45 protein-coding genes and 4 tRNA genes (2 of these 49 cut by a window edge) are annotated in these 57,671 nt (G+C 34.0%); 18 read left to right on the forward strand and 31 right to left on the reverse strand.

Features of this window, described 5'->3' with window-relative positions; translation table 11 throughout:
- Together FGM02_RS02970 and FGM02_RS02975 are read left to right on the forward strand one after the other, a co-directional pair.
- Positions 1–1,282, forward strand: the 3' portion of a protein-coding gene (locus FGM02_RS02970; RefSeq protein ID WP_139956798.1) for a GH3 auxin-responsive promoter family protein. Its footprint begins 230 nt before the window's first position; 1,282 of the gene's 1,512 nt are visible here — the last part of the coding sequence; its start codon lies beyond the left edge, outside the window; the stop codon is at positions 1,280–1,282.
- Between the two features lie 84 nt (positions 1,283–1,366).
- Complete coding sequence (locus FGM02_RS02975) at positions 1,367–2,545, forward strand: carboxypeptidase-like regulatory domain-containing protein (RefSeq protein WP_139956800.1); 1,179 nt, start codon at positions 1,367–1,369, stop codon at positions 2,543–2,545.
- Between the two features lie 6 nt (positions 2,546–2,551).
- On the opposite strand, the gene FGM02_RS02980 is transcribed toward FGM02_RS02975, so the two are convergent.
- The 7 genes from FGM02_RS02980 to FGM02_RS03010 all read right to left on the reverse strand — a co-directional run bounded on the left by FGM02_RS02980 (position 2,552) and on the right by FGM02_RS03010 (position 8,581).
- The gene (locus tag FGM02_RS02980; protein ID WP_139956802.1) at positions 2,552–3,529 is read right to left on the reverse strand and encodes a polyprenyl synthetase family protein; all 978 of its coding nucleotides are present in this window, start codon (positions 3,527–3,529) and stop codon (positions 2,552–2,554) included.
- Between the two features lie 73 nt (positions 3,530–3,602).
- The gene (gene rlmN / locus FGM02_RS02985; RefSeq protein ID WP_139956804.1) at positions 3,603–4,649 is read right to left on the reverse strand and encodes a 23S rRNA (adenine(2503)-C(2))-methyltransferase RlmN; all 1,047 of its coding nucleotides are present in this window, start codon (positions 4,647–4,649) and stop codon (positions 3,603–3,605) included.
- 151 nt (positions 4,650–4,800) lie between these two features.
- Positions 4,801–5,850 carry a tRNA preQ1(34) S-adenosylmethionine ribosyltransferase-isomerase QueA gene (queA, locus tag FGM02_RS02990; RefSeq protein ID WP_139956806.1) on the reverse strand — a complete coding sequence of 350 codons (1,050 nt, stop codon included), beginning with the start codon at positions 5,848–5,850 and terminating at the stop codon, positions 4,801–4,803.
- Between the two features lie 260 nt (positions 5,851–6,110).
- Complete coding sequence (locus tag FGM02_RS02995; protein WP_139956808.1) at positions 6,111–7,322, reverse strand: 3-phosphoshikimate 1-carboxyvinyltransferase; 1,212 nt, start codon at positions 7,320–7,322, stop codon at positions 6,111–6,113.
- Positions 7,323–7,328: 6 nt separating this feature from the next.
- Positions 7,329–7,580 carry a hypothetical protein gene (locus FGM02_RS03000; protein ID WP_139956810.1) on the reverse strand — a complete coding sequence of 84 codons (252 nt, stop codon included), beginning with the start codon at positions 7,578–7,580 and terminating at the stop codon, positions 7,329–7,331.
- Positions 7,580–7,906, reverse strand: coding sequence for a nucleotide pyrophosphohydrolase (locus tag FGM02_RS03005; protein ID WP_139956812.1), 327 nt, complete (start codon positions 7,904–7,906; stop codon positions 7,580–7,582). Before FGM02_RS03005 ends, FGM02_RS03000 begins: the two co-directional genes overlap by 1 nt.
- A 156-nt stretch (positions 7,907–8,062) precedes the next feature.
- On the reverse strand, positions 8,063–8,581 hold the full coding sequence (locus FGM02_RS03010; RefSeq protein WP_139956814.1) for a mechanosensitive ion channel domain-containing protein: 519 nt from the start codon (positions 8,579–8,581) through the stop codon (positions 8,063–8,065).
- 186 nt (positions 8,582–8,767) lie between these two features.
- On the opposite strand from FGM02_RS03010, the gene corA reads away from it, so the two are divergent.
- The 3 genes from corA to FGM02_RS03025 all read left to right on the forward strand — a co-directional run bounded on the left by corA (position 8,768) and on the right by FGM02_RS03025 (position 11,948).
- Positions 8,768–9,823, forward strand: a complete 1,056-nt coding sequence (corA, locus tag FGM02_RS03015; protein ID WP_139956816.1) for a magnesium/cobalt transporter CorA — start codon at positions 8,768–8,770, stop codon at positions 9,821–9,823.
- Positions 9,824–9,875: 52 nt separating this feature from the next.
- Positions 9,876–11,048 carry a cation:proton antiporter gene (locus FGM02_RS03020; protein WP_139956818.1) on the forward strand — a complete coding sequence of 391 codons (1,173 nt, stop codon included), beginning with the start codon at positions 9,876–9,878 and terminating at the stop codon, positions 11,046–11,048.
- A gap of 75 nt (positions 11,049–11,123) precedes the next feature.
- Positions 11,124–11,948 (forward strand): mechanosensitive ion channel family protein, encoded by an 825-nt coding sequence (locus FGM02_RS03025; RefSeq protein WP_139956820.1) that lies wholly within the window; start codon positions 11,124–11,126, stop codon positions 11,946–11,948.
- A gap of 12 nt (positions 11,949–11,960) precedes the next feature.
- Here the strand turns inward: FGM02_RS03025 and FGM02_RS03030 are convergent, their stop codons facing one another.
- The 3 genes from FGM02_RS03030 to FGM02_RS03040 form a co-directional block, all read right to left on the reverse strand.
- Entirely contained in the window at positions 11,961–12,863 is a 903-nt protein-coding gene (locus FGM02_RS03030; RefSeq protein WP_139956822.1) for a mechanosensitive ion channel domain-containing protein, read from the reverse strand.
- Positions 12,864–12,866: 3 nt separating this feature from the next.
- On the reverse strand, positions 12,867–14,702 hold the full coding sequence (locus FGM02_RS03035; RefSeq protein ID WP_139956824.1) for a mechanosensitive ion channel family protein: 1,836 nt from the start codon (positions 14,700–14,702) through the stop codon (positions 12,867–12,869).
- 61 nt (positions 14,703–14,763) lie between these two features.
- Positions 14,764–15,651, reverse strand: a complete 888-nt coding sequence (locus FGM02_RS03040) for a hypothetical protein (protein ID WP_139956827.1) — start codon at positions 15,649–15,651, stop codon at positions 14,764–14,766.
- Positions 15,652–15,764: 113 nt separating this feature from the next.
- Here FGM02_RS03040 and FGM02_RS03045 point away from each other — a divergent pair, with 113 nt between their 5' ends.
- Positions 15,765–16,334, forward strand: a complete 570-nt coding sequence (locus tag FGM02_RS03045) for a DUF502 domain-containing protein (RefSeq protein ID WP_139956829.1) — start codon at positions 15,765–15,767, stop codon at positions 16,332–16,334.
- 17 nt (positions 16,335–16,351) lie between these two features.
- Here the strand turns inward: FGM02_RS03045 and aat are convergent, their stop codons facing one another.
- Complete coding sequence (gene aat / locus FGM02_RS03050; protein ID WP_139956831.1) at positions 16,352–16,990, reverse strand: leucyl/phenylalanyl-tRNA--protein transferase; 639 nt, start codon at positions 16,988–16,990, stop codon at positions 16,352–16,354.
- Positions 16,991–17,095: 105 nt separating this feature from the next.
- Here aat and FGM02_RS03055 point away from each other — a divergent pair, with 105 nt between their 5' ends.
- From FGM02_RS03055 to FGM02_RS03075, 5 genes are all read left to right on the forward strand, one after another.
- The gene (locus FGM02_RS03055) at positions 17,096–17,728 is read left to right on the forward strand and encodes a Crp/Fnr family transcriptional regulator (RefSeq protein ID WP_139956833.1); all 633 of its coding nucleotides are present in this window, start codon (positions 17,096–17,098) and stop codon (positions 17,726–17,728) included.
- A 67-nt stretch (positions 17,729–17,795) separates the two neighbouring features.
- The gene (locus FGM02_RS03060; protein ID WP_139956835.1) at positions 17,796–19,529 is read left to right on the forward strand and encodes a SulP family inorganic anion transporter; all 1,734 of its coding nucleotides are present in this window, start codon (positions 17,796–17,798) and stop codon (positions 19,527–19,529) included.
- A gap of 61 nt (positions 19,530–19,590) precedes the next feature.
- Positions 19,591–20,994: an MBL fold metallo-hydrolase gene (locus tag FGM02_RS03065; protein ID WP_139956837.1), complete on the forward strand. Its 1,404-nt coding sequence runs from the start codon at positions 19,591–19,593 to the stop codon at positions 20,992–20,994.
- Between the two features lie 13 nt (positions 20,995–21,007).
- Positions 21,008–21,556, forward strand: coding sequence for a YeeE/YedE family protein (locus FGM02_RS03070; protein ID WP_139956839.1), 549 nt, complete (start codon positions 21,008–21,010; stop codon positions 21,554–21,556).
- Between the two features lie 3 nt (positions 21,557–21,559).
- Positions 21,560–21,973 (forward strand): DUF6691 family protein, encoded by a 414-nt coding sequence (locus FGM02_RS03075; protein ID WP_139956841.1) that lies wholly within the window; start codon positions 21,560–21,562, stop codon positions 21,971–21,973.
- 58 nt (positions 21,974–22,031) lie between these two features.
- Here FGM02_RS03075 and FGM02_RS03080 read toward each other — a convergent pair whose 3' ends face one another.
- From FGM02_RS03080 to polA, 14 genes are all read right to left on the reverse strand, one after another.
- Positions 22,032–23,555 (reverse strand): carbon-nitrogen hydrolase family protein, encoded by a 1,524-nt coding sequence (locus FGM02_RS03080; protein ID WP_139956843.1) that lies wholly within the window; start codon positions 23,553–23,555, stop codon positions 22,032–22,034.
- Between the two features lie 50 nt (positions 23,556–23,605).
- Positions 23,606–24,010, reverse strand: coding sequence for a VOC family protein (locus tag FGM02_RS03085; RefSeq protein WP_139956845.1), 405 nt, complete (start codon positions 24,008–24,010; stop codon positions 23,606–23,608).
- A 17-nt stretch (positions 24,011–24,027) separates the two neighbouring features.
- Positions 24,028–24,297, reverse strand: a complete 270-nt coding sequence (locus FGM02_RS03090) for a hypothetical protein (RefSeq protein WP_139956847.1) — start codon at positions 24,295–24,297, stop codon at positions 24,028–24,030.
- Positions 24,298–24,301: 4 nt separating this feature from the next.
- Positions 24,302–25,276, reverse strand: coding sequence for a deoxyhypusine synthase family protein (locus FGM02_RS03095; protein ID WP_139956849.1), 975 nt, complete (start codon positions 25,274–25,276; stop codon positions 24,302–24,304).
- A complete protein-coding gene (speB, locus tag FGM02_RS03100; RefSeq protein ID WP_139956851.1) occupies positions 25,266–26,204 on the reverse strand; it encodes an agmatinase in 939 nt (312 codons plus the stop codon). Before speB ends, FGM02_RS03095 begins: the two co-directional genes overlap by 11 nt.
- Positions 26,194–27,591: a type III PLP-dependent enzyme domain-containing protein gene (locus tag FGM02_RS03105; RefSeq protein WP_139956853.1), complete on the reverse strand. Its 1,398-nt coding sequence runs from the start codon at positions 27,589–27,591 to the stop codon at positions 26,194–26,196. Before FGM02_RS03105 ends, speB begins: the two co-directional genes overlap by 11 nt.
- Before the next feature lie 87 nt (positions 27,592–27,678).
- Positions 27,679–27,846: a hypothetical protein gene (locus FGM02_RS18010; protein WP_166461124.1), complete on the reverse strand. Its 168-nt coding sequence runs from the start codon at positions 27,844–27,846 to the stop codon at positions 27,679–27,681.
- Positions 27,847–27,977: 131 nt separating this feature from the next.
- A complete protein-coding gene (gene tsf / locus FGM02_RS03110) occupies positions 27,978–28,946 on the reverse strand; it encodes a translation elongation factor Ts (protein ID WP_139956855.1) in 969 nt (322 codons plus the stop codon).
- Between the two features lie 59 nt (positions 28,947–29,005).
- On the reverse strand, positions 29,006–29,779 hold the full coding sequence (gene rpsB, locus FGM02_RS03115; protein WP_139956857.1) for a 30S ribosomal protein S2: 774 nt from the start codon (positions 29,777–29,779) through the stop codon (positions 29,006–29,008).
- 169 nt (positions 29,780–29,948) lie between these two features.
- Complete coding sequence (gene rpsI, locus FGM02_RS03120) at positions 29,949–30,335, reverse strand: 30S ribosomal protein S9 (protein WP_139956859.1); 387 nt, start codon at positions 30,333–30,335, stop codon at positions 29,949–29,951.
- Position 30,336: 1 nt separating this feature from the next.
- Positions 30,337–30,792: a 50S ribosomal protein L13 gene (rplM, locus tag FGM02_RS03125; RefSeq protein ID WP_139956861.1), complete on the reverse strand. Its 456-nt coding sequence runs from the start codon at positions 30,790–30,792 to the stop codon at positions 30,337–30,339.
- A gap of 307 nt (positions 30,793–31,099) precedes the next feature.
- Complete coding sequence (locus FGM02_RS03130; protein WP_139956863.1) at positions 31,100–33,070, reverse strand: LTA synthase family protein; 1,971 nt, start codon at positions 33,068–33,070, stop codon at positions 31,100–31,102.
- An 11-nt stretch (positions 33,071–33,081) separates the two neighbouring features.
- Positions 33,082–35,502 (reverse strand): outer membrane beta-barrel family protein, encoded by a 2,421-nt coding sequence (locus tag FGM02_RS03135; protein ID WP_139956865.1) that lies wholly within the window; start codon positions 35,500–35,502, stop codon positions 33,082–33,084.
- A gap of 31 nt (positions 35,503–35,533) precedes the next feature.
- The gene (polA, locus tag FGM02_RS03140) at positions 35,534–38,341 is read right to left on the reverse strand and encodes a DNA polymerase I (RefSeq protein WP_139956867.1); all 2,808 of its coding nucleotides are present in this window, start codon (positions 38,339–38,341) and stop codon (positions 35,534–35,536) included.
- A 222-nt stretch (positions 38,342–38,563) separates the two neighbouring features.
- Here polA and FGM02_RS03145 point away from each other — a divergent pair, with 222 nt between their 5' ends.
- Positions 38,564–38,860 carry a thioredoxin family protein gene (locus FGM02_RS03145; protein WP_139956869.1) on the forward strand — a complete coding sequence of 99 codons (297 nt, stop codon included), beginning with the start codon at positions 38,564–38,566 and terminating at the stop codon, positions 38,858–38,860.
- Here the strand turns inward: FGM02_RS03145 and FGM02_RS03150 are convergent.
- On the reverse strand, positions 38,857–39,456 hold the full coding sequence (locus tag FGM02_RS03150) for a polysaccharide deacetylase family protein (protein ID WP_243739341.1): 600 nt from the start codon (positions 39,454–39,456) through the stop codon (positions 38,857–38,859). The genes FGM02_RS03145 and FGM02_RS03150 overlap by 4 nt on opposite strands.
- A 57-nt stretch (positions 39,457–39,513) precedes the next feature.
- A complete protein-coding gene (locus FGM02_RS03155) occupies positions 39,514–42,591 on the reverse strand; it encodes a glycosyltransferase family 117 protein (protein WP_139956872.1) in 3,078 nt (1,025 codons plus the stop codon).
- Positions 42,592–42,867: 276 nt separating this feature from the next.
- Between FGM02_RS03155 and FGM02_RS03160 the strand changes: the two genes are divergently transcribed.
- Positions 42,868–42,938 (forward strand) — tRNA-Gln (locus FGM02_RS03160).
- A gap of 132 nt (positions 42,939–43,070) precedes the next feature.
- Here the strand turns inward: FGM02_RS03160 and FGM02_RS03165 are convergent.
- Positions 43,071–43,144 (reverse strand) — tRNA-Asn (locus FGM02_RS03165).
- A gap of 233 nt (positions 43,145–43,377) precedes the next feature.
- On the opposite strand from FGM02_RS03165, the gene FGM02_RS03170 reads away from it, so the two are divergent.
- Both FGM02_RS03170 and FGM02_RS03175 read left to right on the forward strand, forming a co-directional pair.
- Positions 43,378–45,621 carry a DUF7133 domain-containing protein gene (locus FGM02_RS03170; RefSeq protein WP_139956874.1) on the forward strand — a complete coding sequence of 748 codons (2,244 nt, stop codon included), beginning with the start codon at positions 43,378–43,380 and terminating at the stop codon, positions 45,619–45,621.
- Between the two features lie 307 nt (positions 45,622–45,928).
- Positions 45,929–51,160 carry a T9SS type A sorting domain-containing protein gene (locus FGM02_RS03175; RefSeq protein WP_139956875.1) on the forward strand — a complete coding sequence of 1,744 codons (5,232 nt, stop codon included), beginning with the start codon at positions 45,929–45,931 and terminating at the stop codon, positions 51,158–51,160.
- Positions 51,161–51,217: 57 nt separating this feature from the next.
- Here FGM02_RS03175 and FGM02_RS03180 read toward each other — a convergent pair whose 3' ends face one another.
- From FGM02_RS03180 to FGM02_RS03190, 3 genes are all read right to left on the reverse strand, one after another.
- Positions 51,218–52,324, reverse strand: coding sequence for a glycoside hydrolase family 88/105 protein (locus FGM02_RS03180; RefSeq protein ID WP_139956876.1), 1,107 nt, complete (start codon positions 52,322–52,324; stop codon positions 51,218–51,220).
- Positions 52,325–52,527: 203 nt separating this feature from the next.
- Positions 52,528–52,601 (reverse strand) — tRNA-Ala (locus FGM02_RS03185).
- Between the two features lie 98 nt (positions 52,602–52,699).
- Positions 52,700–52,773, reverse strand: a tRNA-Asn gene (locus FGM02_RS03190).
- 215 nt (positions 52,774–52,988) lie between these two features.
- Between FGM02_RS03190 and FGM02_RS03195 the strand changes: the two genes are divergently transcribed.
- The 3 genes from FGM02_RS03195 to odhB all read left to right on the forward strand — a co-directional run.
- Entirely contained in the window at positions 52,989–53,582 is a 594-nt protein-coding gene (locus FGM02_RS03195; protein WP_139956877.1) for a thioredoxin family protein, read from the forward strand.
- 790 nt (positions 53,583–54,372) lie between these two features.
- Positions 54,373–57,114: a 2-oxoglutarate dehydrogenase E1 component gene (locus FGM02_RS03200; RefSeq protein WP_139956878.1), complete on the forward strand. Its 2,742-nt coding sequence runs from the start codon at positions 54,373–54,375 to the stop codon at positions 57,112–57,114.
- 150 nt (positions 57,115–57,264) lie between these two features.
- Positions 57,265–57,671: the start of a 2-oxoglutarate dehydrogenase complex dihydrolipoyllysine-residue succinyltransferase gene (gene odhB, locus FGM02_RS03205; protein WP_139956879.1), read on the forward strand. It continues 811 nt past the right edge of the window; 407 of the gene's 1,218 nt are visible here — the first part of the coding sequence; it begins with the start codon at positions 57,265–57,267; its stop codon lies beyond the right edge, outside the window.

Raw genomic sequence — 57,671 nt, forward strand, 5'->3', positions numbered from 1 at the left:
TACCATAGAACGTTGTAGAAAAGGGGAACAAAATATTTTCTGGCCTTCCAACATCAAGTGGTTTGCTAAATCTAGTGGAACCACCAATTCAAAAAGTAAATTTATACCTGTTAGCGATGAAGCTATTGAATACTGTCATATCAATGTAGGAAAAGACATGCTTTCCATCTTTTTCAACAACAATCCAGAAGCCGATTTATTTTCTGGTAAAAGTCTAAGACTTGGAGGTTCTAGTGCCATTTACGAAGACAACAACAGTTATTCTGGCGACCTCTCTGCCATCATCATTGAAAACCTTCCTTTTTGGGCAGATATTAGCAGTACCCCAAAACAAGAAATTGCTTTGATGGATGAATGGGAAGCTAAAATGGATGCCATTATTGAAGAAACCATTCACGAAGATATTACCAGTTTGGCTGGAGTCCCCTCTTGGATGCTTGTATTGTTAAACAAAGTATTAGAACGAACAGGAAAAACGAATATTTTAGAAGTTTGGCCAAATCTACAAGTCTATTTTCATGGCGGGGTTAACTTTACTCCTTATCAGGATCAATACAAAAAAATAATTCCAAGTAGCACTTTTAAATACTACGAAACATACAATGCTTCCGAAGGTTTTTTCGCCTTGCAAGACCAAAATAATTCTGATGAATTATTACTAATGCTCGATTATGGAATTTTTTATGAATTTATTCCTATGGACCAATACCAAGGAGAAAATTCCAAAGCCATTTCTATTAAAAACGTAAAATTAAACACCAATTATGCCTTAGTCATCTCAACCAATTCTGGCTTGTGGAGGTACTTAATCGGAGACACCATAAAATTTACCTCGCTACAACCTTACCGAATAAAAATTACCGGCCGTACCAAACATTTCATCAATGTTTTTGGTGAAGAATTAATTATTGAAAACACAGAAGCTGCTTTGCAAATAGCCTGCAACAAAAGTGGCGCAGAAATTACAGAATATACAGTAGCGCCAATTTTTATGAAAGGAACCGACAATGGGGCGCACGAGTGGATGATTGAATTTAAAACAGCACCTACAGACCTTCATAAATTTTCAAACTACTTAGACAAGGCTTTGCAAAACATAAATTCAGACTACGAAGCAAAGCGTTACAAAGACATGACGCTTGCTTTTCCTACCATTCACACCGCTAAAAAAGGCTTATTTTACGATTGGCTCAAATCACAAAAGAAAATGGGCGGCCAACATAAAATCCCTCGTTTATCCAACAATAGAAGACTCTTAGAAGAATTGTTAGAAAAAAACTAAACTATACAAAATCTAGACAATGCAATTTATTCAGCCTATCAAAGGAAAAAAAGTTGTAACTTTAAGCTTTATCAAATTTTATCTATGCAAACCAAATACATTTTCCACAGCACATTTATTGCGCTTTTTATTTCCTTATTTCAATTAACCGCACAAACCAAAAAAATAGAACTGAATGGAGTCATTGAGGACGAAACTCAAATGACCATTCCCTATGCTTCCGTAAGTATTGTTTCGAAAAGTAAAGGTACCTCCAGTAATGATGAAGGAGAGTTTTCGTTTAGCGTTTCCAACAATGAAATGCAAGATACTTTGACTATATCTTCATTAGGATACAATTCTGTTAAAATAACAGTAGAAGAATATATTGCAAAACAGGAAAAAAAAATCATCCTAAAAGAAAGCGCGGTAATGATGGATGATGTGGAACTTTTAAGCGCCAAACAATATGTTTTAAATGCCTTAAAAAATCTAAAGAAAAACACTTTGAGCTCCTCTCATGTAAAGGAAATTCTATTTAGAAGAGCTACCACAGAAAGTACAAAAGCAAAATTTTTTGTAGAAAACTATTTAAAATATCGAGATCGAGGCCCGGCAAGTGGTGTTGGAAGAGTTCAGGTAACCCAAGCAAGAAAATCAGCAGATTATAGAGTTTGGAAAGCCAAAGACTGGCATCATTCTATAAATGCCATGCTGCAATTAAACCCATTACGACCTATTGAAGGACAACATAGAAGAAATTTAAAAAAATTCGATTGGAAAAGAGATGGAAATTCCTCTTATGAAGGAGAAGATGTTTTAATTATCAAAGGTCAGAACCCTAAAATAGACTGGGAAACAATTACTTTTTATATTGGAATAGATAGCTATAAAATATACAAAATAGAAAGAGGTCGTACTTTATACTTATACAAAAATCATAAAAGTGGAAAACTTGTTTTAAATTATTTTAAAAATGAATGGGTTTTTAAAGAGGATTTAGTACCAAAAGCTTACCGAAGCACAATTGCTAAAAGAACATCATTAAAGCTAGAAGCCTTAATCTTTTCTGTTGAAACAGATAAGAAAAAAATGAGACTAAGAGATTATGGAATTGATTTAGACATGGCAGCAATTGATTTACCTTATGATGTCGATTTTTGGAATAGTTTAAGTTTACCACCTGATACAAAATTTTACAAAAAAATAAAATCGGAATTAGAAGGGCTTTACGGTGTGAAGCTTGAAACGCAATTCGACTTAGTAAACAAAAAGAAACGCTAAAACTACTTATTTTTTTCTATTGACCACGTAATCAATCATGGTCAATAGAGAAGATTTGTATTGAGATTCTGGATAAGTATTTAAAATTGCCAAGGCTTTATTTTTATACGTTTCCATTTTTTCAATAGTATACTCTATACCACCATTTTCTTTTACAAAATTGATAACTTCTTTTACTCGTTTCTTATCAGTATTGTGTTTTTTCACCGAATTGATCAACCACTTTTTATCCTTTTCAGAACAAGTATTTAAAGTATGAATTAAGGGCAAAGTCATTTTTTGTTCTTTGATATCGATTCCTGTAGGTTTACCAATATTTGAATCTGTATAATCGAATAAATCATCTTTTATTTGAAAAGCAATACCAATCAATTCTCCAAATTCATGCATTTTTTTAATTTCTTCATCTGAAGCACCCACCGAAGCGGCACCAATTGCACAACAAGCAGCTATTAAAGTTGCTGTTTTCTGACGAATAATTTCAAAATACACATCCTCGGTAATATCCAAACGACGTGCTTTTTCTATTTGTAACAGTTCCCCTTCGCTCATTTCACGAACCGCGACTGAAATTAATTTTAAAATATCAAAATCTTCATTATCAATAGAAAGCAACAAACCTTTCGACAATAAAAAATCGCCTACTAAGACGGCAATTTTATTTTTCCACAAGGCATTGATGGAAAAGAATCCTCTTCGTCGGTTGCTATCATCTACCACGTCATCATGCACCAAAGTTGCTGTATGAATCAATTCAATAACAGAAGCGCCTCTATAGGTACGATCCTCAAAACCTCCTTTAGACACCATTTTGGCGACCAAAAAAACGAACATAGGACGCATTTGCTTTCCTTTTCTTCTTACAATGTAGTAGGTAATTCGGTTCAGCAAAGGAACCTTGCTAAGCATTGCCTCTTTGAATTTTTCTTCAAAGAGTTCCATCTCTTTATTGATGGGATATTTTATTTGCTCAACTGCTTTCATTAAGTGGATAAAAATAAGAATTTTATTCTGTAGGAGACCTTAAATATTAAATTGTTTCTTAGAGAATATCAAATTAATTTCCACTCTTATTCGCCAATTGGCCACAAGCTGCATCGATATCTTTTCCTCTACTTCGTCGTACATTGACCACTATATCATTCATTTCCAACACGCTTACATAATCTGAGATTGCTTTCTTACTTGCTTGTTGAAATTCACCATCATCAATAGGGTTGTATTCAATAATATTTACTTTGGATGGTATGTACTTGCAAAACTTTACCAAGGCTCTAATAGCCTCTCTGTTGTCGTTAATTCCTTCCCAAACCACATATTCATAGGTCACTGCTCGTTGGGTTTTTTCATACCAATATTCTAAAGATTCTTTTAAATCTTTTAAAGGAAAATTCACATTAAAAGGCATAATTCGAGTTCGAACCTCATCAATAGCAGAATGCAAAGAAACCGCTAAATTAAATTTTACACCGTCATCAGCTAATTTTCGAATCATTTTAGGCACACCAGAAGTTGAAACCGTAATTCGTTTTGGAGACATTCCCAAACCTTCGGGAGAGGTGATTTTTTCAATAGAAGCCAATACATTTTTATAGTTCATCAAGGGTTCGCCCATTCCCATAAAAACAATATTAGACAATTTGTGGTTGTAATACAGCAAACTTTCTTGATTGATAGCCGCTACCTGATCGTAAATTTCATCAGGATTTAAATTACGCATGCGTTTTAAACGAGCTGTTGCACAAAACTTACAATCTAAACTACAACCTACCTGGCTAGAAACACAAGCGGTGGTTCTGGTGTCTGTTGGAATTAATACCGACTCTACCACCAAACCATCGTGTAATTTTACGGCATTTTTCACCGTTCCATCACTACTTCGTTGCATGTCATCAACTTTTATATGATTGATGACAAAACTAGCTTCTAACATTTCTCTAGTTTGCAAAGAAATATTGGTCATGGCCTCAAAAGAATGTGCTGACTTGCTCCACAGCCATTCATAAACCTGATTCCCTCGAAAGGCTTTGTCTCCATTTTCTACAAAAAAATCTCGTAATTCCTCTTTTGTAAGGGCGCGAATGTCTTTCTTTTTAAGGGTCATTTTAAAAATAGATTTCAGGTTAAGCAATATTTCAGCCAATAGCGGTAAAACTGCTTGGCAAAAATACGAATTGTAATATTGAATATTTATAAAAAATCCTGTATCTAAATTGATACAGGATTTTAGTAGTATATAAAATGCAAGAAATTGATTAGATAATCAACATTGCATCTCCGTAAGAGTAAAATTTGTATCCTTCTTTAACCGCTTCCTCATAAGCTTCCATTAAGAAATCATAACCCGCAAAAGCAGCAGTCATCATCATTAAAGTAGATTTAGGTGTATGGAAATTTGTAATCATACAGTTTGCGATACTAAAGTCGTAAGGAGGGAAAATAAATTTATGTGTCCAACCATCAAAAGGATTTAATTTTTGATTTGAAGAAACTGAAGATTCTACAGCTCTCATAACCGTTGTTCCAACAGCACAAACTCTTTTCTTATCACGAATTACTTGATTCACTTTATCTGCAGATTCTTGCGAAATAAAAGCTTGTTCAGAATCCATTTTATGTTTCGATAAATCTTCTACCTCAACCGGGCTAAAGGTTCCTAAACCAACATGCAAAGTCAACGCTTCAAAATCAACACCTTTAATTTCCAAACGTTTCATTAAATGTTTAGAAAAGTGCAAACCAGCAGTAGGAGCCGCAACAGCACCTTCATTTTTTGCATAAATTGTTTGGTAACGTTCTGCATCCATTTCCTCTACATCTCTTCGGATGTATTTAGGTATAGGTGTTTCTCCTAAAGAAGTTAATTTTTCTCTAAATTCTTCATAAGAACCATCAAATAAGAAACGTAAGGTACGTCCTCTAGAAGTTGTATTGTCAATTACCTCAGCAACCAAACTTTCGTCGTCACCAAAAAATAATTTATTTCCTATTCTTATTTTACGAGCTGGATCTACCAACACATCCCAAAGTCTGTTTTCTGCATTTAATTCTCTTAATAAGAAAACTTCAATTCTAGCTCCCGTTTTTTCTTTGTTTCCAAACAAACGTGCTGGAAAAACTTTCGTGTCGTTTACCAACATCAAATCTCCATCATCAAAATAGTCGATCAAATCTTTAAACATCTTGTGTTCAATAGTTTGTTCTTTTCTATTTAATACCATTAAACGAGCCTCATCTCTGTGCTCTGCAGGGTATTCTGCTAATAATTCATCTGGTAACTCAAAGTTAAATGCTGATAATTTCATTTGATAGTTTTAGTAAAATGACCGCAAAGATACAACATCGCAATAGGCGTTGTCAAGTGTTTTACGGTTTAATTTCAAAATAAACAAACAATCCTGTTCTTTATTTGAAAAATAGCCCTTTTTACTTAGCTTGTAAGCGTCACTTTCTTATTGGGTACTGAATTGATTTTCGAAATTCATAAAAATACCTAACAACTATAAAGCTGTTAGGTATTTTTAAATAGATACTTTTTATATTTTGCTAAAGGCTAATTCCTCAATTATTGAAACTTTGCAAAATCTTCCCAAAAAGTTGGGTACGATTTAGAAACCACATCCGACTCTTCAATTAAAATAGTTGTTTTTAACAAAAGCGGCGCAAAAGCCATCGCCATTCTATGATCTTGATAGGTTGCAATAGAAACTTCACTGTTTATTTTTATTGCTGCTTTTAAATGCAATGTTTCGTCAGTTACAGAAATTTCTGCACCTAATTTTGTCAACTCATTTTGCAAAGCAACCAAACGATCTGTTTCTTTAATTTTTAAGGTATGTAATCCCGACAAATCACAAGAAATTCCCATTCCGAAACAAGTAACCGCAATGGTTTGAGCAATATCCGGAGCTTTTATTAGATCGAAAGAAACATGCTCTGGATTTTTAAATCCTTCTATTTTCTCTAACAAAATAGTATTGGTTAAAAAGGTGGTTTTTACACCAAAACTTTTATAAATCTCCGCCAATACAGAATCTCCTTGAAGGCTTTCTTTTTTATAGGCTGATAATTCTATTTTTCCGTTGGCAGACATGGCCACCAAACTGTAGTAATAAGAAGCTGAACTCCAGTCCGACTCCACGGTAATCGTAGTATCTTCAATTGTTGCTTTTGGAGCTACTTTAATCAATTGCCCTTCAAAAGAAGTTTGCACACCCAAAGTATTTAGCAAACCTAAAGTCATTTGAATATAAGGAATAGAAGTAATTGCTCCTTCAAATTCCAATTCAATTCCGTTTTCTAAACTTGGTGCAATTAATAAAATAGACGAAACATATTGACTGCTTACATTTCCATTAATTCTAACTTTTCCGCCAGCTAGTTTTGTTCCTTTAATTCGCAAAGGTGCAAAACCGTCGTTTTCTATATAGCTAATATCTGCCCCTAAAGTTCTAAGCGCATCCACCAAAATTCCAATAGGTCTTTCTTTCATACGCCCCGATCCTGTTAAAATAACATCAGAGCCTACTTTGGTCGACAATAAACTGGTTAAAAAACGCATTGTAGTACCGGCGTGTCCTATGTTTATTTCTTCGCCTTTGTTTGCCAATGCTTTCAACATTAAATTGCTGTCATCAGAATTTGACAAATTTAATATGTCCAAATTCGGATACAATTGTTGTAATATTAACAAACGATTGGATTCACTTTTTGATCCTGTAATTTTTATTTCTTGCTGAACCTCTCCTGTAAAGTGGTTTAATTTTAAAGTACTCATAGTAAATTATCTAAGATTTTTTCTTTCTCTTCTTCTAGAGAAAAATGCCATTGCTGCTCCGTAAATTACAGCAAACACTAATTTATTTATAACATATTGCACCCAAGATCCGTCTTCAAAACTTTCTGAAATAGCATCTAAATTTTCGTATTGCATAAACTGCACAAGTGTCATTATAATAGCAATAACCACTAAAAAAACAAGAGTAAAACGCAAGGCTACTTTCCAAAAAGGCACTTCTAATAAATTATTCGACATTATTTAAGTTTTTCATTGTTATGGTGGCGATCGTGATCTCTTTTTGTTTTTAGATCTAGTTTTTTATCAAATGCCTCTTGCAAATCAATTCCTGTCTGATTTGCCAAACACAAAACAACAAACAAAACATCTGCCAATTCTTCTCCTAAATCTTTGTTCTTATCACTCTCTTTTTCGCTCTGCTCTCCATATCTTCTTGCAATAATTCGAGCCACTTCTCCTACTTCTTCGGTAAGCTGAGCCATATTCGTCAATTCATTGAAATAACGAACACCGTGGTTCTTAATCCAATCATCCACCATTTTTTGAGCACTAGTAATCCCCATAATCTCTAAGTTTTATTTAGAGCAGCAAATATAACTCGACTAATTGAATTTAAGAATTTTTAAGCGACTAAATAATACCTATTTACAGAACTGGATTCTTAAAAATAAAATTGAACTTAAGCAAATATTTCTCTTTTTGTTCAAAAGAAAAAAGACCTACAATTGCTCATCAAAATCTAATTCTTTTTTAGATAAAATTTCTATTCCTTTTTGAATAACCATGGTATTGGGAAGTGTAATATACTCTCCTTTATCAGTCTTCATAAAAAAATAAAAACCTGTAATATCAATCACTTTTCCTGACCAATCAAAATCCTTGTCTAAAATTCGGATTCGATCACCAATTCTAACAGGGTGACTAAAAAATAAGATGACACTGGCTGTTAAATTTGAAAGAATAGACCATTGCGCAAAAAAACCAACCCCTAAAACGGCCAATATAGAAGAAAGGAAAACCGTAAATTGATTTAGATTAACACCCCAAATAATTGCCATAGAAAAGCCAAACAAGGAGAAGAGCACTAAATAACCTAGATTGATTATTATTTTTTTTCTATTCAAATCTATCGATCGGATAATGCTAAATTTTTTAACCGAGAATTTCAACAATTGTATGATTGCTATTAGCAAAAAACAAAATACGATTGAAATGATAATTTCTTTATTTAAGTCCATAAAACCAGTATTTACAAAAAAATAATTGCGCTTGCAAATTGGCTGCAAAACGTTGACAAATGTAAATAATTAGTGCTATAATTAAATAGCTTATTTTTAATAGTTGGAAAAAAAATGATATCTTAAACCATGTTGCAGCATTCAGAAAATACTGTATCATTGTTTCTTTAAAAAGAGCCCTATTTTATGAGTAAAAATATTTCTAGAAAAAACGGACTTATCCCTGGTTCCATGGTTTATATTGGTAACAAAACCGATAGCGAACTGTATATTGAAGTTTTTAATTATGATAAAAATACCGTTGAAACAAAAGAGTTTGAAAAGGTTTCAGATGTTCTGTCTTTTGAGATTCCAGATCAGGTTACTTGGGTAAATCTGTATGGCTTAAATCATGTGGATGAAATTGAAAAATTATGCAGCCATTACAAAATACATCCATTGGTAATGGAGGATATTATCAACACCAAGCAACGTCCAAAAAACGACGACTATGAGGGCTATTTATTTACCGTTCTTAAAATGCTTTATTTTGACAAAGACGGACAGCTAAAAATTGAAAACGTAAGTATGGTTTTGGGAGCCAACTACTTGCTAACTTTTCAAGAAGATGAAGGAGATGTTTTTGAACACATAAGAGAAAGATTGCTTTTAAACAAAGGAAGAATTAGGGGACAAGGTTCCGATTATCTTCAATACGCATTGATGGATGCGATTATTGATAATTATTTTAGTTTGATTGAAACCATGGGTGAAAAAATAGAAGTTTTGGAAGATTTGCTGTTTGAAAACAATTCTGAATCTAATATTATTTCTGAAATACAAGCTCTGAAACGTGAAATATTAAAAATTAGACGCGCCGTTTTTCCACTAAGAGAAGTGATTAGTAAAATAGAAAAAAGCGACAGTCCGCTTATTCATGAAAAAACACAATTGTACCTAAGAGATCTTTACGATCACATCATTCATGTTTCTGAAAGTGTTGATATTTATAGAGAAATGATTTGGGGAATTATGGATATGTACATGTCTACCATTAGCAACAGAATGAATGAGGTAATGAAAGTACTTACTATTATCGCTACTATTTTTATACCTCTTACTTTTATTGCTGGTATTTATGGAATGAATTTTAAATACATTCCAGAGCTAGAGCATGAAAACGGTTATTTTATTTTATGGGGCGTTATGCTTGTTGTATTTGCAGGAATGGTTTATTATTTTAAAAGAAAAAAATGGCTTTAAATTTAAAATTCAAACCAAACAACTCATAAAAGTTCCTTCAAAAAAATAAAAAATGGTATTTCTAGCCGCTGTTAATCACAATTTATCCAGTTTTGTACTATTGGGAATTGTGGTCATTCTTATAGGAATGATTTTACGTCATTTTAAACAACCTTACATCATTGCTTATATTTTAGCTGGTGTTCTTATTGGGAAACATGGTTTTAAAATGCTAACTGATGAAGACATAATTCATGTTATTGGTGAATTTGGGCTGATTTTATTGTTGTTTTTTATCGGAATGGAAATCAGTTTATTAAACCTCGTAAAAAACTGGAAAATCCCGACTTTTGGAACACTTATTCAAATTGGTGCAAGTTTAGTTGTGGTTGCCATTATTGGTTCATTTTTTGGATGGAACGTAAACAGAATTGTCGTTTTAGGATTTATTATGAGTCTGAGTAGCTCGGCAGTAATCATAAAATTATTACAGGACAATAATGAAAGTCAGACAACCGTTGGTAAAAACGTTATTGGTATTTTATTGATGCAGGATATTTTAATTGTGCCCTTGTTAATTATTACCAACTATTTAGGCGGCAATGCTCCTTCCAAACAAGAAATAGCTTTACAAATTACAGGGGGTATTTTAATCACCTTAGGTATTCTTTGGATTTTAAAAAAGAAAGAATTTTCCTTGCCTTATTCTGAAGAACTAAAAAACGACCACGAACTGCAAGTCATATTTGCTTTTATTGTCTGTTTTGGTTTTGCCGTAGCTACCGCATTTTTCGGACTATCCGCTGCGTTAGGAGCTTTTGTTGGTGGTATGGTTGTAAATGCATCAAAATCTACAGAATGGTTTCACCACAGCTTACACTCTTTTAGGATTTTATTTGTCGCCATCTTTTTTGTTTCCATTGGTATGCTAATCGACTTAAAATTTTTAATGGAGCATATTAAAATTGTCGGACTTTTATTATTTGCCGTCTACTTTTGCAATCACCTCATCAATACGCTGGTTATTTATTATTTCGGAAAAAACTGGAAAGACAGTCTGTATGGCGGTGCATTATTAGCTCAAATTGGTGAGCTTAGTTTTCTATTAGCTTCCAGTGCTTTTTATTCAGGTATTGTTTCTGACTTTGAATACCAACTAACCATTATTGTCATTTCACTGACTTTATTAATTAGCCCTTTTTGGATTGCTACAACAAAAAAGCTACTGCTCCTTATGAAAAATTAAAGCTGGACTAGTTATGGAAAGAAATCCTTTGTACTTTTACATATATTAAAGTCCTTTAAACAAATAGCCCTTAGAATGGATGCAGTCAATACATTTTTAAATATCTCTATTCCTTTTGGTACAGATGTTCATATTTCTATAAAATCGATATTGCTAACTGTACTTCTGTTTTTTATAGCTTCTATGGTGTTACGAGCTATTCGAAAAATTGTGACTCGAAAACTATCAGATGATGATAGTTTGAAATTCATTAATTTCTTTGCTTACATCAAATACTTTATCTTTTTAATCATCTTTTTGGTGACCTTAAACAATAGCGGGGTTGAAATTACCGCTATTCTTACAGGTGCTGCTGCCTTAATGATTGGTGTTGGTTTGGCCTTGCAGACTTTATTTCAAGATATTATTAGTGGTGTACTCATATTGGTTGATCAGTCATTACAAGTAAATGATGTTATTGAACTGGAAGGAAAAACAGGAAAAGTAATCAGTGTTAATTTAAGAACCACGAGAATGCTGACTACTTCTAATAAAATATTAATCATTCCGAACCATTTATTTTTAACAAATACTTTATACAACTGGACACAAAATGAAGTCGTAGTAAGAGAAATGGTAAAAGTTGGTGTAGCCTACGGAAGTGATGTTGCTTTGGTTAGAGATCTTTTATTAGAAGCTGCAAATTCTGTAGATAGTGTTTTAAAAAACCCAGCACCTACCGTTCTTTTTACTGAATTTGGCGACAGTTCATTGAACTTCCAATTAGCCGTTTCTTTAAAAGACAGTTTTATAGCCAGAATGCCCAAAAGTGAATTGCATTTTAAAATTGATGAATTGTTTAGAAAACACAATATAACCATACCATTTCCTCAAAGAGATGTACATATTTACAAACACTAAACTTTGCACTACTTACTCTGCATCATTTTTATGAATATTGGTAATTTCTAAAGTACTTGTACCAATCATAATTATAGCATCATATTTTGCAATTTCATCGAGTATTTTTGTAAACATCACATCTTTAGTGCTTCGTCTATTTTTATAATCAACAATATAGCGAATGGTAAAGGTGATCCAGTTTTCATCAAAAACTAAGGTTACTACAGGATTTACATTGGCTTCTTCCACTCGAAACTTATTGGCTAATTCTTGCCAACTTTTTCTACTTCTATCTGCAAAATCACCGCAAACTTCATTGGCCACATCGGCAAATACTTTTTTTGCTGTATGGTAATCACTTTCTGTACGAATAGGAATGGTAATTTCATCCCATAAAAAAGGATATTCACTAGAATAATTATGCACTTTCTCTTTAAAAATAAAACTATTGGTTAGTGTTACAATTCTACCATTGTACAAATCGCCATTTACCCAATCTCCTATTTCCATAAGTGTGGTATTTAGCACGCCAATATCCACAATATCTCCTTTTACATCTCCAATTTTTACGCGCTGTCCAATTTGAACAGCATTGGTAGTAACAATATTTACCCAACCTGCAATACTGATAATAACCTCTTGCAGAGCAAAAGCAATTCCTGCCCCAGCAACTCCCATTGCCGTTCCAATATTCCCTAATTTATCATTGTAAACAAATAAAACAATGGCAATAAACAGGATATAACTAAACAGGTTGATAATTTTTCTCGTCTTGTACTTATTATCCGTACTTCTTACTTTCTTATTTAAGTTTTTTAAAATTATTTTACTAATAATACTAACTATCACAACCCCAATAAAAATTATCAGTAATCGTCTTAAGCTATCACTCTCTGCAAGTTCTTTTAAAAAAAGTATCACTTCATTTTCCATAGGTTATTTTTTATCTGTAATATAATTTGGAGGAATGGTCAAACCACTTCCGTCTCTTTCTGCACGGTAATGCGGTGATAAAATTTCAATTTGTGCCGAGTTAAAATTATCCTGAATATTTGCATGAATTTCCGAATAGGTTTTTGCCGACAATTTCGGTTTTTTAGTATACGCATTCAACTCATAACTCACATAAAAATCGTCCAAACTTGTTTGTAACACAAACGGTTTTGGGTCGTCTAATACATTTTTAGCACTCGTTGCAGCACTGATCAGCAACTCATGAACTTGAGGCCAAGGAACATCATAACCAATGGTAACCGTTGTATGTAAAATTAAACCTAGGTTGGTTGCACTAGAACTATAATTAATGGTACTACCATTTAAAATAGATGCATTTGGAATGGTAATATCTTCATTTTTAGCGGTTCTAATTCTGGTTACCAACATAGTTTTTTCAATAACATCTCCCGTAGTATCTGCAATCTTAACACGATCTCCAATTTTAAAAGCACGCATATAAGTAATCACCAAACCAGCAATAATATTTCCAATTGCAGAAGAAGATCCTAGTGAAATTAACACCCCTAAAAATACACTTACCCCTTGAAATACGTTGGAATCACTTCCTGGTAAATAAGGAAAAATAACCACAAACGAAAAAGCATAAATGATGATTTTTAATAAATTGAAGGTAGGCTTTGCCCAATCAGGATAAAAACCTGGAATTTTCAACTTTTTCTTTTCAATTTCCAAAGCCAAAAACCCTAAAAATCGAACGATAGATTTGGCTACAAAAATGATAATCACAATGGCTATCAATGATGGAATAAAGCTAACAAAACCAAAAAAGATGTTTTTTAGCGGACTAGAAATTAAACCGATTAAAGTATCTGCTATGCTTTTGGTACTTGGAAAAATACTAAAAACCACAGGCAATGATAAATACAAAACAAAGGCGATGACAAAGTATCGGAATACCTTAAATAAAAAGTCGATAATTTGAAGCTCTCGTTCTGTCGACAAGAATTCATAATTTTTAAATTTAATTCCCTTTATATTGTGTTTGAATTTTAGTTTTATTTTTTCATTGACATATTTAATTCCCTTGTTCAAATATTTTATTAAAAAATAAAATATCAGAATGGTTAACACCAATACCACAATACGTATTATCAAGGCAAAGAAATTATTCTGTGCTTGGTAATCTTTAATTTTTACCACCAACAAAGCACGTAAACTTTCTGCTATTTCTTTTTTAGGCTTGTCTTCCCAAAAAGCATCCTTATTGGTAATACTGGTAATAATTACGTCTCCATGAATCAAGTCAAAAGAATCCTCTCCTTCTTCAATAATTAATAATTCTTCTTTATAACTATTGTTATTGATAAGGTTTTCTAATTTATGTTGAATTCTTTCTGCACGTTCTGAAGGAGAAAAAGAACCCAACTTCGAATAGATATAATACACCGTATCTTTAAAAAAGAGCACAGGAACCCCTTTCGCATTGGCACGCAAAGAATCTATTTCTTGTTTGGCTTTTAAATCTCTAGAGACTTGTACGTTTTTTAAAGAATCTATTTTAAACTGCAAACGTGCTTTCTTTCTTTTATCACGAGTGGTAAGTTCATTAATTTGTTGTTGCAACACTATTTGCTGAATACTATCAGACATATTGATAGAATCAATAGCCGACATCATTTTTTTTGTTTGGTCTTGTTGCGTATTTAGAATGGAATCTTTTTTTGCATTTGGAATAGAATCATTTTGCGAAAAAGCAATTGTAGAAAAAAAGAAAACGAGTAAGGTTAAAAAAGACGTTTTAACTGCTGCTGTCATAATTGGTTATTTTGTAAAGAAATATACAATATAAATTATTGATATATATAAACCTTTGTTGCTAAAATGTAAATAAAGAATAACCTAAAGACAGGCCTAGCCAAGGTTTTGAATTGTATTTCCACTGGTTGGTATGTTTTCCCAAACCTAAATCCGTACCTGCTGTGATACCAAAGGTGAATTTTTGATAAGAATATAGAAACCCCATTCCCACAGAAATCAATGCAGTTCTTTGAACTTTTTCTTCATCGTTTTCATCTAAATAATTAAATTCCAAGTTATCTGTTCCTAAAAAAACACCTGTGGTAAATTTAGAATCGTAACTTTCATTGTCCACTTTTTCTCGAAACACAAATTTGGTAACTCCCCAAGTATAGCCAAACAAAGCACCTAAGTTTGCTCCTGTACTAAATTCTACTTCATCAGCAAATCTAATTTTCAAAGGCACACTTAACGCATTAAAAGACCACTGGCGAAATGTAAGCGAAATTGCTTGTCTATTTTTCAATTCAAAAAAGTAATAAATATCTCTATTCAAATAATCAGTTGTATCTACTTTTGCCAACCAAGGATTTATATAAATTCTATTGTCCACAAATTTCACATTCCCTTTGATACGCCCAACATTTGGTTTAAATATTTTCGTCCAAACACTCGGTTTCTTATTAATCCCTATTTCATTAAACTTCACGTTTTTATAGAGCGATTCTGTTTGAATAAAATCATCGCTGTCTTTTGTTTTCAACTTTAAGACCGTCTCTTTTTTAGCCAGTTTTGTTTTTAAACTTACTTTATCTTTATTTCGTTTGGTCAAATTTTCTGACGCTGGCTTTTCAGGAATATAATACCGTTTTTTATAGGAGTCTTGTGCATAATTTACATAGCTGCAAAATAGCAAAATCAAGGTAAAGGCTGTTTTCATCGTTTTAAAGCTGTACTTTCGATTCATATTTTTATTTTAACAATCAAAGCTTGCTTTTCTAAGTGGCCTTTTTGATTTCAACATGAAAATAATAATTATTTTTGATATCAAACCAGAACAAACACTTTATTATAACTCTTATGAACAAATTAATCACCTATTTTATTCAAGGTCTACTGTATATTGCTCCAATAGGAATCACCGCATATGTTATTTACAATATATTGATCTTTATTTACGACAACTCACAACAACTCATCAATGCTCTTTTTGGTATAGAAGTTCCAGGTTTAGGAGTTGTAGCTATCGTTCTTTTTTTAATACTGGTGGGTTTCTTAGGAAAAACAATTATTGCCAAACCTTTAAAAGCCATCTTCAGAAAAATACTCACAAAAATTCCCTTATTAAATTTTATTCATAGTGCTTTAAACGATTTATTTTCTGCTTTTGTTGGAAAGGACAAAAAATTTAACAAACCTGTTTTGGTAAAAATCAATCACGAATCCAATCTTGAAAAATTAGGATTTGTTACAGAAGAAGATTTATCTGCCTTAGGTTTAAACGGAAAAGTAGCGGTGTATTTTCCACATTCTTATAATTTTTCTGGTGAATTATTTATTGTGGATGCAAGTTCCGTTTCTCAATTAAACATCGATTCTAGTAAAGTCATGAAGTTTATTGTATCGGCTGGAGTTACAGGTTGGAAATAACACAAGCACTGTTAACCCTACTGTTCAAGCAGTTGTCTAAAAATAGCTCTTGGAATTTCTTCAGCACCCAAACTCGCCAAATGATCGTTATAGACTTGGCAATCTATGAGTTTGTAATTTTCTTTTTCTAATTTCTGAGCAAGGCTAATAAAGGCTACTTTTGAAGCATTGCTCTTTTTACTAAACATGCTTTCTCCGCAAAAAACATCACCCAAATCAACACCATACAAACCACCTACCAACTCTTCACCACACCAAACTTCTACCGATTTTGCGATTCCTTTTTTATGCAATTCTATATAGGCATTTTGCATATCATCGGTAATCCAAGTTCCCAATCCGTCACCGCGTTCTATCGACTTGCATTGATAAATAACTTCTTCAAAAGCTGTGTTAAAAGTGACCGTAAAAATTTTATCTCGTAACACTTTACGCATGCTTTTTGAAATTTTCAATTCGTCAAAAAACAACACCATTCTAGGATCCGGACTATACCAAATAATAGGTTCTCCTTCAGAATACCATGGAAAAATTCCATTTGTATAGGCGTTTATCAATCTTTCCGAAGACAAATCTCCACCCAAAGCCAAAACACCGTCTTTGTTTGCATTTTCAATATCCGGAAAATTCTTATTCTTATCTGAAAGCCATACCATGCCGCAAAAATATGGAAAGAAATACTTGTTTTTACATCAGTCTTCAACTAATTATAGTAAATTAGTCTCTGCTTTACAAACTAATTTTATGCTGTACTTTTTGATATGCTTGAAGAACTAAAAAAACATTATGGATATCTTTTTGAAGACCAACTCTTAGAAGAAATTAACAACGTAAGTACGCTAAAAGACATTCCCGAAGGAACCAAAATAATTGAGGTAGGTCAAACCTTAAGTAAAATGCCTTTGTTGCTAGAAGGAGCTATAAAAATACTTAGAGATGACGACAAAGGAGATGAATTGCTATTGTATTTTTTAGAAAAAGGAGATACCTGCGCCATGACCTTAACTTGCTGTACCGGAAATGCAAAAAGTGAAATTAAAGCCATTACGGAAATTGACACCAAACTTATTATGGTACCTATTCAATACATGGAAATTTGGATGGGTAAGTACAAATCGTGGAGAGATTTTGTTTTACAAAGCTACCAAGCAAGAATGTTGGAATTATTAGATACCATTGATAAAATTGCCTTTTTAAAAATGGACGAACGCCTTTTAAACTACTTAAAAGACAAAGCCATGATCAATGGAAACACCCTAATAAAAACTACACATCAAGAAATCGCTTATGAATTGCACACCTCTCGTGTGGTGGTTTCTAGACTCTTAAAAAAGTTAGAACAACAAAAAATCATCATTCTACATAGAAATTCACTTGAACTATTGAATATTTAAAAGCACTGTAACAATTGTTACTGTCAGAACTTTCGTTCTCTTCTATTTTTGCTAAAAATAAAAATAGATGCTCAAAAATATATTTCCTTTTTTAGTCTGGCTTCCTACCTATAAGGCCGCTTATTTAAAAAAAGATATCATAGCCGGAATTACGGTTGGCGTATTGCTAATTCCTCAAGGAATGGCCTATGCATTTATTGCAGGATTACCACCTGAATTTGGACTTTATGCTGCTTTAACCCCACAGGTCGTCTATGCTTTTTTAGGTACTTCTAGGCAATTAGCTGTTGGTCCCGTTGCCATGGATTCTTTATTGGTCGCTTCCGGGTTAGGTGCTTTAGCCATAAGCGGAATTGACAATTATATTGCCATGGCGGTATTCCTAGCCTTATTTATGGGAACCCTACAAATGCTCCTAGGACTTTTAAAATTTGGTTTTTTAGTAAATTTTCTTTCCAAACCTATTATTAGTGCTTTTACTTCGGCGGCGGCTCTACTTATTGGTTTAAGTCAATTAAAAAACCTAACCGGAATTCCCTTTTCCAATTCAGGAAACACCTTTTCAAAATTAAACTCCATCATTCATCATTTTTTCGAAATCAATTGGAACATTACCGTTCTTGGTTTCTTAAGTATCCTAAGTATTATACTCATCAATAAATACCTTAAAAAAATACCTTCAGGAATTTTTATGGTGGTTAGTTCTATCTTATTTTCCTACCTCTTCAATTTTTCTAATTTACATATTGCTCTAGTAGAAACGGTACCAGCTGGCTTGCCTAATTTTGTGATTCCAAGTTTTTCTATGGAAAATATTTCTGCCCTTTTCCCAATAGCATTAACATTGGCATTGGTTGCTTTTATGGAAGCCACAGCAGTTTCAAAATCCTTAGAAGAAAAACAAAACGAATACAAAATAGACAACAACAAAGAATTAGTCGCCTTAGGATTTGCCAATATAATTGGTTCCTTTTTTCAATCCTACCCTACCACAGGTGGTTTTTCACGCTCGGCTGTCAATGCACAAACAGGGGCCAAAACAACCATTGCATTATTGGTTAGCGCCGCAATAATCGCCATTACTTTAGTCTTTTTAACACCCTTATTTTACTACTTGCCCAAAGCTGTTTTAGCGGCAATTATTTTAGTGGCTATCTCAAAACTTATCGATCTTAAGTTCCCTAAACAATTGCTGAAATCAAGAAAAGATGAATTCAGCTTATATATAATCACCTTTTTTACCACCTTATTTATTGGTATCACAGAAGGTATTTTATTGGGTACACTACTCTCTCTTATTTTAATGATTTACAGAACTTCAAAACCACATATAGCCGTACTCGGAAATGTAAAAGGCAGCGATTACTATAAAAATATTTACAGATTTGAATCGGATGTTATAGAACGAGAAGATTTACTTATTATTCGTTTTGACGCACAATTGTACTTTGGAAATAAAGATTATTTCAACGAAAATATTTTAAGACTGGTCAAAAACAAAAAACAGATCAAAGGAATTATTATCAATGCGGAAGCTATTAATTATATAGATAGTAGCGCCAATTTTATGCTCCTTCAATTGATTCAAGAATTGCAAGCTAAATCAATCAAAGTCATTATTTCTGGAGCCATAGGCCCTACTAGAGATATTATTTTCACAGAAGGAATTGCAGAACTTATTGGCAAAGAAAATTTATTTATAAGAACCTTTGAAGCCGTATGTTTCTTCGATTTTAAATGCACACCTTCTAGCCTTCAACAAAAAATAACACAGCAATCAAAAACAACAAAACCTTCGTAACAAAGGTTACAAATAGGAACAAACCCTTAGACTAACTTTGTCGAACATAAAACAAGAACAAATGGAAATTGAACAAATTTATACAGGATGTTTAGCACAAGGTGCTTATTATATCGAAAGTAATGGAGAGGTTGCCATTATAGATCCTTTACGGGAAGTACAGCCTTATTTAGATATGGCCACGAAAAACAACGCTAAAATTAAATATGTTTTTGAAACACATTTTCATGCTGATTTTGTGAGTGGACATGTTACCTTGGCTGAAAAATCTGGTGCCGATATTATTTATGGTCCCTTAGCAAATCCTACTTTTAAAGCCACAATTGCAGAAGACCAACAAATTTTCGAATTGGGAAATATCAAAATAAAAGTTTTACATACCCCAGGGCATACCATGGAAAGTACTTCTTACTTATTACTAGATGAAGCAGGAAAAGAACATGCTATTTTTACTGGCGACACCTTGTTTTTAGGAGATGTTGGGAGACCTGATTTAGCTCAAAAAGCAGCGAGTATGACGCAAGAAGATCTTGCGGGAATATTATTCGACAGTTTGCGAAATAAAATAATGCCATTGCATGATGACCTAATTGTGTATCCAGGGCATGGAGCAGGTTCTGCCTGTGGAAAAAATTTAAGCAAAGAAACGACAGGTACACTTGGTGAACAAAAAGAAACCAACTATGCGTTAAGAAAAGACATGACCAAAGAGGAGTTCATTAAAGAGGTAACTGACGGACTTTTACCGCCGCCTCAATACTTCCCTTTAAATGTTAAAATGAACAAACAAGGCTACAAAGATATTTCTGAAGTAATACAATCTGGAACTCATGCTTTAAATGCTGATGATTTTGAAAAAACTGCCAACGACAGTGAGGCTTTGATTTTAGATGTACGTTCTCAAGAAGAATTTGCCAAAGGTCATATCCCAAATTCAATTTTTATTGGAATAGATGGAGGATTTGCTCCTTGGGTAGGTGCTTTAATTGGAGATACTTTACAACCCATCCTATTAATTATTCCTAAAGGAAGAGAAGAAGAAACAATTACCAGAATGGCACGTGTTGGTTTCGACAATACCTTGGGCTATTTAGAAGGTGGTTTTGAAACCTGGAAGAATGCAAGCAAAGAATATGATACTGTAAATTCTATTTCAGCAGCAGCCCTAAAGGACACTATCGAAGATGCACTTATTTACGATGTAAGAAAAAATTCAGAGTTTTTATCTGAACGAATTCCTTCAGCTGTCAATACACCGCTTTCTGCAATAAACGATCATTTAAAAGATTTCCCTAAAGAAGAACGCTTTTATATTCATTGCGCAGGTGGCTACAGAAGCATGATTGCTGCTTCCATTTTAAAAAGTAGAGGTATTCACAATTTCACAGATATTAGCGGCGGATTTGCAGCTATTAAGGAATCGGACATAGCAACGACAAATTACGTATGTCCATCAACACTATAAACAAAAAACACACATGGAATTAATTTACGGCCCTTGGCCTTGGTATATAGGAGGAATTATGATTGCAATTGTCATGTTTCTATTATTAATGATGGGAAAAACTTTCGGGGTTTCCTCTAACCTAAGAACCTTATGTACCATTTGTGGTGCAGGGAATAAAAGTGATTTTTTCAAATTTAATTGGAAAACACAAAAATGGAATCTTTTGGTAATTACAGGCGCTGCAATTGGTGGTTTTATTGCTACTAATTTTTTAAGCACTGATATGAGTATTGCTTTAAACCCAGCAACTGTTGAAAATTTAGACAGCCTTGGATTTGAAAACGCAGGAGCAAGTTATTTACCTGCCGAATTGTTTCAATTTACCTCTATTAAAAGCATTGTTCTGCTTGCCCTTGGTGGTTTATTGGTAGGTTTTGGAACACGATATGCCGGAGGTTGTACTTCTGGACATGCCATTTCAGGTTTAAGTAATTTACAACTACCTTCTTTAATTGCTGTTATTGGCTTTTTTATTGGGGGACTTACCATGATTCATTTACTATTCCCTTTAATTTTTTAAACTATGAAATCACTATCTTATTTAGCCATTGGAATTCTATTTGGAATAACCATGTTAAAATCAGAAGCCGCATCTTGGTTTCGAATTTATGAAATGTTCCAATTTCAATCCTTTCACATGTACGGAATCATAGGTGTTTCAGTAGTTCTTGGCGTACTGATAACAGCACTTATAAAGAAATATAAAATCAAAGCCTTTGATGGATCCTCTATCGAATTTAACGACAAAGATTATAGCATTAAACGATATCTTTTTGGAGGAATTCTGTTTGGATTAGGTTGGGCATTGTCAGGCGCTTGTCCTGGCCCAATGTTTACGCTAGCAGGTGCAGGTTTTTTACCGATACTAATCGTTATTGTATTTGCCGTATTCGGAACCTACTTATATGGGGTTTTAAAAGACAAATTACCTCATTAAAAGTGACATTATTTCTACATAAAAAAAGGCTGTTTGAACATTCAAACAGCCTTTTTATTTATCTTTTTCTCAACTCAAACAAATCTTTTCTCCGATCCTTTAAGTTTTTTACGCTACCAAATTGATTCAATTCTTTCAACAAAGAAAGATCTACATCGGCAATTAAAATCATTTCCGTATTGGTTGTCGCTTCTGCTTTTATTCCATTTGCAGGAAATGCAAAATCACAAGGTGTAAATACCATCGACTGTGCAAATTGAATATCCATATTATGCACTTTAGGTAAATTCCCAACACTACCAGCAATGGCTACATAACATTCGTTTTCAATAGCTCTAGCCTGTGCACAATGACGAACCCTAGAATAGCCATTTTGTGTGTCCGTTAAAAAAGGGATAAATAAAATATCCATTCCTTCATCGGCCAACAGTCTACTCAATTCTGGAAATTCAGAATCGTAACAAATCAATATTCCTATTTTACCACAATCTGTGTCGAAGGTTTTTAATTCGTGTCCACCTTGCATACCCCAAACCTTCGCTTCATCAGGTGTAACATGTAATTTCTCATAACGCTCTGTAGTCCCATCTCTTTTGCACAAATAGCCAACATTGTACAACAAATCATCTTTCATTTCAGGCATACTCCCCGTAATGATATTGATGTTATAAGAAATAGCCAATTCAGAAAATTTTTGAACAATGGCTTCTGTATGTTTCGACAATTCTCTAATAGCTTCCGATTCAGGCAAATGGTTATTATCGGCCATTAAAGGTGCATTAAAAAACTCTGGAAACAGTGCAAAATCTGAACGATATCCTGAAACGGCATCGACAAAGTACTCTGCCTGCTGCATCAACTCTTCCAAATCTTTGTACAATCGCATTTGCCATTGTATCAAACCTAAACGCACCACTGTTTTTGTAGCGTTTGCCTTTTTAGGTGTTTTTTTATAGTAAATATTATCCCATTCCAAAAGCACAGCAAACTCATTAGAAGCTTCATCACCTTCTAAATAACCTTTCAATACTTTTGCAGGATGAAAATCGTTCGAGATTTGAAAATTTAAAACGGGATCATGAATTTCTTTTCGTTTTACTTTTTCAATATACTCCTTAGGTCCCATTTCCTCAGAAAACTTATGATAATTTGGGATTCGACCTCCAAAGGCAATACCTCGTAAATTCAAACGCTCCGTCAATTCCTTTCTGTAATCGTACAGCCTTCTTCCCAAACGCAGACCTCTATATTCTGGCTTGATAAAAACATCAATTCCATACAATACATCACCCGCAGCGGTATGTGTACTAAAGGTATAATTTCCCGTAATTTCAGCATAGGTATGATGCTCATCAAACTGATCGTAATCGACCATAATAGACAAAGCACAACCGGCTAGTTGGTTATTTACTTTAAGTACTATTTGACCTTCCGGAAATTTATCTATCAAGGCTTTGATATGACTTTCTTTCCAATAAGAATCGGGCATGGATGGATATGCCTGAATCATTGCCGCCTTTAACGCTTGATAATCATTAAGCGTTAAAAGTTGCAACTCAATATTTTCTATATCTTTAATCATTGTTTTACTGAGTGTACCTCAGCTTATTTAGGTATTTATTTGTTCGTATTTTATGTATTAGAAAAAATAGTATTCTGTGTGGTAAAGGTTTTAAATTCAATAATATACCCATTCGGATCTTTGATAAAGAAAGAAGAATGTGCCCCCGTTTTGTTTTTTAAAAAATCAGTTTTAGAAATAATATTGCTCGATTGTAATTTTTCATACAAATCTGACCACAAGTTATTTTCTAAAATCACACCAAAGTGAAAGGAAGGTAAAACTTCTTTTTCAAAGGTATAGCTAGGGTACTCAAAATTAAACTTCCCTGATTTATTAAAAGTCAACTGATTCCCATACAAATTGATATCTAACCAATTAGAAGCACTTCTACCTAAGGCTGCCCCTAAGGTTTGCGTATAGAATTTTTTCGTTTCCTCTAAGTTTGTACACGGTAATGATATGTGAAAATTCATGGTTTTACTTTTTTTAATTATTCAAAAGAATCAGCATAGTCATCATCGATAGAGTTTTCAAAATCTCCGTCGTCTTCAAAACTTTCCATGGTAGTGATTAACTGCTTGCTCACTTTTACTAAATACACTGTATCTTCTGTTCTAACTTCCACAGCTTTTATGGTTTCGTTTTTAGAATTTTTAAAAGCGATGATATCTTCCGACTCGTAGCCGTCAGGATATTTTTCAATTAAAAGATTTAAAATATCCTCCGTCAGTTTGTTATAATCTACAATAATTCTTTTCATTTTATTACATATTTAAAATGGACGCAAATACAAGTGGCGCAACTATCGTTGCATCACTCTCTATGATAAATTTAGGGGTATCAATATCTAATTTCCCCCAAGTAATTTTTTCATTTGGCACGGCTCCTGAATAAGACCCGTAACTAGTTGTTGAATCCGAAATTTGACAGAAATAACTCCAAAATGGAATCTCTGTCATTTCCATATCTTGGTACAACATTGGCACCACACAAATAGGAAAATCTCCTGCAATTCCTCCTCCAATTTGGAAAAACCCAATACCATCCTTAGAATTTTTCGCATACCAATCTGCCAAATACGTCATGTATTCAATTCCAGATTTCATGGTACTTGCTTTTAATTCTCCCTTCATTACATAAGAAGCAAAAATATTCCCCATGGTACTGTCTTCCCAACCTGGGACTACAATGGGTAAGTTTTTTTCTGCTGCTGCATACATCCAAGAGTCTTTCAAATCAATTTCATAATACTCTTCTAGTACTCCAGACAAAAGCATTTTATACATATACTCATGCGGAAAATAACGTTCGCCTTTTTCTTCAGCATCTTTCCATATTTTAAAAATATGTTTTTGCAATCTTCTAAAAGCCGTGTCTTCAGGAATACAAGTATCTGTTACACGATTTAGGCCTTTTTCCAATAAATCCCACTCGTCTTGCGGAGTTAAATCGCGGTAGTTTGGAATACGCTTGTAATGAGAGTGCGCCACCAAATTCATGATATCTTCCTCTAAGTTAGCTCCTGTACAGGAAACGATTTGCACTTTGTCTTGGCGAATCATTTCAGCAAAAATTTTCCCCAATTCTGCTGTACTCATTGCCCCAGCAAGAGACACCAACATTTTAGATCCTTTTTCTAATTGCACTTTGTATTCTGCTGCCGCATCTACTACTGTAGCCGCATTGAAATGTAAATAATATTTTTCTATAAATTCTGATACTGGCCCTTTAGTACTCATCTTCGTTGTCTTTAAATTTTGTTGCTTTTTTTGATTCATTTTCTGAATAATCTGTGTATTCATCACCTTCCTCGATATTTTTGAACTTATAGCTCAACATTTTGTAATATAATTTTGCGGCTAAAAAATCTGAATTTTTAAGCACCTCATTTGGACATAATTCCACCATATCAAAACCAACTACATTTTTCTCATTAAAAAGTCTTTGTAAAAACTCTAATGTTTCATACCAAAATAATCCTCCCGGTTCTGGCGTCCCTGTTGCCGGAAAAATAGATGGATCTAATGCATCTAAATCCAAAGTTATAAAAACATTTTTAGTACACAAATCAATTACTTCATCCATCCAATATTCATTGGTAGCCATATCATGCGCAAAGAAAACCTTCTCCTCATCCATGATCGTTTTTTCCAGAGCATCCATGCTTCGAATTCCAACTTGAATTAAATTGGTGGTCTGACTTGCTTCATATACCGCGCAGGCATGATTGCATTTGGTTCCTTCGTATTCCGGACGCAAATCGGCATGTGCATCAATATGAAGCACCGTTAAATTATCATAACATTCATTAAAAGCACGAATACTTCCAATAGAAATAGAATGCTCACCACCAAACAAGGTGACGAATTTATTTTTTTGAATGTATTTTTTTGTCGTTTCATGCACGGCAGCCACCATTGCTTCCGGAGATGAATTTTCCGTCACTGCATCAGCCAAATAAATACCTTGTTTGTATACCTCAGAAGCGGTTTCTATATCATACAACTCCATATTCTCAGAAGCTTCTAAAAAAGCATCAGGACCTTTATCAGCTCCTTTTTGCCAAGTACTTGTTCCGTCATAAGGAACAGGAATTAAAACAATTTTCGACTTGTTTGATGTTGCGTATTCATTAGGAATACCTGCATAAGTTTTTCTAGTTTCCATAACCCAAAATTTCTAACATTTCTTTTGCTTCTTGTTGAGGTGCAAATAACTCAGTTTTTATAGTTCCTTCTTCGTCTTTACTAATTAAAATATGTTTTGGTGTAGGAATCAAACAGTGTTGAATTCCTCCAAAACCACCAATAGATTCTTGATAAGCTCCTGTATTAAAGAAACCAAGATATAAAGGTTTTTCTTTGTCGTATTTCGGCAAATAAATAGCATTTGTATGCTGTTCACTATTGTAATAATCATCACTATCACAAGTCAAGCCACCTAACAAAACACGTTCATAGGAATCGTTCCATCTATTTACGGGCAATAAAATAAAACGTTTATTGATAGCCCATGTATCTGGCAATGTGGTGATAAATGAAGAATCAATCATGTTCCATTTTTCACGATCGTTTTGTTGCTTTTGGTACAATACTTTGTAAATAGCACCACCACTTTCGCCTACTGTATAGCTTCCAAATTCCGTAAAAATATTTGGCGGATCGACATGCCCTTCAGCACAGGTAATTTGAATTTGGTTGACAATTTCATCAATCATATATTCATAATCATAATCGAACACCAAAGAGTTTTTAATAGGAAAACCTCCACCAATATTTAAACTATCCAATGTTGGGCATATCTTTTTTAGGGCCACATAAACCTTCAAACATTTGTGCAATTCATTCCAATAGTAAGCCGTATCTCGAATACCTGTATTGATAAAAAAATGCAACATTTTTAAATTTACATCTGGATTTTTTTCTATTTGATTCTTGTAAAAAGGCACGATGTTTTTATACCCAATTCCCAATCTACTTGTATAAAAAGCAAATTTTGGTTCCTCTTCAGAAGCAATTCGAATACCTACATTGAACGGATCGTTTATTCTTTCAGACAGCAAACTGATTTCTTCATAATTGTCGATGATAGGAATACAATTTTCATGTCCGCTATTGATCAAATTAGCGATATTAATGACATATTGATCTCTTTTAAACCCGTTACACAAAACAAAGGAATCGTTCTTTATTTGACCTATTTTCTTTAAGTTTTCAATAATTTCAATATCAAAAGCAGAAGATGTTTCGATATGGATATCATTCTTTAAAGCCTCTTCCAACACAAATTTAAAGTGCGAGCTTTTTGTACAATAACAATAGTGGTATTTACCTGGATATTGGTGTTTTTCAAACGCTTTTGCAAACCATTGGTGCACGTTATTGATATTCTCTGATATCTTCGGTAAATAATTAAATTTTAAGGGTGTACCATATTTTTCAACCAATGCATTTAAATCGATTCCATGGAATTTAAGTCCATCTTTTTCCATAGAAAATTCTTCCTGCGGAAAAAAATATGTTTGATCTATAAGATCTTTGTATTTAGTTTTCATTTTTTTTGAATAGCAAATATTAATATAATATAAATTGTAAGTTTCACTAACCTAGAGGAAAGTGTTTTTAAAAGTTACAAAATAGTATTATATGGTAAGCTGTTTTTGTCCTGATTTGGCAAAAACAACCGCTGCTATTTTAATAAAATAAGATACTACAGAAGTTAGCTCTAAAATTCGATTGCCTATCTGATAAGCTGCTTTTGGATATGACTTCCTAATTTCCAAACGCTCGAAACTATAAACACTTTTCATAATAATGTTCAGCTAATAGCCACGACAAATAAACTGTTTTTTTTAATACGAAAAACAAAATGTAAAAAAAAAACAAAAAAAAATGCTGTTTGAAAATTCAAACAGCATTTTGATATTATAATCGGAAAAGCTTATCCTAAAGCAACTCTTGAGAAGTTTACTACAGAAACATCACCTAATGTTTGCACATATTCAGCAACTGTTTTCTTTTCGTCTTTAATGAAGTTTTGATCCAAAAGACAAAGCTCTTGGTCTAAAGAGGTATTATCAGAGATAAATCTCTCTAATTTTCCAGGTAAAATTCTATCCCAAATTTTCTCTGGTTTCCCTTCAGCTTTCAATTCTTCTTGTAACTGTACTTTTGTAGCTTCAATAATTTCGTCAGTTAATTGCGATTTAGAAATAAAAGTAGGGATGTTTTTCAATGTCTTTCCTAATCTTCCTAATTCAATATTATCTTTCTCAATTACAGCGATACGAGCTTCTGTTTCAGCAGCAACAAATTCAGGATCTAAATCTTTGTAAGACAAAGTTTTTGCACCCATTGCGGCAGCTTGCATAGCTAAATCTTTAGCAACTGTTTCAACACCATCAACATTAGCAGATAAACCTACTAAAGAAGCGATTTTGTTTCCAACATGAATATAAGATCCAACATAAGGAGCTTCAACTCTTGTAAAGTCATTAAGATCAATTTTTTCACCGATAACTCCCGTTTGCTCAATTAATTTTTCAGCAACAGTAATTCCACCGAAATCAGACGCTAAGAAATCTTCTTTTGTTGTATAGTTCAAAGCTTGTTCAGCCAACTTAGTAGCCATCTCAACAAAGCTTTCGTTCTTTCCAACGAAATCAGTTTCACATCCTAATACTATAGAAACACCAACGGTATTATCTGCATTTACTTTTGCAATTGCAGCACCCTCAGATGATTCTCTGTCAGCTCTTTTGGCAGCAACTTTTTGTCCTTTTTTTCTAAGAACGTCAATTGCTTTGTCAAAATCCCCTTCAGCCTCAACTAAGGCTTTTTTACAATCCATCATTCCAGACCCTGTTGCTTTACGCAACTTCATAACGTCTGCAGCTTTAATTTCTGCCATGATAATCTTTTTTTTGTTTGTTACACTTTTTGTTTCTTTCGAAACAAACTAAATGGTTCTTATTTTTCTTCTTTTACTTCTGGAGTTTCAACAACTGCTGCTGGAGCTTCTGCAACTGGAGCTGCTTCTGCTTTATCTTTAGAAGCTTTTCTGTTGTTTAATCCACCTGCGATTGCATCGATCACATATCCTAAAACTTTTTCAATAGATTTAGAAGCATCATCATTTGCTGGAATTACATAATCAACTAATCTAGGATCAGAGTTAGTATCAACCAAAGCAAAAACTGGAATATTTAATTTTTGAGCTTCAGAAACAGCAATGTGCTCTTTCTTTACATCAACTACAAAAATAGCACCTGGCAAACGAGTCATATCAGAGATAGAACCTAAATTCTTTTCTAATTTTGCTCTTTGACGGTCAATTTGTAATTGCTCTCTTTTAGATAATGCTGCGAAAGAACCATCTAATTTCATTCTATCAATTTGAGCCATTTTCTTAACAGCTTTTCTGATAGTAACAAAGTTAGTTAACATTCCTCCAGGCCATCTTTCAGTAATGTAAGGCATGTTAATTGAAGCTGCTTTATCAGCAACAATATCTTTAGCTTGTTTTTTAGTAGCTACAAATAAAATTTTTCTTCCTGATGCTGCAATTTTTTCTAATGCAATTGAAGATTCTTCTACTTTCGCTGCTGTTTTGTAAAGATCTATAATGTGTACTCCATTACGTTCCGTATAAATATAAGGAGCCATGTTTGGATTCCACTTTCTAGTAAGGTGACCGAAGTGTACACCTGCATCTAATAATTCTTTAATTTCGATGTTTGCCATTTTTGTTTTGTTTACGTTCTCTATGGATAGCAATACTTAAGTAGCGTTTACTAAAACGGTCTTAACTATTTAGATGCTAAACAAACCCTGCCGAAACAGGGCTTCGATAACTTGTTTAAAATAATATTTCGCCCAAATTGGGCATTGAATAAAAATCCAATAAAACGGATTAACGTTTCGAGAATTGGAATTTTTTTCTTGCTTTCTTTTGTCCAAATTTCTTACGTTCAACCATTCTTGGGTCTCTAGTAAGTAATCCTTCTGGTTTCAATACCAATCTGTAATCAGCATCAATTTCACATAAAGCTCTAGAGATTGCCAAACGAATTGCTTCTGCTTGACCAGTTACTCCACCTCCAAATACGTTTACTTTGATGTCGAAAGATTCAACATGCTCCGTTAACATTAATGGTTGTTGTACTTTATATCTTAAAGTTGAAGTTGTAAAGTAATCTTCAAAACTTCTATTGTTTACTGTAATGTTTCCTTTTCCGTCAGATAAGTAAACACGTGCTACAGCCGTTTTTCTTCTTCCTATTTTGTGAATAGTCTCCATATTATCTAAGGTCGTTTAAGTTAAATGCTTTAGGCTCTTGAGCTGTTTGTTGGTGCTCAGTTCCAGCATATACATATAAATTTCTAAAAAGTGCTGCTCCTAATTTATTTTTAGGTAACATTCCTTTTACAGCCTTCTCTACTAAACGAGTAGGATCTTTTTCGAACATTTCTGTTGCCGTTAAAGATCTTTGACCTCCTGGATATCCTGTGTGACGGATGTAAGATTTACCTGTCCATTTGTTTCCAGTTAAAACAATTTTTTCTGCATTGATAACTACGATATTGTCACCACAATCAACATGAGGTGTGTAGTTCGTCTTGTATTTACCTCTTATAAGCATTGCTACTTTAGAAGCAAAACGACCCAATGTTTGTCCGTCCGCATCAACAACCAACCACTCTTTATTTACGGTGTTTTTGTTTGCCGATACTGTTTTGTAACTTAATGTGTTCATACACTATTAGTTTTTGTATTGATTAATAAAAATTTCTTCCCTTATTAAAGGGCTGCAAATATACAATTAATAATCTGTTAGAACAACCTAGGGATTGTATTTTTTTATTCTTTGATTTTTAGGCTACTAGCAAAGCAATCTACGACTCCTACAAACCCTTTCTATTCTTAAAATCAACTTCTAAAATCAGGACCAACTAAACCAATAAATATTTTTCACGAAAAGGAAAGACCAAACAGATACAAAAAACAAAAACAGCCCTGTAAAGAACTGTTTGTTATAAATATGATATAGCTATTTAAAACGATCACTCCGCTAAATGATCTTGCAAACCTCCATTTTTATACAAATCGTAAGCGGTTTGATAGTACGCTATTAATGTTTGATAAGACAAACTATCTTTTGTCGTCGGCTTTAATTCATTTTCCTTTTGCTGCCAATAATACTGACTCCCACTTCCTTCACTATTTAAAACAAGCAGTTGGTCTTTTTTCAACAAACCCAATCGGCGATAATTTGCTACAAAGGCACGTTCATTTTCTTTTCTTGTTTTACGAATGTCTTGTCCGTAAGAATTACTTGTATAAGTCCAATTTAAATAACCGAACAAGGTTGGAAAAATATCCATTTGTGAACAAAGTTTTTCGACTTCTTTATTTTCTTGATTTGGTACATTAATTAACATGGCCGGTATGTGGTAACTTTCTACATTAATTTCTGTTCTTCCCGCACTATAAGCACAATGATCGGACATGATCACAAATACCGTGTTTTTATACCATGGTTTTTTCTTCGCTTTTTCAAAAAATCGTTTCAAGGCAATATCTGCATATTTTACGGCTCCTTCTCTACTTGTTCCCGAAGGAATTTCTACCACACCTTCTGGATAAGTATACGGTTGATGATTGGAATTATTCATTACAAAATTAAAGAAAGGCTTAGCTGTCGCAAACTGTGCATCTGCCACTTTTAAAAGTTTGTTGTAAATATCTTCATCACAAACTCCCCAAGCATTTTCAAAAGTTACCTCATCATCGTTTATATTGATTCTTTCTGTAGGAAACTGCTTGTCCAATCGATGTTTTTTTCTTCTGTCTACTACGTCAAAACCATTGTTTCCAAAATAGCTGTTCATATTATCAAAATACCCATCACCTCCATAAAAGAAAGTCCTTGAATAGCCTTTTTCTTTAAATACACTTCCTATGGTATATAAAGGTTTGGTTTGCTTTCTTTTGACAATACTTCTACCTGGCGTTGGTGGAATAGCCAAGGTAATGGCTTCCAATCCGCGAATTGTTCTTGTTCCTACAGCATATAAATTTGAATAGGCTATAGATTCTTTGTACAAAGAATCTAGCGTCGGTGTCCAATTTTTAGCATTCCCAAAACGCTGTAAATAACGTGCGTTTAAACTTTCTAAACCTATAAAAATTACATTAGGCTTTAGTTCTTCTCCCTTATTAAATACCGTTCTTCGAATACTAAACGCCTCTTGTTGAAGAGAATCTCCTTGAACCGTCACTATTTTTTTAATTTTCTGAAAAGCCGCGTCTCGATCTATTTTCTCATAAAAATCATCATAACTCAATTCGTTGCTTTGGTAAGCCGCAAAAAAAGAATGGATTCCCGATTTGGCCAATTCATTTTCAAAACGATTTTCAAAAATCTCTGCCGACTTGTTTTGCACGAAAAAATAAAAACCCGCTGTAACAAAGACAATACACAGTGTAGGAATTAATTTCTGAACAAAATTTAAGCGACAACAAAACGTGTTTTCAAAAGCTTTTTTACGTTTTACAATTCTCATAGAGACAAACGTAATAAACACGATAACCCCAACCAACAAAGGAATAGGATACGATTCATTGATATTCTCTAAAACCTCATAGGTATACAACAGGTAATCTACCGCAATAAAATTAAATCTTCTTTGATACTCTTGCCAAAAGGTAATTTCTGATAAAAAAGAAAACACCACACAAAACAACAACAAAGAATAGAAAAAATAAGTAATCCACCTGTCCAGTTTACAACCATGAAATCGAGTGGGAATCAACAATAAATAAATGGCATATGGAAGAATAAAATAAGAGATACTTCCAAGATCAAAAAACAAGCCCGTTCCAAATATTTTAAACAAGGTGATGATAGAAAAATCAATTTCTCCAAGGGCTGTCACATATAAAACACTTCGTATTACAAATGAAAAAATTAAAAATGTAACCGTAAAAGCTTTTAAAAGCGAAAACCTATTGGGGGAAATTAAAAATGACATGCTTTGCGTTATTAGAATTTATAATTGTATCCAAGTCGTACGACCTGTGTTTCTTTGTAATCTGCACTTATATAACTAAAGTCTTCCGCAGTAATTTCTTTTTTCAGGACCATGGTATTCAACAAATCAGAAACATTAAATACAATTTCACCTTTTCCTTTTTGAATGGTTTTCTTAAATCCTAAATCTATAGAAAAACGTTCTTGAACTTTTCCTTGTGGAATGATATCTGGTGCTAAATACACCGCTGAAATTTGTGCTTCTACCTGATTTGGCAAATGGAACATATTATTTAATTTCACATTTCCAGAAACAATATCCTGTGCCGCTGTCGTTACCGTTGTTTCTGACGGAAACAAGTTAACGACTGTAAAAGCATCAATTTTATTTTGATACATATTGGCATTTAAACTCATAGAATACAAAGGCGAAACTTTTTGAGAGAAAAGCAATTCAACTCCCGTGTTGTAGCTTTTATTGGCGTTATGATACACATTGTAAATAACAGAAGTTGTTGGCGTTTCAGCATCTCTTGCTGCAATTCTTGCAATGGTAGCATCTACAATTTTATGATAAGTTGCTGCATATACATAACCATTTAACCAGGTAGTTTTATAACCTAATTCTAAAGCATTCGTAAATTGAGGTTCCAATTCAGGGTTTCCTACTTTTACCAATTCAACATCGTCGTATTTTGGAAAAATTCGAATATCCAATTCCGTTGGTCTGTCTACTCTGCGGTTGTAAAAGAACGACACTTTGTTATTCTCATTAATTTTATAGGCCAAACGCATATTAGGAAAAGGCTCCGTATACTGGTATCCATTACTGGCATAGGTACTATGATTTTCATTTACCCAATAGGTTAAATCTACATATTCCACACGTACCCCTACTTCCGCTTCATACTTTTCATTTTCATACAAATAATTGGTATAAGCAGCCGGTATAATTTCTGTATAGGTCGCTTTACCTCCATCAGCTTGATCCACAAAAGCATCACCTGAATCTACAAAAAACTGCATGTCTGTAGGAATATTTCTTCGTCTAAATTTTAAACCTGTTTCAATTTTACCGAATTTTAAGGGCTTGGTATAATCCAAATTCACATCTACAACATGCTCATCAGACAACAATTCAAAATGATTTTCACTTTTAACTAAATTGACATCTGTATTATTAAAAAAGTATTTTTCATCTTCTCTATGAAAGGTATAATTTAAGCCAACATGTAACAGATGTCCAGCTTCTTTAAATTTATGTTCATAGTTGGCAGAAGCAATGGCCGTAATTTTTATTTCATCTTCTAAAAAATCCCACAAACGATTTCTTGTAGAAAAATCTTCGTTAAAGAAAGGCTCCTCACCGTTGTCAATAATATCTTCGAAACTATAAAATACAGAGGCTGTCAATAAATCAGTTTTATTTACTTGCCAATCTAAACCCGTTTTAAACGTATACAAACCTGTATTTCTATTTCGTCTGGTTTGTCGGTGAACAATCTCCCCATCGTTATACGTTCTGGTTACAAATTCATTTTTATTCAACGTCTCCTTGTACAAATAATCTCCTTGAAAAAAAGAATTCAATTTTCCTTTTCTATAATTCAACACTACAGAAGGATTTATTTTTGGTGTTTGCTTGTATTGCGCACCAACCCCAGGGTAATTTTCCTGACGTTCCCACAAAGCACCGGCACCAGCTACCAAACCTATTTTCCCATTAAAACCTTCTTGTTTATTTTTTTTGTAAATGATATTGATGATTCCTGCATTTCCACTGGCATCATATTTTGAAGTCGGACTGTTGATAATTTCAATTTTTTCAATTGCAGAAGCGGGTAAATTATCTAAACTTTTCTGACTACCAAAACCTGTCAAGGCCGTTTGTTTTCCATCTATCAAAATGGTTACTTTATCACTTCCTCTCAACAATACTTTACCTTCCTGACTTGTAATTCCTGGTAAATTTTGCAAAGCTTGTAAAACAGAACCACCTGCCTGACTCACATTATCTTTTGTGGCAAAGGTTTTTTTATCCATTTTATTACTTACAGAATTCTTTTTCCCTGTAACCACAACTTCGTTTAAACTATTAGAAGTCTCAACTAAATTGATACTTGGCAAACTTAAATACGGACTGATAGACCCCACAAAAAGCTTTTGTGTTTTTGTATCATACCCTACAAAAGAAACCTCCAAACTATAGCTATTCGGTTTTACATCCACCAATACAAAACGTCCCTCGTCATCGGTTACCGTTCCTAATACAAAAGCTGAATTATCTGCTTTTTTTAATAACACATTTGCATACGGCAAAGGATGGTTGTTTTCTTGAACTATTCCTGAAATAGTTACTTTTTTGTTTTGTGCTACAACAAGTGCTGTAAAAAACAAACCACATAGCAATGCCAAGGCATTTTTTTTATTCATAATGATTTCCTTAAAATATATGTATCCCTTATTAATGTGCTTGCAACCAATTGTCTCCTTGCCCCATTTCAACATCTAAAGGAACAGACATGGTGTACGCATTTTCCATTTCCTTTTTAATGATCGGTTTTAGTAACTCAATTTCATCTTTGTGCATATCAAATACCAATTCATCATGTACCTGTAACAACATTTTGGATTTGTAAGTTCCTGCATCCATTGTTTTTTGAATATTGATCATGGCGATTTTAATAATATCTGCCGCGCTTCCTTGAATAGGTGCATTTACCGCATTTCGTTCATCACCAGAACGTACCATTCCGTTTTGCGAATTGATATTTTTCAAATAACGTCTTCTTCCTAAAATTGTTTCCACATAGCCATTGTCTCTAGCAAAATCCACTTGTTTGGCCATATATGCCTTTAAGGTTGGATAGGTTTCGTAATAAGCAGCAATTAAATCTTTGGCCTCTTTTCTTGTCATTCCAGTTTGGTCTGCCAAAGTAAACGCCCCTTGACCGTATAAAATCCCAAAATTTACTGCTTTTGCATTGCTACGTTGCGCTCTTGTCACTTCTTCTAAAGGAATATTAAAAACTTTAGCGGCCGTTGTAGCGTGAATATCTTGTCCGTCTTTAAAAGCCTGAATCATATTTTCTTCTTCACTTAAAGCCGCAATGATACGCAACTCTATTTGAGAATAATCCGCAGCAAATAAAACATACTCTTCATTTCTAGGCACAAAAGCTTCACGGACTTGTTTTCCTCTTTCCGTTCTAATTGGAATATTTTGAAGATTTGGGTTGTTAGAACTCAGCCTACCTGTAGCAGCCACTGTTTGTCCGTAGGTTGTATGAATTCTTTTGGTTTTTGGATTTACTTCATTTGGCAAAGCATCTATATAGGTACTTTTTAATTTTACCAAACCTCTCCATTCTTGAATCTCTCTAACAATTTCGTGCTCACTCGCCAATTTCGACAAGACATCTTCATTGGTAGCGTATTGACCTGTTTTTGTTTTCTTTGGTTTTTCAACCAATTTCATTTTTTCAAACAATACAATCCCCAATTGCTTTGGAGAAGCCAAATTAAAATCTTCACCCGCTTGTGAATAGATACTCATTTCCAACTCCTGAATATCTTTCGTAATTATTTCAGAAAGCTCAGCTAAATAAACGGTATTTAAATTAATTCCTTCAATTTCCATTTTGGCCAAAACCTTCAATAATGGAATTTCTATTTCTGTAAATAGCTTGGTCAAATTATTCGCTTCCAATTCTTTTTGAAACACTTCTTTTAATTGAAAAGCAATATCCACTTCTTCCACAGCAAAAGCTGCTTGATTTTCAATAGCCACTTGATCAAAAGCTACTAAATTTCTTCCTTTTCCTACAATCGATTCTCTTGAAATTGTTTGGTAATTCAAATAGGTCTCCGATAATACATTTAAATGGTGACGCATGTCTGGATTTAATAAATAATGGGCCAATTGTGTATCAAACAATTCTCCTTTTACCAATACACCAAACTGCCCTAAAACTTTACTATCACGTTTTAAATTATGTCCAATTTTCTCTATGGAAGGCTCTTCGAAAAAAGCTTTAAAATCGTTTAATATATGTTCATCAGTCAAAGCCACATAATAGCCTTTACCTTTTTCATATGAAAAAGAAATTCCGATAATCACCAATTCCGCAGCATCCGTTTCCAAACCAAAACAAACAGAATTTTGCTTCAATAAATTTTGAAGTAATAATTTTCTTGCGATGGCAGAATTTACGTATTGATATACATGATTTGTATTTTCAACAGTAAGAAAACCTGTCACTACTTTTTCTTCTTCCACCAAAGGGCTGGCAAACAAATCTAACTGTGAAGTCTCATTTGCTGTATTGGCAACTGGTGTTTCTGTCTTTTTTTCTTCAGTAGCAGGCGCTACATTTTGTGTTTCTGTAGTTTTAAATAATTTATTGACCGTTTCTAAAGAGCGTCTAAATTCTAATTCTTGAAAAACATCATTTACCTTTTGAAAATCTGGCGCACAAAGTAAATAATCTTCCGCATTAAAAGTAACTGGACAATCCAACATAATTGTAGCCAGTTGTTTCGACAATAATCCTAATTCTTTATTCGCCTCAACCTTTTCTTTCATTTTTCCTTTCAACTCATGTGTATTGGCCAATAAGCCCTCCATACTACCGTAAGCTTTCAAGAATTTTTTTGCCGTTTTATCTCCTACTCCAGGTAATCCCGGAATATTATCCACAGCATCTCCCATCATTCCTAAATAATCAATGACTTGAAGCGGGTCTTCTATTTCAAATTTTTCTTTAACTTTTTCAACATCCCAAATTTCAATACCATTCCCCATTCTTGCAGGTCGGTACATAAAAATATTTTCAGAAACCAATTGGGCGTAATCCTTATCTGGCGTTACCATATATACTTGGTAGCCTTCTTTCTCTGCTTGCTTAGACAAAGTTCCAATTAAATCATCAGCCTCAATTCCTTCTCTTTCTACAATTGGAATATTCATGGCCTTCAATATTTCATGAATATAGGGCACGGCAATTTTTATAGCCTCTGGTGTTTCTTGTCGATTGGCTTTGTATTCAGGAAATGCATCCCTTCGCACATCTGACCCTCCTTTATCAAAAGCAACAGCTAGCAAATCAGGTTTTTCACGACGAATTACATCTAACAAAGAATTGGTAAATCCTAATATGGCTGAAGTATCCATACCTTTTGAATTAATTCGTGGATTTTTAATTAACGCATAATAACCTCTAAAGATCAATGCAAATGCATCTAATAAAAATACCCGTTTTTGAACTGCCATAAAGTGTTGTTTAAATAAGAATGTAAATGTACTGAAAAGCCACCCAATTTAAAAAAGTTTCTGTTTAAGACCATTGTCTATTTTACGCACGCAAACAAGCAAATTTACACTTTGATAAAATTATTTTCATAAATAACATAAATACAGTATATTGCAAGAGGTCTCGCGTGTTTTTCACAAAGACTTACAACCAAAATCAATGAAATAGAAAGCTTACGAATTATGACAAAATTTGGAGAACTTATTAACTTAGACATTCCTGTATTAATTGACTTTTATTTTGAATGGGACAAAACCGGTAACAATCCGCATGATGTGCTACGCCATGTTGTAGCTGCCTTAGGAGACAAAGCAAAAGTTATAAAAATTGACATAGAAAAAAATGAAGTTCTTGCCGATGCCTTGAAAGTAAAAGCAAATCCAACCTTTATTATTTACAAAGGAGGCACTATGAAATGGCGCCAGTCTGGAGAAATGGATGCAAACACACTGATCAGCCTGGTAGAGCAATACGCTTAAATATTCAATTTTTTAAATACAAAACCTTCTTTTGAAAAATGTGCTAAAACTTTAGGCAGTGCATATTTCATATTTTCTGCTGCTTTTACACTGTCGTGAAAAACCACAATAGAACCATCTTCTACATTTTTTAAAACATTAGAAAAACATTCTTTTGCACTTGTGTTCGTATCAAAGTCAGCACTTAATACATCCCACATAACAATTTTATAGCCCAACTTTCGCAAGTATTTAGACTGCGAGCATTTTATCTTTCCATAAGGTGGTCGCATTATTTTTGGCGAATAGCCTAATTTCACTTCAAGAAGTTTTTCAGTGGCAAGCACATTTTCTTTATAGACAGACAAATTTTCCTTCCAGCCTTTTACATGTTGAAAAGTATGATTTCCTACCTGATGTCCTGCCGAAACAATGGCCTCAAAAACATCTGGATGTTTTTCTATATTATTACCTATGCAAAAAAAAGTAGCTTTTGCATTAAATTCCCTTAACTCGTTGAGAACCCATTCCGTAATTTCAGGAATGGGTCCATCATCAAAAGTTAAATAGATCGTTTTTTGATCTGTTTTAGGAATTGCCCAAATATAATTCTTCAATAATTTTTGGAACCATTTTGGAATTTTTATGAAAAATGAATTCAATAGTTTTTTGTATTATTCACCCAATAAATGTTCGTAAAGCTTCATATGTTCTATAAATTGAACTTTTATTGTTTGCGCATAATCACCCTCTTTTTCATAGCGATCTACATCTCTCAACACACTACGATACATATTCAAGTTACGTTCAATTTCATCGAAAATACCGTCTAAATAAAACTCATCAAACAAAGCATAATACTGTAAATTTTCTTGAAAAACTTCTATCAACATATTAGAAATTAGGCGTGCTTTAGCTGTTTTTCCTAATCTGTAATAATAATCTGGATAGCCCAAACAAATTCCATAATGTCCATATTCACGTATCGGCATTTTATCCAAGCTTAAATCTAATATTTCTTCAGCTCTAACAGAATCTCCTTCTTTTAACAAAGCATCTGCCAAGCGCATCATATTGTTTCTAAATGAAATAGAATTTTTTCTAGACTCTACATCTAAATAAACATTATAAGTATCTACTTCACTCCAATCCCAATTTTTAACAGTGGCATACATGGCATCCGTATCTACACGACCCATTTCAAACATACTACCATTATTTTCAGTTTTAATAGGCACAAATTTATACGCCAAACCATCCAACTGCAAATAGTCTTTCAACCAAATATATTCTTCAGCAGCATGTGCACCTCCTGTAAAATACAAAGCTTGCTTCCAATTGTTATTCGCCAATATATCCAACATCAAGATTCTATTTTTCGTCAAACCTTGTTCATCAACATCAATATCAATAAAAGGAACAATAGAAGCTGAATCTTTTTCAGCAACAATTCCATTTGCCAACACAGCTTGTTTGTCTACCGTTAAACGAATTTTATTGGTAGGATAGAATTTTTCTTTGTGACCATTATCTGTTTCAAAATAAGTTCTCTCATCATCAGAAGCAATCCACGTCATGAAGTTTTTAATATCCCAACGTGCTTTTGACTGTGGATAATGATAAGCCACATCCAAAGTACCATGCTTGTATTGATCATGTGTTAACTGTGAAGGTATAGGAGCCGCATCATAAGTTTTACGCTTCATTTGATCAATATACCAGTCGGTAGCAAAAAGACTACTGTTGACCAATTTAATATCGGTTCTATAATTCTCAACCTCTTGCATATACCAAAGCGGAAAAGTATCATTATCACCAATGGTAAACATTATGGCGTTTTCCTGACAAGAATCTAAATAAGCTTTGGCATTAAAATGTGCACTATAACGTCCAGATCTATCATGATCATCCCAGTTTTCAGAAGCCATTAATGCAGGAACTGCAAAAAAGCTAATTACCGTAACAGCAATAGACACTGTCTTAGGACTCATAAATGCTTTTAAATAATCATACAGCGCATACACTCCGAATCCGATCCAAATAGCAAACACATAAAACGAACCTACCACAGCATAATCACGTTCTCTAGGCTCAAAAGGTTTTGGATTGGTATAGAAAATAATAGCCAAACCTGTAAACGCAAAGAATAGCAACAAGGTATAAAAATTGTTTTGATCTTTTTTAAGTTGATAAATCAATCCGATTAACCCTAAAATAAGAGGGAAAAAGAAATAGGTGTTTCTTCCCTTATTCTTTTCTACATCTTGCGGTAAATTGGTTTGAGGTCCTAAGCGCATTTCATCAATAAAATCAATTCCGCTCAACCAATTCCCATTCAATAAATCTAAATTTCCTTGTACATCATTCTGTCTACCCACAAAATTCCACATCAAATAACGACCGTACATATACCCAAATTGGTAGGTCATCATAAAATAAATATTCTTTGAAAAGCTTGGTCTTTCTTTGCTTTTTGGATCAATTCCTGCAATAGCTTTGTAATTTTCTATAGCAGCAGGATTTGTCATACGCGGTATAAAACCTTTGTGTTCATCCGTATAAACAGGGCTCGAATTTTTGTAATTATTTACAATAACATACTTTCCTGCTTTTTCATCCTTTTCATATTTTGGCTTATCGTCCTTGTACACATTTTCACCAGAAGCATCTTTTTTCTGCTGTCTGTTAAACGTGATGGAGTAGTAGGTATCGTAAAAAACATTGGCATCCCCATATTGTTCACGATTGTAATAGGCTAATAATTCACGTGCACTTGAAGGATTATTTTCATTAATCGTCGTATTTGTATTTGATCGAATTGGCAACATTAACCAACAAGAAAAACCGATCATGATAAACAACACCGACAAGGTTAAGGTATTTGCCAAGAACTGTTTCTTTTTTCGAGTATACTTCAAACCAAAATAAAAGACAGCGGCCAAAACCAAACCTGCAATTACACTTCCTGAATTAAACGGCATTCCTACAGAATTCACAAAAAACAATTCGGAAGCACTAAAGAATTTCAAAGTAAACGGAAATAAAAATTTAAACACAAAAGCCAAGACCAAAATAGCCACCACATTAGCAATTACAAATTGCTTTGGGTTCAGATTTTTATAATTCTTATAGATATAAACAAATACAATAGAAGGAATAACCAACAACGATAGAATATGCACCCCAAATGAAAGTCCAACCACAAAACTAATCAGCAACAACCATTTGTTCCCTCTAGGCTCATTCATTTCGTTTTCCCATTTTAAGGCCAACCAAAACAGTAAAGCCATTAAAAAAGAAGACATAGCATATACCTCAGCTTCTACAGCACTAAACCAAAAACTATCAGAAAACGTATACGCCAAAGAACCAACCAGTCCACTTCCTAATATAGCAATTGCCTTGTTATCTGTTAGTTCTCCTGACTTCAAAGCCAATTTTTTCGACAAATTCGTTACAGTCCAAAACATAAACAAAATAGTAAATGCACTTGCCAAACCAGACATAAAATTCACCATTTTGGCAACCTCCGTCAATTCCGATGTAAACATTGCGAAAAAGGCACCTAGCATTTGGAACAAAGGAGCTCCAGGTGGATGCCCTACTTCCAATTTCACAGAAGTGGCAATATACTCTCCACAATCCCAATAACTAACTGTAGGTTCTAGCGTTAAAGTGTAGGTAAGCAATGCAACGGCAAAAACTACCCAACCTAAAATAATATTTAATTTCTTATAATTTGTCAAAAACATAGGGCTCTTTATAAAATGCGCATGCGAATTTAATAATTAAAAATGAATAAAAATTAGAAACACACGCGATAGACCTCATTTTGATTTCTTTTTTAGAATCTTTAACAGATAAATTTCAAATTGACTCGTTTCCAAGTTCATTTCCAAATTTCCTCAAATTTTTTATTCTGTCTAAAATTCTGTGAATCAACCACACAAGAAAAAATATTAAAAAAAAATCAAAAAACGTTTGCAAGATTGAAAGTTTAGCTTAAATTTGCACCCGCAATAAGCAATTGACCCATGGTGTAATGGTAGCACTCCGGTTTTTGGTATCGTCAGTCAAGGTTCGAGTCCTTGTGGGTCAACAAAAGCAATTTGTAAAAAAGCTAATCTTTCTGAGATTAGCTTTTTTTTGTTTTACGAAACTCCGCTAACTTTTTTAAAAAAACTATTTAAAAACAACAAAGAGCTACACTTTCGTGTAACTCTTTGTTTTGCTCCCCCTCTTGGGCTCGAACCAAGGACCCTCTGATTAACAGTCAGATGCTCTAACCAACTGAGCTAAGGAGGAATTTAATCCAGCAAAAATTTTCGTTTTGCGAGTGCAAATATAACTATTATTTTAAGTCTTACAAGTACAAAAAAACATTTTTTTGTTTTTTTGTACTTAATTAGAATTCTTAAAAACACATACCTCAACCAAATCAAGATTCATCTCAACAATTTCAAGAGCCAAAACCTCAAGCAACCAACTGATTTTAAAAGGATTTTTATATATCTTCGCTGCAAAATTTCATCCAACTTATGATTTTAAACTTCTTTACTAAATACAATCTATTTAAACCATCGACACTTATAATACTACTTCTACTAACAGCTTGTAGTCGGAAAAATTATGACGAGCCCAAGGTTTCTTTAGAAAACTATGAAATTGAAGAGGGTTTCCAACTAGATGTTATTGCTTCAGAACCTTTTATTGAGGCCCCTGTAGCTATGGACTTTGACAACAAAGGGCGTATATGGACTGTAGAAATGAAAGGTTATATGCAAAACCTAGAAGGAACTGGAGAAGAAATGCCCAATGGAAGAATTACTATTCTGGAGGACTGGGACAATGATGGCATCACAGATCATACGAAAATATTTATGGATGGCTTAGTACTGCCCAGGGCTATTGCTCATGTATATGGAGGTTTACTATATGCCGAACCGCCAAATTTATGGTTTGTAGATATTGAAAATGACAAACCCATCAATAAAGTATTGGTAGATGCCAACTTTACACATGGAGGAAACGTTGAACACCAACCCAATGGCTTAATGCTGCATTTAGACAACTGGATTTACAATGCCAAATCGAGTTCTAGATACCAACGCAAAAACGGAAAATGGCTCAAGGAAAAAACTTCATTTAGAGGACAATGGGGTATTAGTAAAGATAATTTTGGTAGAATCTATTTTAACAACAACTCCGCCCAACTAAGAGGAGATTTGGTACTTCCTAATACGCATAACAAAAACCAAGCTCAATCACCAAAGGCTTCTTTAGCAAAATACCTTACTACAGACCAAAGAGTATACCCATTGCACGCCACTGCTGTAAACCGCGGATATGTAAAAGGAAATTTAGACAAAGACAGTTTACTAATTCGCATAACTGCTGCCTGTGGACCTGTTATCTACAGAGGAGATCAATTTCCTACTGAATATTCTGAAAACGCATTTGTTTGCGCCCCTGAAGCCAATTTAATAAAACGAAATATTCTAACTTTTGATACAATAGACATCCATGCGAAACAAGCCATACCTAAAAAGGAATTTATCGCCTCTACAGATGAAGGTTTTCGACCTGTAAATTTATTTAACGGACCTGATGGAAACTTGTACATTGTGGATATGCACCGAGGAATTCTTCAAGACAAAGCTTTTTTAACCGATTATTTAAAAAACCTTTACGCAAAAAAAGAATTGGACACCATAATTGGCATGGGAAGAATTTTAAAAATATCTAGAAAAAACGCCACTAAAAACAAACCAATCAACTTAAACAAACTTACTGTTTCAGAATGGCTGAACTTATTAAAACATAAAAACGGCTGGATTAGAGACAAGGCTCAACACATACTCATTTATCGTTACGAGCAAACGGCTATCCCTATGTTAAAAGAAATGGTTTTCGACACAGAGCACCCAATAACACAACTTCATGCACTGCATACACTAAACGGACTTGATGCCTTAGATTTTGACTACTTAAACAAAATACTTGAAAAACACACCAATACCAAAACCATTAGCCATACTTTGGTTCTTTTAGAAAAATTCGCATCAAAAAATCACTTTCCCACTTTTTTTAATTCTATAAAAAAACTACACGCTAAAAACAACGATCTTATCGATTTATACCTTGCTAATTCTCTAGGAAATTGGGCAAATATCTCTAGCCCACCTATTTTTGATTTTTTAAATGAAATTGCACGAAGACATACTGCCAAAAAAATACACATTGAAGGAATTGTATCCAGCTTAAATAACAAAGAAAACGAATACTTAAGTCATTTCCAAAACAACAAAAAAGACTCACTTACCGAAGCCTTAAAAGCATGCATCTACAACAAAAAAAATCAAGCGCTCAACAACAAAAAGAAAAAAACATCAAAAGCTATTAAAGCTGGACAAAAAATATTTAAAAACATCTGTGCTACCTGCCATGGCGATACAGGTGCAGGAATTGACGGATTAGCACCACCGTTCATAAACTCAGAATACGTTAGTGGCTCAGCAGAACGCTTAGGCTTAATTTTACTTCACGGACTTTCAGGTCCATTGCATGTTGATGGTAAATTATACGAATTAGGTGCCACCATGCCTGGCTTAGGAAACAATCCAACCTACAAAGACAAAGACATCCAAAATTTAATTTTATACCTACAAAACAATTTCGCAGGAAAAACGAGCACGATAAGTATCGAAAAAATCAAATCTCTTAGACAAAGAAAACCTAAATCAGGTGTTTATACAGAAGAAGAATTATTAAAAATTAATTAACAGGCAAAAAGAATTAAACCCCTTCCCTATTCTAAAAAGGAGTCATTAAATACAGAACATTTCTTTTCATATTAAAATTACAAAACTTTAACATACATATACTAAAATCCGACTTTTACATTCACAAATTTCAGTATATTTGCACTAAATTCTCAGCCCCTATTATATTTAATTTATTGTTTCCTTAAACCCGTTTTAAGAAAACTAAAAATCAGAATGACAACTATCTAGAAAAACCTTTCATGATAGAGAAACTTCTGCTTTTTACAACAAGTATTATTTTGTTTAACGCAAAAAATTGTTAGTTATGTATAGTATTTTAAAATTAACGAAAACATTTGGGGAAATGTTTCGTTCTAACTTCGGTCTAAGAATCATTCTCTTACTAATTTCAGGAATAACATCCTTTTCAATACACGCACAGTCTTGCCCTACAGTTCAAAGCAATGGTGTTTTTAACCCTAGTGATGATGTAGTAATTACCTCTTACCATCAAAGTATTGCCAGAACGGCTAGTGGCGACTTTGTAGCATGGGGAGAAGACATGGCTGCCACGGGGAGTGACGCTACTTCTCTAACAGTCATAAATAGCACCAATGGATATAATTATGGAGGCACGGTCAGACATTTTGCACTCTCAGGAAACACTGATGGACAAGCATTTTTAGCAACCACTACAAGCCTATATGCCTGGGGAGGTACAGGAGAAGTTGTAAACACCAATTTTGTAACAGGCTCTGCTTTTGCTGAAATGAAAAACCTACCTTTTACAGGTGCCGAAATAAAAGATTTACACGCCAATTCTGATGTGCTTTTTGTAACCTTAAACAGCGGAAAAGTATGGGTAGCTTCATCAAATACAGCTCCCAACGGAAATACGAGTACCGATACTAGTATTTGGCAAAAAGTAAAAACAAATGCTACTACAGATTTAACCAACGTAAAACAAGTAACAGGTTCTAAAGTTGGAGGATATGCCTTGCTAAACAATGGAGACATATACGCATGGGGTAATCAAGTGTCACTAGGAAATGGTGCTTCTCCTCAAAATTTATCATATGCGACAAAAATGACAGCTCCTCCTGTATCTATCAGCTACATTGCAACCATCTTTGATAATGGAGGCGCTTCTGGTTTGCTAGCTTTAGGTACAGATAAAAAAGTATATGGTATTGGTGAAAGTACGAGTGAACAAATAATAAATTCAGCAACAAGCTCTGTTAACTCTTGGACCGCCATTCAAAAATCAGCAGGTGTAGACTTAACCGGAGTCATTTATCTAGCTACTTCTCACACCTCAGAAGAATACGCAAGTGCCGCTGTCATTGTAGAAGGAAACGAAGCTTCCAATAATAAAGGTATTTTATATTCTTGGGGAGACAACACCAGTAGTTACAATGCCATTGCACATGGAACAGATGACTTTATTAGCTACCCAAGCACACCTCCTTCTTTTACAGTAGGCTACGATGACCCTGCAGCAATAAGTGTTGGTGGCCATGCAATCACCTACTTTAACAGAGCCAATGGTGGTAGTATTTGTTTCGCTGGTCATATAACAAATGGTAGTGAGGGAGGATTAACTACAGGAGACGGATCTTCATTTGAATGTGTTGTTCCTAACGACATAGAATTATGTGGCATACAACAAACAATCACTGCTAATAATGATGCAGGAACCCACAACCAAGGTGCTACCGGAACTACTATTATAGACGCTTTAACAAACGATGTATTAAACGGAAACACAAACCCGACAGAAGTTACGGAGGTAACCGTATCACAAATAAGCTCTACAAACGCAGGGGTAACTATTAATAGCAATGGTCAGGTTAACGTAACCAATACAGTACCGTTAGGTACTTACACTATCGTTTATGAAATTTGTGAAGTAGGTATCGATTACTCGAACTGCTCGCAAGCAACTGTTACCATTCAAGTAATTGAAGATGCCGATGGAGATGGATTAATGGACGCTAACGATTTGGATGCAGATAATGACGGAATTTTAAACACCGATGAAGGACTTTGTACTCCTACATCTATTAACGGAGATCATGCCTATTCTTCTACTACTGTTTCTGGTAATGTTGACAAAGGAGATAAAGCAGCAACTGGCAATGGAGGTGACAAAGCCAAACTAAAAAGTGATGGCGCAAGTATTCGTATTAACTTAAGAAATGGAAACGTTATTTATGATGATCTTTTCATTAGCATTAGAGCTCGAAAAAAGGACAACAACAATAACAATAAAATGCAAGTCCAACAAAGCAATTCAACCTCTGGACCTTGGACAAACACGCAAGTATTTTCATTTGACGATAAAGACACCTATTACAACAAACAATATCAATTAAACGGAGACGCCAAATACATTTTAATAACTTATCTAAGAGAAAAAAAGGATTTAGAAGTTGACAATGTTAGCTATCCAGATTTCACTATCCCTTGTACCAGTACAGATACAGATGGAGATGGCGTACCTAATTATTTAGATTTAGACTCAGACAATGATGGCTGTCCGGATGCCATTGAAGCTGCAGTTCCTTCCGCTTTAAAATCAAGCGGAGTAAATGAAACAGATGGTATAGCTGATGCTACTGAAAACGCTGTTATTGACACTTCTTACGATGCAATAGGAACCAATGGTTATGCCAACAGCTTGGAAGACGTTGACACAAATGCTGCAAATACACTGAACACCTATACAACTACAAACTACAACACCTACGCAATAGACAATACAAAAAATGGCTGCGGAACACCTATGATTACGCAAGTTTACTGGAAAGGATCCGAAAAGATTATAGAAATCACCAATAACAATACCACTAAAATTGTAGTTCCATACGCAGCAAATGTAAATTTCTTTGACGGAGGTATAACAACCTCTAGAACAGCAACAGGTGTAAACAACTCAGAAATTGGAGCAGGTAATTCAATCTTGTTTGCTGCCTCATCCGGTTCCATTACCGCTCAAATAAAATCAGGTGTTTCTACTGTAAACAATGCGGGTGTAACTGCATTCGACAACTCTAATGATATTATTACTGTGTCTAGAAGTGGAAAAGCAAACCATACTATTGCCTGGGATTCGCGAATAGATGTTATTCAAAATTTAGCAAATAACACCTCTTTTGTCCGTATAGACGAAACTTTAATGCCTAACACAGATTATACCGCTAGTGAATGGGTAGCTTTTATTAATGACGACTTAGACCCTTACAGAGTATTAAACTTAGGTGGACCTGAAAGACACCCTCATGACCCATTGTTATCCGAAATTACTTCAGGCGTAAATACTGAAGCGAATGCCCTCTTAGGACTCCATCGATTTGGAACAACAACCAGAACAAGTAATAATTGGAACAATGGCTATCCAGACAGATCTCGTTTTGTTATTATAGATGAAAACTACAACCATTCTAGCGAAAAATTAAGCGCAAGGAAATTAAAAATAGCAAGCAACAGCATCTTTTCAGTAAGTGACCATCTATTAGTAGTAACCAATGATATTACCTTAACAAACACCGATGATCAAATCCGATTAATTGGAACGGCACAGTTGGTACAAACACATACTTCTAACACAAAAGTCTCTGGTAGCGGAAAATTACTGGTAGATCAAAATTCGACAATATCTAGCTTATACAGATACAATTATTTGAGTAGTCCAGTGAACACAACTGGAGAAACAACATACACCATAGAATCAGTATTAAAAGATGGTACAGCTGCCCTAGATGCCACTACACCTATTGGCTCCATAGCCAAAGACATCAATTTTATAGCTGGCTATGACGGAGCCACTACCGACCCTATATCTTTAGCAGATTACTGGGTATACACCTACTCACCGTCAGCTGATGGAAGATCTAATTGGCTACATAAATACGAAAACGGAACGATCCCACAAACAGATGGATTCATTATGAAGGGTCCTGGAAGAGCACAAAATTACACATTCGCAGGAACTCCAAAGGACGGAGACTTAAGTTCAAGTCCTCATTTAGGAGCCTATGAATCCTATTTAGTAGGAAACCCTTACCCGTCAGCCATAAGTGTTAAGAAATTCATAGAAGACAATATAAACTCAACTTCAGCAACTTTATATTTTTGGCAACATGTAACTCAAAAGGACAGTACCAGCACAAGCAGCTCTGGTCATAATTTCGCAGGCTATATCGGTGGCTATGCTACCAGAAACATCTCCATGGGTTTATCTGCAAATGACCCTACAAACGTAAGCGCTTTTGATATTTCTCTAGAAGCCGAAGACGCTTTTATAGATGGCTCTACAACTAACAACGGTGGAGAAACTGCAGTAGCAATTTCTGGATTTACAAACTATGTAGAATTCCGTAATATTATTAAAGGAGTTGATGCTTTAAAAATAAATTACAAATCCGATTCAAGTAAGAAATTCATTCTTAAAATAGACAATGTTAGCAAAGGAGAATTTACCCTACAACCAAGCTCCTCAACTTACCTAACTCACACTATTGACATTTGTGTTCAAGCGGGAAGCGACGTAACGCTAATATCCAACGACGCAAACACAGCCTATATAAATCTTTTACAACTAGCGGATGACGATGGAAATATTAGCTGCGTACCAAGTGCCGGAGGTTCTGATGCAAATTTAGTTCCGGGTCCTTATATTCCTATTGGACAAGGCTTCTTTATTCAAGGAGATGCAGATGGCGGACCAATCGTATTTAACAATAGTCAAAGAGAATTTAAAATTGAAGAATCTGGCACATCTGTATTTTTTAAAGGCTCAAAAAAATCTACATCAAAAACAGCTGCAAAGGTTTCAAGCTCTGAGTACGCATTGCCTTTTGTTAAACTGGGTATGGACTTTTTAAATGAAGAAGCAACAAGTATTCATAGACGTGTAGGCGTATCATTTCACCCAGGTAACTCTTTTGCTTTTGACAAAGGTTACGACAGTCAAGTGTACGATTTAGGACTTACTGATGTTTATTGGAATTTACCAAATGACGACACTAAATACATCATTGCAGGTGTACAGGAAATCTCACCCGACTTAGAAGTTCCGTTTGACATTGTTATGAATTACGACGGAAGTGTAGCCATACAAATAGATGAAATAGATTATATAGATAGCGATGTGTTTATCAAAGATAAGCTTACAAACAAAACATATCCGCTAGATGAAAACACCGTAGCCCTTCAATTAACAAAAGGAACACATACCGATAGATTTGCTTTAACTTTTAGTGGCACCGAATTATCCATACATGAGGAAGAAAACAATTCAATCAATAAAGATTTCATCGCTTTTACAGATAGATCAACGCGAGAAATTGTTATACAAAATCATGGTCAACAAAAAATACGAGCTATAGAATTACTTTCTATACTAGGACAAAAAGTGCTGCAATGGGAAAGTTTTGATTCTAAAACAATAGAACATCGACTCGCAACAAAGAATTTACCTAGTGCAGTTTACATAGTACATATTCATACTAACAAAGGCCGAATATCTAAAAAAATAATTGTCAAAACAGAATAACAACAAAAAAGCCTTAATCTAAAAATTAAGGCTTTTTTCTCAAATAGATTCTTGTATTTACTTAGCATACAATTTTAGCAATTCTGACCCTGCGCATAAAAAAGCACCGGTACCATACACTTCAGTTTTATCTTCCCAAGCTTGTCCTGGAGCAGCTCCGATTGGCTGCACATAGCCTAGCATTCCTTCAGAAGTTATATACCCCGTTAAAGCAGTCCATGCTTTTTGAACAGCAGGTTCATAAGAATCACGATCCAAAATTTCATTATTTATTCCCCAAGCCAAACCATAGGTAAAAAAGGAAGTACCACTTGTTTCTGGTGTCGGGTAAAATTCATCTCCTAACAAACTCATGGCCCAATGTCCTTTTTCTGATTGAATTTTCAAAAGCTTCTTAGCCATCTTCTTGTAAATCTTCAAAAAGTATTTGTACTCTTTCTGTTTTGGATCTAATTCATTTAAAATATTCACCAAACCTGCAAACACCCAACCATTACCACGTGACCAAAATATTTTAGTCCCATGATCTAGCTGATTTTCAAATCGTTCATCTCTATAATACAAACACTCTTTCCTATCAAAAAGAAAATCTGTCGTGGCTTTGTATTCCGAAACCATAAAATCTAGATAAACTTGTTTTCCGGTAATTTTATACATTTGAGCAAAAACTGGAGGAGACATAAACAAAGCATCACACCAATTCCATCTATCTTGATGAAATGGCGTTTTCCAATTTAATTTACTTTGCGAGGGATGGTAGATGATGAAATCTAATTGTTTTTGAGTAGACTTGAGCATCTCTTTATCTCCATATTTACGAAACAACTGACAATACAACTGACCAATCGTATGATCATCTGCATGGTATTTTCTAAAGTGTAAGTTCCATTGCTGCTCCTCTCCAATTCCTTTTAACCATTCGTAATATTTTTCATCACCTGCAATAGCTGCCCATTTTTCCATTCCTACATACAAAGCACCATTGGTCCAATCCGCAATATGATGTGGCTTTTTCCTACCACTATAATTCTCCTTAAAATTTTCTATTTGCCAATCAGCAACACGTTTCATTTCATTTTTAACCTGTTCTGGTTTTATAGCTTGTGCACAAACAACAGCAGGCATCCAAATTAGCGCAAAGACTAACAACAACTTTCTTTTCATATTTTTCTTTTTTTATAATTTGACCAAATATAAAAGAAAATATTTGCAAACACCATTAGATGCGGAGCTTACGAAAACGTCTAGCAGTTATCTGTTTATTAGGAAACGATATATGTGCAACCCTTTCTACAACCGAAACAAGTAAAAGGACAGAAAAAAAAACGTCCTAAAGAAAATTTACTTTAAGACGCTTATATTTAATGTGGAGAAGATGGGAGTCGAACCCACGACCTCTTGACTGCCAGTCAAACGCTCTAGCCAGCTGAGCTACATCCCCGAAAGATGTGGCTAATATAATAAAGTTTTGTTGTACGACTTCTAAAAAAACAATCCAAAACAAAAAAGAGCTACACTTCCGTGTAACTCTTTGTTTTGCTCCCCCTCTTGGGCTCGAACCAAGGACCCTCTGATTAACAGTCAGATGCTCTAACCAACTGAGCTAAGGAGGAATTTAATCCAGCAAACGTTTCCGTTTTGCGAATGCAAATATAACTATTATTTTAACTTTCACAAGCTAAAAAAACTTTTTTCACAGTAAAAAAAAACAAGTCCAAATTTTTTACTGGTAACCAATAGTTTACACAATTATAATTTTTATTATTTCATAACTATTTCTAAGTTGTAAAGAATAAAAATTACTCCGTCTAAAATCAAAATTATAAAAATGGACCAAATACTTCAAAAAAGCTTCAAAAAAGGAATTAGCTATCAAGACTATAGAAATCTAGTAAGCACTTTGGTAGAACAAAAAAAATCTACGGGAAACGAACAAAGCGACGATCTGTCAAATTACACCAGCTTAAACAACAGCCGGATGAAACGTCTGGACAAAACTCTAAAAATTTCGACAGAGAAATTAGAAAAAATCAAACAGAATAAACACAAACAAACCTGGTTATTAATTACAGAAAGTTGGTGTGGAGATGCAGCGCAAACAGTTCCAATGATCAATAAAATTGCAGAAGCTTCGGAAAACATTGATTTAAAAATTGTTTTAAGAGATGAGAATGACGAATTGATGCAGCAATTTTTAACCAACGGAAACAAAGCCATTCCTATTCTTATTGGAGTCGACAAAAAAACAAATACAGCCCTAAATAATTGGGGACCTAGACCTACGACGGCTGCCAAATTAGTAAATGATTATAAAAAGGAACATGGAGGTTTGGATGCGCAATTTAAAGAAGATCTTCAAAAATGGTACAACAAAGACAAAGGTCAAGATACTTTGGAAGACATACTTAATCTCTTTTTCTAAAAATAACAAGAATCCAATTCACCTTTACTATTTTAATAATGTCTTATTAAAAATTATTTGAACCCATTTACTCGAACTAATAGATTCTTAAATTCTAGACATCCTAAGCGCTTATTTCACTTAAACACGCACAATAATAAATACTTATAAATTTAATCGAATACTACTTGTTCCCAAATCTGAGTCTGAGCTTAGCTAAACGGCAGTTAAAATCACAACAATAATATGCACTAAAAAATATTTTAAGCTTCAAAAAATATCGTTATTTTAGCATTTCAAATAACCGATACAAAAATCACAAAATGGTTGCGTAAAAAAAGTATAAAATATTAAGAACCCCTAAGCATTACAAATAATTATTAATTCCCTAAATTAACATTATTTTGAAAAATTGCCCTAACTGTCAGTCTAAATTTAGACGAAGAATAAAGAGAACCAACACTTTACGATTAATTCCATTTATCAGACTCTATCTTTGTGAAAGTTGTCATGAAAAATATTATTGGAACACGCTTCTTAGAATTAGCAGTAAAAGAAAATCAAAATTTAAAAAAAAACTTTAAATAGGAACCAAATCCGACAATATGCTTGTTTACCATAAATAAACAAGACGTTTACTTACATAGAATATGGTCATTTGCTATTTTTAAATATAGAAATTAACAGAAAAAATAAAATCTGTTATATTTAATTGCATTTTTTACAAATCGTAAAGATATGAGCGGTCATTCTACGAAAACGTTGTATTTTTGCTAAGGTTTTCATTAAAACACCGAGTATTCTATAAAATATGGACAAATTTTCGTTCTTAAACGCAGCACATACAGGCTTCATTGCCGATTTATACGACCAGTATTTAATCAATCCTGATTCCGTAGAACCTAGTTGGAAAAGTTTTTTTCAAGGTTATGACCTAGCCAATGAAGAATACGGCGACGACAAGGAAAACACTAATATTGATATTCCTGAACATGTAAACAAAGAATTTCGTGTTATTGAATTGATCAATGGATATCGTTCTCGTGGACATTTATTCACGAAAACAAATCCTGTTCGTGAAAGACGACAATACAAACCTACTTTAGCAATCGAGAATTTTGGTCTATCAAAAGTAGATTTAGACACCGTTTTTAGCGCAAGTGAAATTCTAGATTTAAAACCTACAAAGCTTTCTAAAATTATAGAAACTTTAGAATTGATGTATTGCGACTCTATTGGAGTGGAATACATGTATATTCGAAACCCAGAAGAAATTAGATGGTGGCAAGAACGTTTGAACAAAAACAACAACCATCCTTCTTATAATGTAGATTCTAAAAAATACATTCTATCGAAATTAAATCAAGCTGTTGGGTTTGAAGATTTCTTACAAACAAAATATGTAGGTCAAAAACGTTTTTCTCTTGAAGGAGGAGAAGCTTTGATTCCTGCAATTTCTGTAGCATTACGAGATGCTGCCGAAAAATTTGGCGTAAAAGAATGTGTATTAGGAATGGCACATAGAGGTCGTTTAAATACTTTAACCAATATCTTTAAAAAACCTGTCCGCGATTTATTTTCTGAATTTGAAGGAAAAGACTTTGATGACGAACATATTGATGGTGATGTAAAATACCATATGGGACTTACACTTAGTAAGACTTTCCAAAATGGTGAAGTGATGAAAATGAACCTAGTTCCTAATCCATCACATTTAGAAACTGTTGCTCCTGTAGCAGAAGGTATTGCCAGAGCAAAAATTGACAGAAAATACAAAGGTGATGATTCAAAAATATTACCAATAATTGTACATGGTGATGCCGCCATTGCTGGTCAAGGAATTGTATACGAAGTAACTCAAATGAGTAAATTACCGGGTTACAAAACTGGTGGTACTTTACATATGGTTGTAAATAACCAAGTTGGATTTACAACAAATTACTTAGATGCACGATCAAGTACTTATTGCACCGATGTTGCCAAAGTAACTTTATCACCTGTACTACATGTGAATGCAGATGATGTAGAAGCTGTTTGCCATGCTGTAGAATTGGCCGTTGAATTTAGAATGAAATTCAAACGTGATATATTTATTGACTTGTTAGGGTACCGTAAATACGGTCATAATGAAGGTGATGAACCTCGTTTTACACAACCTAATTTGTACAAATCTATTGCAAAACATAAAAACCCTAAAGACATCTATGTTGATAAATTGATCCAAGAAGGATCGATTGATGCAGCGTATGCAAAACAAATAAAAGACGAATTTAAAAGTATGTTGGAAGAACAATTCCAAAAAGCAAAAGAAGATTCCACTTCTAAAGTGGTTCCTTTTATGCAACATACTTGGAAAGATTTTATTCGTGAAAAATTAGAGGCAATGTTGTCTCCAATAGATACAACATATCCTATTCAAAATTTAAAAGAAATTGCAAAAGTAGTTTCTACCGTGCCGGAAGGTGTGAAATTTGTAAGAAAAGCGGAACGTATTGTTAAAGGTCGTGATAAGATGGTTTTTGAAACCAACAAGCTTGACTGGGGAATGGGAGAAACTTTAGCTTATGGATCATTAATGGAAGAAGGATACAATGTCCGTATTTCAGGCCAAGATGTTGAGCGTGGTACTTTTAGTCACCGACATGCCATTTTACGTGATGAAATTACAGAAGACCGTATCAACCTATTAAACACGAACCCTAAAAACAAAGGTGAAATGTTTATCTATAATTCACTACTTTCTGAGTATGGGGTGCTAGGTTTTGATTATGGATACGCTATGGCAAATCCAAATACTTTAACTATTTGGGAAGCACAATTTGGAGATTTCAACAACGGAGCACAAATTATGTTTGACCAATATATTTCTGCTGCTGAAGACAAATGGAAACTACAAAACGGTATTGTTGTTTTATTACCTCATGGATATGAAGGACAAGGTTCTGAGCATTCATCTGCAAGAATAGAGCGCTTTTTACAATTATGTGCCGAAGACAATATGACCGTTGCAGACTGTACAACACCTGCCAACATGTATCATTTGTTACGTCGCCATATGAAACGTAAGCACCGTAAACCTTTAATTGTATTTACACCTAAAAGTTTATTACGTCATCCTAAAGCGGTAAACCCTATTGAAGAGTTTGCACAAGGAGGCTTCCAAGAAGTTATTGACGACACTATTGCACCAGAAAATGTCACTAAATTAGTTTTCTGTACAGGAAAATTCTACTATGAATTATTAGAAGAACGTGAATCAACAGAAAGAGACGATATTGCCTTGGTGCGTATTGAACAATTATTCCCTTTACATGAGGAAAAAATTCAAGCAGCAATTGACAGATATCCAAATGTGAAAGAATATGTATGGGCACAAGAAGAACCTAAAAACATGGGAGCTTGGAGTTATATGTTGCAACGATTTAACTTGGCAAAGTTAAGTGTCGCTTCTAGAAAATATTACTCAGTACCTGCTGCTGGTTCATCGGCTAGATTTAAACGAAGACAACGAGCAGTGATTGATATGGTTTTCAACCCAGAGTTAAATAAATAGACAGTTACAGGCATTCGCCTTTGATAAAACAAAAACGCTTCGACAAGCTCAGCGTACAATAAATAAGCACCCTGAGCTTGTCGAAGGGTAAAGAAATTAACAAACAAAATTGTTCTTGAAAAAAGAGCAAGAAATTTAAAATTAGTAACAATGATTTTAGAAATGAAAGTTCCTTCTCCGGGGGAATCAATTACAGAAGTAGAAATAGCATCTTGGTTAGTAGAAGATGGAGATTATGTTGAAAAAGATCAGCCTATTGCTGAAGTAGATTCTGACAAAGCGACTTTAGAATTGCCTGCTGAAGAAAGTGGAATTATTACTTTAAAAGCTGAAGAAGGCGATGCTGTTGAAGTTGGTGCTGTTGTTTGTTTAATTGACATGGAAGGTGCTAAGCCAGAAGGAAGTTCAGAAGCTGCTACTGCCGCTCCTGCAAAAGAAGAAGCTCCGGCTGCTCCTGTTGTAGAAGCTCTAAAAGCTACGGAAGCTGCAACTTATGCTACGGGATCCGCTGCTCCTGCTGCACAAAAAATTCTTGACGAAAAAGGGATTGACAATGC

The sequence above is a fragment of the Flavicella sediminum genome, assembly GCF_006381105.1.
Taxonomy (GTDB): domain Bacteria; phylum Bacteroidota; class Bacteroidia; order Flavobacteriales; family Flavobacteriaceae; genus Flavicella; species Flavicella sediminum.

Coding starts and splice junctions, on each gene's coding strand:
- rplM (WP_139956861.1), bottom strand. CDS start 30,792: ATGAACACATTAAGTTACAAAACAGTATCGGCAAACAAAAACACCGTA.
- speB (WP_139956851.1), bottom strand. CDS start 26,204: ATGGAAACTAGAAAAACTTATGCAGGTATTCCTAATGAATACGCAACA.
- FGM02_RS03040 (WP_139956827.1), bottom strand. CDS start 15,651: ATGAATCGAAAGTACAGCTTTAAAACGATGAAAACAGCCTTTACCTTG.
- FGM02_RS03085 (WP_139956845.1), bottom strand. CDS start 24,010: ATGAATTTTCACATATCATTACCGTGTACAAACTTAGAGGAAACGAAA.
- FGM02_RS03105 (WP_139956853.1), bottom strand. CDS start 27,591: ATGAAAACTAAATACAAAGATCTTATAGATCAAACATATTTTTTTCCG.
- aat (WP_139956831.1), bottom strand. CDS start 16,990: ATGGTATGGCTTTCAGATAAGAATAAGAATTTTCCGGATATTGAAAAT.
- FGM02_RS03180 (WP_139956876.1), bottom strand. CDS start 52,324: ATGAAAAGAAAGTTGTTGTTAGTCTTTGCGCTAATTTGGATGCCTGCT.
- FGM02_RS03065 (WP_139956837.1), top strand. CDS start 19,591: ATGGAAATTGAACAAATTTATACAGGATGTTTAGCACAAGGTGCTTAT.
- FGM02_RS03095 (WP_139956849.1), bottom strand. CDS start 25,276: ATGAGTACTAAAGGGCCAGTATCAGAATTTATAGAAAAATATTATTTA.
- FGM02_RS03000 (WP_139956810.1), bottom strand. CDS start 7,580: ATGTCGAATAATTTATTAGAAGTGCCTTTTTGGAAAGTAGCCTTGCGT.
- FGM02_RS03025 (WP_139956820.1), top strand. CDS start 11,124: ATGGATGCAGTCAATACATTTTTAAATATCTCTATTCCTTTTGGTACA.
- FGM02_RS03060 (WP_139956835.1), top strand. CDS start 17,796: ATGCTCAAAAATATATTTCCTTTTTTAGTCTGGCTTCCTACCTATAAG.
- FGM02_RS02995 (WP_139956808.1), bottom strand. CDS start 7,322: ATGAGTACTTTAAAATTAAACCACTTTACAGGAGAGGTTCAGCAAGAA.
- FGM02_RS03010 (WP_139956814.1), bottom strand. CDS start 8,581: ATGGACTTAAATAAAGAAATTATCATTTCAATCGTATTTTGTTTTTTG.
- FGM02_RS03035 (WP_139956824.1), bottom strand. CDS start 14,702: ATGACAGCAGCAGTTAAAACGTCTTTTTTAACCTTACTCGTTTTCTTT.
- tsf (WP_139956855.1), bottom strand. CDS start 28,946: ATGGCAGAAATTAAAGCTGCAGACGTTATGAAGTTGCGTAAAGCAACA.
- FGM02_RS03055 (WP_139956833.1), top strand. CDS start 17,096: ATGCTTGAAGAACTAAAAAAACATTATGGATATCTTTTTGAAGACCAA.
- FGM02_RS02975 (WP_139956800.1), top strand. CDS start 1,367: ATGCAAACCAAATACATTTTCCACAGCACATTTATTGCGCTTTTTATT.
- FGM02_RS03170 (WP_139956874.1), top strand. CDS start 43,378: ATGATTTTAAACTTCTTTACTAAATACAATCTATTTAAACCATCGACA.
- FGM02_RS03155 (WP_139956872.1), bottom strand. CDS start 42,591: ATGTTTTTGACAAATTATAAGAAATTAAATATTATTTTAGGTTGGGTA.
- FGM02_RS03075 (WP_139956841.1), top strand. CDS start 21,560: ATGAAATCACTATCTTATTTAGCCATTGGAATTCTATTTGGAATAACC.
- rpsB (WP_139956857.1), bottom strand. CDS start 29,779: ATGGCAAACATCGAAATTAAAGAATTATTAGATGCAGGTGTACACTTC.
- FGM02_RS03070 (WP_139956839.1), top strand. CDS start 21,008: ATGGAATTAATTTACGGCCCTTGGCCTTGGTATATAGGAGGAATTATG.
- FGM02_RS03130 (WP_139956863.1), bottom strand. CDS start 33,070: ATGTCATTTTTAATTTCCCCCAATAGGTTTTCGCTTTTAAAAGCTTTT.
- FGM02_RS18010 (WP_166461124.1), bottom strand. CDS start 27,846: ATGAAAAGTGTTTATAGTTTCGAGCGTTTGGAAATTAGGAAGTCATAT.
- FGM02_RS03030 (WP_139956822.1), bottom strand. CDS start 12,863: ATGGAAAATGAAGTGATACTTTTTTTAAAAGAACTTGCAGAGAGTGAT.
- FGM02_RS03020 (WP_139956818.1), top strand. CDS start 9,876: ATGGTATTTCTAGCCGCTGTTAATCACAATTTATCCAGTTTTGTACTA.
- FGM02_RS03135 (WP_139956865.1), bottom strand. CDS start 35,502: ATGAATAAAAAAAATGCCTTGGCATTGCTATGTGGTTTGTTTTTTACA.
- FGM02_RS03145 (WP_139956869.1), top strand. CDS start 38,564: ATGACAAAATTTGGAGAACTTATTAACTTAGACATTCCTGTATTAATT.
- FGM02_RS02980 (WP_139956802.1), bottom strand. CDS start 3,529: ATGAAAGCAGTTGAGCAAATAAAATATCCCATCAATAAAGAGATGGAA.
- FGM02_RS03200 (WP_139956878.1), top strand. CDS start 54,373: ATGGACAAATTTTCGTTCTTAAACGCAGCACATACAGGCTTCATTGCC.
- rpsI (WP_139956859.1), bottom strand. CDS start 30,335: ATGGAGACTATTCACAAAATAGGAAGAAGAAAAACGGCTGTAGCACGT.
- FGM02_RS03080 (WP_139956843.1), bottom strand. CDS start 23,555: ATGATTAAAGATATAGAAAATATTGAGTTGCAACTTTTAACGCTTAAT.
- FGM02_RS03090 (WP_139956847.1), bottom strand. CDS start 24,297: ATGAAAAGAATTATTGTAGATTATAACAAACTGACGGAGGATATTTTA.
- FGM02_RS03195 (WP_139956877.1), top strand. CDS start 52,989: ATGGACCAAATACTTCAAAAAAGCTTCAAAAAAGGAATTAGCTATCAA.
- rlmN (WP_139956804.1), bottom strand. CDS start 4,649: ATGACCCTTAAAAAGAAAGACATTCGCGCCCTTACAAAAGAGGAATTA.
- queA (WP_139956806.1), bottom strand. CDS start 5,850: ATGAAATTATCAGCATTTAACTTTGAGTTACCAGATGAATTATTAGCA.
- FGM02_RS03045 (WP_139956829.1), top strand. CDS start 15,765: ATGAACAAATTAATCACCTATTTTATTCAAGGTCTACTGTATATTGCT.
- FGM02_RS03005 (WP_139956812.1), bottom strand. CDS start 7,906: ATGGGGATTACTAGTGCTCAAAAAATGGTGGATGATTGGATTAAGAAC.
- polA (WP_139956867.1), bottom strand. CDS start 38,341: ATGGCAGTTCAAAAACGGGTATTTTTATTAGATGCATTTGCATTGATC.
- corA (WP_139956816.1), top strand. CDS start 8,768: ATGAGTAAAAATATTTCTAGAAAAAACGGACTTATCCCTGGTTCCATG.
- FGM02_RS03175 (WP_139956875.1), top strand. CDS start 45,929: ATGTATAGTATTTTAAAATTAACGAAAACATTTGGGGAAATGTTTCGT.